Origin of the sequence: Gilvimarinus agarilyticus (assembly GCF_000832015.1) — a bacterium.
Classification (GTDB): Bacteria; Pseudomonadota; Gammaproteobacteria; order Pseudomonadales; family Cellvibrionaceae; genus Gilvimarinus; species Gilvimarinus agarilyticus.
Window position 1 is genome coordinate 803,717 of record NZ_JXCJ01000001.1, and the last position, 57,671, is coordinate 861,387.

Below are 57,671 nucleotides of genomic sequence, written 5' to 3' on the forward strand. Positions count from 1 at the left end.
TGTGGCCCAATCTATCCAACAACGGGTTTCGGAGTTTTCTCGTGTTGTATTGGATGATAACTGCCTGCAAGATAAGCAGCCGATTTATTTGATGCTACACAAGCCCAAAGGGGTAGTTAGCGCGACTAAGGACGGCAAGCACAAGACGGTTCTGGATTTGATTGATCACCCTGAAAAAAATGATCTGCACATCGTTGGCCGACTAGACTTTAATACCACTGGTCTGCTATTGCTCACCAACGATGGTGCCTGGTCCCGAAAACTCAGCTTACCCGAGACAAAACTCCCTAAGACTTACGAAGTAACCTTGTCAAAGCGATTAAACGCAGATTATATGGCGGCGTTTCGCGAGGGTATTTATTTTGGCTATGAGGGTATCACCACGCAACCGGCCAGCTTAGAGATATTGTCCGATTACTCCGCCAGACTCTCGCTGGTTGAAGGAAAATATCACCAGGTAAAGCGCATGTTTGGGTTCTTTGATAATGAAGTATTGGCGCTGCACAGGGTGTCAGTGGGGGCGATTACGCTTGGGCCGTTGGCGCCAGGCAGTAGCCGGTTGCTTACACAGGATGAGATCGACCAGAGCAGTAAAAATTAACAGAGGCGCCCTTTGGTAGGCACTACATTGAAAGTAACGTTACCCGTCGCTGAGGCTCATAGGTGACGATGTGAAAAACGATGACTGATACTGTAAGTGTAGGTAAAGCTTTATAAAACTCACCGACTTGGTTTGACAGGCTGTTTGCCTCAGCATAGCTTTACTAGCAGGCTGTTGAAGACTATCTGCGTGGCCGCTGCGGCGTTGAAGTCGTCTGCCTAGAAAACGTTTTTCAACAGCCTGCTAGCGGGAGTAACACCCTACAAACCATAAAATGCCCTTTCTGGTGTTTACTATAAAAAGGATAAAGCCATGTTAGTGATAAAATCTTCTCGTTTAATGACCACTCTATTATTGCTGTTTGTTTCGTACGGCGCCAAGGCCGATGGCTTTGGGCCCACGCAAGCAGTCAATGGCCTGTTTAACCAAGAGCAGGATTTATTGATTGCCAACTTTGATAGTAAGCCTGACCCCGATGATCTTCAGGCCGTGGCGGCACTGGGAACGATGCTGCAACACGAGTCACTGAGTAATGTTAATTATTTGGCCGTTGCTGGCGCCTATGGAGTACAGGACGGTAGCTATATTCCATCGCCTAAGCTTTTTAAGCTGGCTTTTGGCAAAAGGTGGGTTGATGCTCACGGTGATCGCGAGGCAGCGGTGCAAGCCGCGAGCGAGCTTGCGCAAAAAACGTTACAACAGGGCGGCGATGTATGGCTTCAGGAAGCGGGGCAGTCGGATTTTAGCGCCGCTTTGGTGAAATCGATTCGCGCCGCGTTGCCTAAACTGAACAGCAAGCAACGTATTCACACGGTTCAGCACAGCACCTGGAACGAAAATGCGACGACGCCTGAAGATTTGTTGTACGTGCGTGAGTATACCGATTACAGCAAGATTCCCGATGGAAATGGTGGCGGTAACGGCACGCCGAGTTTTAATAATAAAGACGGGCAGTGGTGGAGTCGGTTAGCAGAGCACAAAGCGTTGGCGCCTTTGTGGATAGAAGCTAAACGTTTAAGCGACGAAAACAATGGCCATGCCGGTTACGATAACCCGACGATTGCCGTGGGAGGGTTTGATTTCTCTGATACGGTAGAAGCGACCTGGATATTTGGTTTTAACCAGCTCGAGACAACCGATGATTTCTTTAAGAAGTTTGCTGCACACTAGCAAAACAAAAGCAAACATTGCACTGATAAAAGGCAATAAAAAGCCGGGGCATTTGCCCCGGCTTTTTTGTTTAACGCGGTGTTAATCGGCAAAGGCGTTAACGGTTTCGATGGTGCCGTCTTCGTTGTGCTGAATGGGCATCATTTTTACGTTGCGCAGGTGAGTCTGGCCACCCGAGAGTTGCGTGTCGTGATAAAAAACGTACCACTGGCCGTTAAACTCGGCAATGGAGTGGTGATTGGTCCAGCCCAATACCGGCTCTAGCACCACGCCTTGATAGGTGAATGGGCCGTAGGGGTTATCGCCGGTGGCGTAGGCAATATTGTGCGTATCACCGGTAGAGTACGAAAAGTAGTAAGTGCCGTCGTACTTGTGTACCCAGGCGGCTTCAAAAAAGCGTTTCTCGTTATCGCCGTGCTTGATAGGTGTGCCGTCGCGGTCGAGCAGCATGACTTCTTTGGGCTCTTCGGCAAAGCTGAGCATGTCGTCGCCCATTTTGGCAATCAATGGCGCAATGGCGGGTTCGTCATCGGCGGGGTAGCTGTCTTCGGCTACGTATTCACCGGTGGTCCAGCGCTGCAATTGCCCGCCCCAGATGCCGCCAATGTACATGTAATACTCGCCATCGGTGTCTTGGTAAACGGTTGGGTCCATGCTGTAGCTGCCTTCAATAGGCTTGGGCTGAGCAGTAAACGGGCCGGTGGGTGAGTCGCTAACGGCGGCGCCAATACGAAAGATGCCGTCGTAATCTTTGGCGGGAAAGTACAAGTAGTATTTATCGCCTTTTCGGGCTGCATCGGGTGCCCACATTTGTTTTTCGGCCCAGGGCACATCGTCGACGTCCAGTACCACGTCGCTCAGGGTGACTTCACCGCCAGCTTCGGTCATGGAAATCACATAGTAGTCACGCATGGCAAAGTGCGCGCCGGTGTCATCCATGGGGATGTCGGTTTCGATATCGTGGGAGGGGTAGATGTACAGGGTGTCGTCCCATACGTGGGCCGATGGGTCGGCGGTGTAAATTTCGGTGACCAGCGGCTGCGAGACGAACTTGCGCTCGGCTGCCATGCGCCGGTTTTCCGCTTCTTTGGCTACCACATCGGGCACTTCTTCGGCGCTAGCGGTGGTGGCTTTGGCGGGAGCTTCATTGGGGGTGGCGATGCTTTGGCTTTCTTGTTCGCTACAGGCGGCCATGGCGGCCAGCATCGCAAGCAGTGTCAGATTTTTTTTAAAGTGCATGACAGTCTCCAGTTATCGTTTTAGGTTGTCAGATTAGCGTGTTAATAATGTTGTTTTTTGGGGCCGTTATTACCAGTGCCAAAGCGTGCCGTCTTCAAGGCGGTTAACGGGCAGGCAGGCGCGTTTATACGGGTGTTTGGCGGCCTCGGCTTCATCGATGTCTACCCCGTGGCCGGGGGTTTCGCCCGGAGTGAAGTAGCCATCTTTAAATTCATAGTCGCGGGTAAATACCGACTCCATCAGCGGGCTGTGGGGCATGTGCTCCTGCACACCAAAGTTGGGCACCCAGTAGTCAAAATGCAGTGCGGCGCCCATGCATACGGGCGACAGGTCTGTCGCACCGTGAAACCCGGTACGCACATGGTAGAGCGAGGCTAAATCGGCAATGCGTCGCACATGGGTGATGCCTCCGCCGTGGACAATCGTGGTGCGGATATAGTCGATCAGCTGATTCTCGATCAGTTCGCGGCAGTCGTGAATGCTATTAAACACTTCACCCACGGCAATGGGGGTGGTGGTGTGCTGGCGAATCAGCTTAAAGCCTTCCTGGTTTTCGGCGGGCACCGCATCTTCCAGCCAAAATAAATGGTACGGCTCCAGCTCTTTTCCCAGGCGGGCGGCTTCGATTGGTGTTAACCGGTGGTGCACATCGTGTAGTAGGTGTAAATCATCGCCAAACTCGTCGCGGATGGCCTTAAAGAGCTTGGGGGTGAAATTTAGGTACTTTTCGGTAGACCACACAGATTCGGTGGGTAAGTCGGCATCGGCGGGCTCGTAGGCTTGGCCCTCTTTAGCAACGCCGTAAGTGCTGGCCACGCCGGGGATGCCGCACTGGACGCGAATAGCTTGATAGCCGGCATCGCGTGCGCGGGCTACGGCCTCGAGTGTTGTGGGTAGATCCTTACCATTGGCATGGGTGTAAGCCATGATCCGGTCGCGGCTGCGCCCCCCTAGCAGCTGGTACAGGGGCATATTGGCGAGCTTGGCTTTGATGTCCCACAGGGCGGTATCGATACCGGCCAGCGCGGTCATGCCCACCGGCCCACGGCGCCAATAAGCGCCGCGGTAGATAAACTGCCAGATGTCTTCAATGCGCTGCGGGTCGCGGCCGATGAGCGCCGGCAGAAGGTAGTCCTCTAAGTAAGAGACAACGGCTTTTTCACGGCCATTTAGAGTGGCGTCGCCAATTCCGTACACGCCCTCATCGGTGGTGATTTTAACGGTGACAAAGTTGCGGCCGGGGCTGCAAACAATTACTTTGGCTGCGGTAATTTTCACGCCGGGAAGTTCCTCATACACTTGGGTGGCGCTCGGTAGGCGCCTTGCTGTTTCTTATAGTCAATAAAACCATAAGATTAGCGATGTTTTGCCCAAACTACAAGTCCGTTTCAGCTGCTGGCGTCAGGATAGGCCCTAACCGGTCATGATTTTGTTGCGGCCGCTTTGTTTGGCCTGATACAGGCTTTTATCCACGCTCTGAATAAAGGTCTTGGGCGAGTCAGTGGGCTTAGGGGTAATGGTACCCACTCCCTGACTGACGGTGACCACGGGGCCGGTGGCGGAGCTTGGGTGAGGCAGTTGCTGCTTAAAAATGAGTTCGCGGCAGCGCTCGGCCACTTTGGCGGCGGCGGCTTTGTCGGTGTCTGGCAGGATCAGCATAAACTCCTCGCCACCGTAGCGGGCAAAGAAGTCCCGGTGGCGGGTGGCGCCCTGACTGAGGGTTTTGGCCACCAGCCTCAGGCAGTCGTCGCCCTGAATATGACCGAAATGATCGTTGTACTGTTTAAAATAATCAATATCAAAAATAATGACAGATAGTGGCTGGCTGTTGCGCCGGGCATCGCTCCACTCTTTATCCAGTACGGAGTCGAGCATGCGGCGGTTGGCGACACCGGTTAAGCCATCTTTAAAAGATAGCTCTTCGAGTTCTTGCTGCAGGGTGACCAGTTTATCTTCAATTTTCTTGCGCTCACTGATGTCGAACATAAAGCCCACCAGTGACTCGACCGCCCCTTCGTCATTGCGAACTACGTGCACTACATCGCGAATCCAAAGGTAGCTGCCGTCGGCGCACAAAGCGCGGTAATCGGCCTCGTGATCGACGCCCTCTTTAGATTGCGAAATACAAAAGTTGACCACCCAATCGCGGTCCTCCGGGTGCATTCGCTCAGCCCAGTCGTTGGCACTTATCCAGCTGTCAGTGCTCCAGCCAAGCAGTTTTTCAATTTGCGGGCCGATGTAGGCAAAGGTCATGGTCTCCCAGTCGATTTTCCAGGGAATCGCGTGGGTCGATTCCAGCAGCGTTTTGTAGAAAGCGGCGTCTTCCGGGGTATCGCTCATGGGGGCATTGCTCGCAGGTTGTGGGTATTGCGGCGGTTACAGGCGTTTGGCCATTTTGACGTAATCGACGCCGCCTTTGCTAAAGGGCTCGCTCTCTACCGCCATGCCAAAGCGGCTGTAGATACCCGTGGCCGATGAGCGGGCATCGCACCAAAAGCGCTTGGCATCATGGTCTGATTTTAGTTCATCCAGGATATGGGCCAGCAGTGCACTGCCAATGCCCTGATTTTGATACTCGGGCAGGGTGGCAAATTTGCGCAGGCGGGCATCGCCGCCCTCGATAAATATAGAGGCGACGCACACCAGTTTGTCGTCGATAAAAGCACCATAGTGCAGGGCGTCCTCGTCACCGCTGATGCGGCAGAAATCTTCGGTACGGTCGGGCCAAAGCACGAGGTGACGTAGCGGTAGGACTTGGTCAATATCAATTCGTGCTAACTTCATAAAAGGTTACCGGGATTAAGTCGTTTTTATCAGTAAAGGGCCGGGTGCTGATCGGGCCCTGAATGCCTGCAGCGAAATGCGACAGACATTCAGTGTAGACGATCCTTGCGGCAAAGTGTCAAGCGCTGCCTGATACCTGACGCTAGTCGCGCAGCTGAGTATTGCTGATAAACGCGATGCGCTTACCATCGGGTGACCAGCTGGGCACATTAATGCTGCCCTGACCACCGTACAGGTAGCCAATAATACGAGGCTCGCCACCGCTGGCGGGCATTTGCCGTAAATACACATGGCGATAAAACGGGTGATCTCCCGAGTCTATATCATCCATATATGACAAAAATACGAGCGTTTTGCCGTCGGGTGAAACATGGGGAAACCAGTCGTTATAGCGGTCAAAGGTAAGTTGCTCCTGGCCGCTGCCGTCCGGGTTCATACGCCATAGTTGCATGGTGCCGGTGCGGTTGGAGTTAAAGTAGATCTTGCTGCCATCGGGGCTGTATTCAGAGCCGTCATCGAGTGTTTTGGTGTTGGTCAGCTGGGTTTCTGCGCCGCTGGCAATATCCACCGAGTAGATATCGTACTGGCCCTTGCGCTCGGCAGTAAAAATCAGTGACCGGTCGTCGGGGGCAAAGCCGTGCAGGTACGAATGTCCGACACCGGGCTTGGTAATTTGTCGGGGCGTGTCACTACCCGTTAATGGAAGCGTATACAGCGTAGAGCGGCCATCCTCTTCAGCGGCATGATGACTAATACCAATGTGAGTGCCGTCCCAGGATAAAACGTGGTCGTTATTGTTGTTGTCGGCAAAGCCGGTGTTTAGCTCGCTCACCTGGCCCGTGGCGATGTCGTAGTTATACAGCAAGCCCTCGGCGTTAAAAATTAAGGTGCGCCCGTCGTGGGTCCAGTTGGGCGCCTGAATAGAGTTGGGCGCGCGATGGACAATGTGCCGGTTAAAGCTATCCATCTCCATAATTTCGAGGTTACTGCCAATATAATCCTGGTACGGGGTAAAGTCCGGAGCCGCCGGTTTAATGATCCGCACGTTGTTAACCCTGGCGGAGGCTATCGCCCCGGTATTAGGGGCGGTTACCGCGAGCCCCACCTGCAGCGTGTCGTGTAACTTTAGGTGAGAGACTTGCGTTACCTGGAAGGGCTCGCCAAAGTTGGCCGCCGAAAAAATATAAGTATCGCCGCGGCGCTCTAGCTGAATCACATCGGGGGCGTCTATTTTAAGGTGGTACTCCTCTGTGCTAGCGGCTGTAGCGGGGCGAAACTGCAGTGAGGCTAAGCCGCTGCCGTAAACCCCGGCAAAAACATGCGCGGCGTCAGGGGCGAGGCTTTCGCGTACATTCCAGCCTGCTTTGAGGTGCGGTTGGGCGCCCTGAAGCTCTATCTGGGCGCGAACAATAAAATCGCCTGATAATTCGTTGTACAGCAGCTTCAGGCCGTCGTCCTGTTCACTGTTTTTGCCCGAGGCGGTGATGATGTAGCCTTGTTGCCGGGCATCGAATGTCGCCTCGCTCTGGTGCGCAACAGGCCCGATAGAGGCCTGAGCCGCAAACTGGCCAATATCGTCTGCTTGGGCGGATAAGCTAATACCGGCGGCTAACACCGCCCCCAGTGAAATGGGATGCCGGCGAGTTGTTGGGTTAGGCATGTGGAGGTCCTGTTGCTGTGTGTTTTTGTCACAAGAGCATGGCGCAGGCTTATGGTGGGTGACAGTTTAAATTTGTTAAGGCACCTCTGAACAATAGTGCAAGCCCAGAAGGGCGAGACTTCAAGCGCACATTTGCGGCGTTGCAGTCATTGCTAAGGGCTAAGGCCATTAGCTTTGGCCTGCGCCTTGTAACTGCACGCTTGAGGTCTCGCAGAGGCATTACTCTATTATTCAGAGGTGCCTTAAATAAACGTAATAGGCTGTCGCGCAAATGTAAGGCGGCCCCGACAATAATGTATCGGGGCCGAGGGCGGTTGTGTTTAGGTTGCCGTGGTTACTCGGCTTGCTCAGCGGCGGCTTTGCGTGCGGCTATGGCGGCATCGTGAGCGGCAAAGGCCTCTTCGCGGCTTTCAAACTCAAACATATTGCGAATGGTGCAATTGTCACCACCGGTGCGCACGTGATCCATTCCGCCGCCGCACACTTCATAGAAGCGGCTGCTAAACATAGCCCGTGCCGATACCTCAAGGTTGTTGCAGCCGGGTAGCACGGTGGCGAGATAATAGTTGCTGCGGGCGTCGATGGAGATGACGTCTTGCTCGAGTACGCCATAGCCTCGGATATCGCTCGTGTCGACACAGGCGCGGCCGTTTTGCCCGGTAGTTTCAAGCAGGGTCGTCGAGATATTAGGCATCGGTGTTGTGCTGCAGCCCGCAAGCACGGCGCCCGCTAAGACGCCCGCTAAACGATAGGGTAATGGCATGGAGACTCCTCCGTGTTATCGATAGGAAGTTTTTAAATTTGTACCCAAGTGTAGACACTTTTTTATCTGTATATTTTTATTTGTTGCGAAAAAAGATTAAAAAAAACCCCGGTGGATAAATCCGACCGGGGAAAGCTTCCTGAGGTTGCTCCAGGGTTAGGGGGCTCGGTGGTAGCTCTCGGGAGGGCCGAGGTAGCTAGGTTGTAAACCACCGGTATCGATAATCAGTTTTTGCAGGGTCACGCCCGGGTCAATGGCGTAAATACGCAGTTTATGGTGACCGGGTTGCTCGATGTGATGCACGCTACTGGAGCGTCTCACTCCATCGCTAACGGCTTGTGCCCATGCTTGCTGAGACAGGTCCGCCAGGATGTCGACAACCTGAGGCTCGGCGTCGTCAAAGGCGACGGCGTAGCGCAAGCCGCGCTCTGGTACAAAATTCAGGCTGGGGGCAAACAGGCCGCTGAGCGTCACTTCGCCGCTGCTAAATAAATAAACGTCGTACTCCACCCAGGGCGCATCAATATTGCCGCTGAACTCGGTGTCGCTAACCGGAAACACCGAAATGGAACCTTGTGTATGGCCGAGTTGCTCAATGGTTTGCCATTCGGCACCGGCCACTGTTTGTTTGCCGGTGTAGTGGGGCGCTTCAATACTGACAACGCCGCCTGCCTCGACAAAACCTGTCACCTCACGGCGCTGCTCTGGTGTGGGCACTAAGGCGTTGATAGTAATCTTGGCGCCGCCCCATCCGGTGCCCTTAATCAGTAGGCTGGTTTGTTGTTGCCCGGTGGGCGCCTGATCCCAATTAATACTCACGTACACGCGTTCACTGAGCTCGATTTCACCCTCGGTGCGGCTCACTGATACCCAGTCGGCACTGGGGGTGGCGGTGAAATCAAAAGGCTCGGTGCCGCGGTTATAAATATCCACGTAATAACTGGTGGGCCCGTAGGGGCTAAACTCAGGCAGCGCAAGCGCACCGGCTTCGGGCCACGCCTCGCTCATACCCTCTACCGCGACGCCCATATCAGCGGCGGCGTTGGCCTGGTAGTGGTAAGTGACCGGCATGGTGTTGGCGGGCGGGTTGTTCCAGTGGGTATAGCCAATATGGGGTTGCGCCATAAAGTGATTCCACTTGCCGCCATTAATATCGTGGTAGCGCTCGGTAAGTTCGGCATCGGCTTGAAACAGCTCGTTTGCCCGCTCGGCATAAAGGTTGGCATTAGCACGGGCCTGGTTGGCGTACAGGCGGTTTTTGGCGGTGACGTTGTACAGCTCGTTAACAATGTAAGTGGCGTTTACCGGGTGCAGCACTAACTGAAAAAACGCGTCTCGCTGGGCGCGGGGGATGTCGTCGTAAATGGCTTCGGCTTTTTCCAGTAGCTCGGTCAGTCCGGCGCTGATGCGATCGGCCTCGTTGTAATGCAGCTGGCTGTAGGTATCGGGCGACATAAGCTCGGGCTTACGGCGACCGTTGTGACGGCTGTAGCCACTGATTAACTGCTCGATCTCGGTGGCGTGCTCCGGGCCAAATTCGCGCTCGGCCCACAGTTTGCCAAACTCGGTGATACGCTCCTTGGGCCAGTCGGCCGGGTCCCACGCCAGGCGTAAAAAATACTCCATGGGAAATTCTTGTGGTTTTAAATCGCCCACGTTGACGATCCAAATACGATCGGCTTCAAAGGCGTTGGCTAAATTCATTTGCTCCCAAATTTTGGCAATGGGGGTGACGTTCATCCAGCGGTAGGAGCGTGGGCCGCCGACGTAGTCGAAGTGGTAGTAAACCCCGGCGCCGCCGCTGCGCTCGCGCTCGGCCGGCGTTGGCAGGCGGCGAATATTGCCCCAGTTGTCGTCGGCCCACAGCAGGGTGACATCCTCGGGTACACGCATGCCGTTTTCGTAGTAGCCCTGCACCTCTTTGTACAGCGCCCACAGTTGCGGCACGTCACTGACATCGCGATCGTTAAACACCCCGGAGAGTATGTTGCGCTGCTCTTCGACGATGGCTTCCAGTAACCCGATGTTTTGTTCTTCGCTCATGGGGGTGTCTTCCTGACCGCGCATACCCATGGTGAAGATACTGTCGTATGGCTTGTTACGCTGCGCGCCGGCGCGCCAAAACCTGGCTAATTCGTCTGGGTTGGTGGCGTAATCCCATGCGCCTTTACCGTAGCGGTTCCACTCTTTGTCGGCGCGCATCATGGGCTCGTGATGCGAGGTGCCCATCACAATGCCGTGCTCGTGAGCGCGTACCATGTTTAGCGGGTCGTCATCGTTAAAGGCGTTGTTCCACATGGCCGGCCACATATAGTTGGCCTTTAAGCGCATTAGCAGCTCAAACACATGCTCGTAAAATTCGTGGTTGTAGTTGCCGAATTTTTCGTTAACCCAGCCGGTTAATGCGGGCGCTTCATCGTTTAAAAAGATGCCGCGGTATTTAACTTTGGGCGCGTCCGTGATCCGTGTGCTGGCTTTAATGGTGAGATCAGAGGATTTTTTTACCGGGACATCGGCCCACCAGTACCAGGGCGAGACACCAATTTGTTCGCTGATATCGTATAAGCCGTAGGCGGTACCCCGGCGGTCACTGCCTGCTACGATCAGCGCCTGCTCGACACCCGCCACGGGGTTTTGCACCACTTGTATTAAGTATCCCTCCCAGCGATCGACGATGTCACTGACATCAATTTTTTGCTGGGCAATTAATTGATCAATAACCTCGCTGTGGCCAATCTCACCGACGATAACCGCTTGCTTGCCGAGCTTGTTGAGCTCGGTGGTTACGGTGGCGCGCTCACCGGTTACGCGTTTAATGTCGGCTTTTAAATCATCCAGCGCCAGGGCGATGGCACTGTCGGCATCGCTGTCGCGATACAACGTGGCCGCTTTACGGCCATCGACTAAACGCAAGTCGCCTGCTTGCGGAGTATCGGTAAGGTAGCTTGGCTCGCCCAGCGCCACGGCGTGCTGGCCGCAGAGGGCTGCCGCCGTTAGGGCGGTAAGCTGCAGAAACTTTTTGATCGGTTGCATCAGCATAGTGTTGAGCTCGGTGTCGGTATATCTACGAGAGTAGCGGTGGCATTTGCTGGCGGCTGGCAGCGATTTTGTTGTCGCTGTTATGGCTACCCTTATGGGTTATCCGCATTTTTATTGTTGCAAACGAAACGGCTACCCACGCATCTTATGGTCACAAAAACCATAAGATAGTCAAAAATGCCTCAAAGCTCAAGGTGCGGGTAAAAAATAACTAACAGGAAGTGGGCGGCCAGACGCCGGCAGGTGTCTGGCCGCTTATCAGGCTAGATCTCGAAAGAGAAGCCTTTTTCGGTGAGGGCTTGATAGGCTTGTTCGTCAAAGCGGTAGAGCTTGGCGGCGCGGTGGGCAACGCCCTGTTGTTTCTCTTCGCAGCTGGCGAGCAGGTTCATTTTCATGATTTTGCGGCGAAAGTTGGGCTTATCGAGCTTGGTACCCAAGATGCTCTCATACAGCTCTTGCAGCTCGAGCAAGGTGAATTTTTCCGGTAGCAGGTTAAAACCGATGGGGCGCCGACGCACCTGTTGTTGTAAAAACTCGATACCGTATTGCAGGATCTCGGCGTGATCGTAGATAAGCTCGGGTAGTTCACGAATATTAAACCAACTGGCGTCGGCAGCATTGTTACCAGCGACTAGACTGTAATCTTCAGCGCTTACCAGTGCATAGTAGGCAATGGTGACTACCCGCTCGCTGGGAAAGCGGTCGAGGCGGCCAAAGGTCTTAAGCTGCTCAAGGTAAAGGTTTTGCACCCCGGTGAGCTCGTGTAGGTGGCGTGATGCCGCGTCGCGTAGGTTTTCGTCATAGCGAATCCAGCCGCCGGGTAACCCCCAGCGGCCTTTGCTAATACCCTCGCGGTGCTTAATAAGCATGACGTCGAGCTGGCCGTGGTCGAGCCCAAAAATCAGGTTGTCGATGGACAGCGCTTTGATAACGTTATCAGGCGTTCGCGCTGGCTCTACGTGGTTGCTATAAGGGTGGTCGGTGTCAGGCACTGTGTAATCCGGCTGGGGTTATTGAATAAATATAGGTTACTACTTAAATGCTATTTTTCTATATGATAGCATTTTTATATACAGTTTAGGTGCATGTTTAGTCAATGCGAAAGCTGACTAATCTGTAAAGCAAGGTAATTTGGACGAAACTGGGGCAAAATTCAAGCAAAAGTCTTGTGGTCAAAAGGACAATAAGGCATACTGCCTTCAAATTTATATGCTCGGGCTGATTTAGCAGCGTAGGGGCAACGCTTAAATATTATTACGATAAGTGGAGAGCCATGATCTTTCTCGGTCTTGATATCGGTAGTTCGTCTACCAAGCTTGCGGTTATTGACGGTGCGACAGGTCGCACTCTGGCGGCGGTCTCTTACCCGGAGACTGAGCTGGAAATCAGCAGCCCGCAGACGGGTTTTGCCGAGCAAGACCCCGACACTTGGTGGGATTGCGTTAAGCAGGGGCTGGCAAAGATTGACGCCACGACTGATGTGGATTTAAAACAAGTCGACGCGGTGGGTATCTCTTATCAGATGCACGGCTTGGTGTTGGTGGATGAGCAACAGCAAGTGCTGCGCCCGTCAATTATCTGGTGTGACAGCCGCGCCGTGCCTTACGGTGAGGCAGCGCGTAAGGCACTGGGGGACGACTACTGCTTTGATCACCTGCTGAATTCTCCCGGTAACTTTACCGCCGCCAAGCTGCGTTGGGTGCAAGAGAGTGAGCCCGAGTTGTTCGCGCGGGTGCACAAAGCGATGCTGCCCGGTGATTTTATTGCCATGCGTTTGTCGGGCGAGATAACCACAACGCCTTCGGGCTTGTCAGAGGGTACCTTTTGGGATTACCTGGATCGCGCCCCGGCGGCACAGTTGTTGGCTCACTGGGGGATGCCTGCAGAGTTACTGCCAACCCTAGTGCCGAATATCGGTGAGCAAAGCCTTGTGAGTGATGCCGTTGCTGCTGAACTCGGCTTAAAGAGCGGGGTCAAGATTAGCTATCGCGCCGGCGACCAACCCAACAATGCGTTCAGCTTGAATGTGCTGCAAGCCGGTGAAGTGGCCGCTACCGCCGGCACCTCGGGTGTGATTTACGGTGTGACCGACAATAACGCCGCCGATCGCCAGTCGCGGGTAAACACGTTTGTGCACGTAACAGACACCGAGGCCGAGCGGCGCAACGGTGTGCTGGTGTGTGTGAATGGTACGGGGCGTTTGTACAGCTGGTTGCGGCAAATGCTCGCCACCGGCGGCGAGGTTAGCTACCCGCTACTCAATGATTTAGCGGCAAAGGTTGCCGTCGGTAGTGAAGGACTTGTGTTTCATCCGTTTGGTAACGGCGCCGAGCGTATTTATCAAAACCAAAATCTCGGGGCGCATATTCGCAATATCGATTTTAATCGTCACGGTTTGGGTCATATGGTGCGGGCGGCACAAGAGGGGATTGTCTTCGCTCTTAACCAAGGCTTTGATGTATTGAAAAGTTTAGGTGGCAGCTGCGAGGTGATTAAAGTCGCCAAAGGCAATATGTTTTTAAGCAATGTGTTTGCCCAAACGTTTGCCAACACCACGCAAGCGGCCATTGAAATGTACGACACCGATGGTGCCGCGGGCGCGGCGCGCGGGGCGGCGTTAGGCAGCGGTTATTACGCCAATGCGGGCGAGGCGTTTGCTGGTCTGGAGTGCATTAATGTGATCGAACCCAATCGCGCTCAAGCCGACGAATATCAAGCAGCCTATCAAGCCTGGCAGGATCAACTGCCATTTGTTAACGAATAGGACGTGTTATGAGCGCCCCAGTGCACTTGCAAGCCGGTCAGTCACGCCTAACGCTCTACCCTGAGTTTGGCGGCATGATCAATGCGCTTGAGTTTGCAACAGCGGGTGGCGCGCGTAACGTTATTGATGGCGTGGCGCAGGGCGAGTTACCTAATAATCCGGGTTACCGCAGTGCGTTATTGTTTCCGTTTCCCAACCGGTTGCGCGATGGTCGCTATCAGTTTTCCGGTCAGTCGCATCAATTTGCGATAAATGAGACGGCGAGCCAAACGGCGCTGCACGGCTTTTTGTTTGCAAAAGAGGCCAGTGTTGTCGCCCAGCAGCAAACGGCCACAGCGCACTCGGTGCAGTTGCACTATTCGTGTAGAGACGAGCCTGGGTATCCGTTTGCAGCTGACCTTGAACTGAACTATACCCTGCGGGCTGAAGGTGCATTGGATGTCGAGTTAACCGTCGTCAATCACGATGCGTGTGCAATACCTTTTGGCATTGGTTGGCATCCTTATTACACGCTGGGTTGCGACTTGGCGGAGTGTCAACTGCAGGCGCCTGCGATGCAGCGCAGTGTTATCGATGAGCGCATGCTGCCTACGGGAGAGTACGTGGCGGACGAGCGGTTTCAACAGCCAGTGCGACTCGGTGATACGGTATTAGATAATTGTTTTGCTTTGAAGGCTGATGTCGAAGGCGATCAATGTGTGCGCTTTTTTAATCCGGCGGCGGGCTTTGGGCTCGAGCTATGGCAGCGCACCGGCAATAATGGCATGAATTTTTTGCAGTTATATACACCACCCGAGCGCCAGTCATTGGCCATTGAGCCTATGAGTTGCGGTGTTGACGCATTGAATACAGGTGAAGGGCTGCAAATACTTGAGCCCGGCCAGCAATATCAGGGCGCATTTGGTGTGCGCCTAATCGAGAGCGTTTAACAGAATAAACGATTAACAGACTAAGTGGCGCCTGCGGGACGGCCGCTGATTTTTAGCAAAGGTGATTTGATATGAGTGTACTCATTGGTGATAAAGAATACTTCAAAGGTGTTGGCAAAATTGCCTACGAAGGTCCCGAGTCGGACAACCCGCTAGCGTTTAAATGGTACGATGAAAATCGTGTGGTTGCCGGTAAAACGCTAAAAGAACACATGCGTTTTGCCACCTGCTACTGGCACACCTTTTGTGGTGCCGGCCACGATCCATTTGGCCCTGGCCCACTGCAGTTTCCCTGGAACGAAGGCAAAGATGCCGAGACTCGCTCGCGCATGAAACTCGATGCGGCATTCGAGTTTTTTACTAAAATCGGCACGCCCTTTTACTGCTTTCACGATGTTGATGTGATTGAAGAAGGTAGCAGCCGCGCCGAAACGCAACAGCGTTTGCAGCAGTGGACGGGTTGGGCAAAAGAGAAGCAGGATGCCTCTGGCATGAAGCTTTTGTGGGGCACCTCTAACCTGTTTACCAACCCGCGCTTTATGAACGGCGCGTCTACCAACCCGGATTTTAACGTGGTGGCGTTTGCCGGCGCTCAGTTAAAAGACGCCATCGATGCAACTATTGCCTTGGGCGGTGAAAACTACGTGTTCTGGGGTGGCCGTGAAGGTTACATGAGCTTGCTGAACTCGGATATCGGTCGCGAGCAAGAGCACATGGCTCGCTTCTTAACCATGGCTCGTGATTACGGTCGCGCCAACGGCTTTAAAGGTAACTTCCTGATCGAGCCAAAGCCAATGGAGCCGTCTAAACATCAATACGACTTTGACAGCGAAACTGTGATTGGCTTTTTGCGTCACCACGGCTTGGACAAAGACTTTAAACTGAATATCGAAACCAACCATGCGACGCTGGCTAGTCACACCATGGATCACGAGATGCAAGTGGCGGCTAACGCCGGCATGTTGGGCTCGATCGATGCTAACCGCGGTGACTACCAAAACCAGTGGGATACCGACCAGTTCCCTTACAATATCAACGAGACCGTTGAGATGATGCTGGTGCTGTTGCGCGCTGGCGGTTGGGCTGGCGGCGGCGTTAACTTTGATGCCAAGCGTCGCCGTAACTCTACGGATCTGGTTGATACGTTCCACGGCCATATTGGCGGTATGGATGTATTTGCCCGCTCGCTGATTATTGCCGATGATCTGCTGCAAAACTCCAAGCTCGAGCAGATGCGCAAAGAGCGTTACGCCACGTTTGACGCAGGCGATGGCGCTAAATTTGAGGCCGGCGATCTGAGCCTCGAAGCGCTAGCTGCCATTGGCAATGCAGGTGGCGAGCCGGCGCAAACCAGTGGTCAGCAGGAACTCTACGAAAATATTATTAATCGTTTTGTCCGCTAACTATGGGCTAAAAGCCATTAATTGACGCTATACAAACTGGGCTTGTTGTTCTCAGCGTGAGCGCAACAGGCCCGTTTTTTTATAGAAAAATCGTGTCGCCCAAGAGCCATGTTCACGGTGGTTCGCCTAGAATCCACCTTCATAATAAAGCCATACTAGAATATAGGTGCACATATGATTCATCGTAATGCCCGGCTTTTTTCCATGATGACGTTTATCGGTATGAGTTTGCTTGGTGCAGTTTCGGCCTCAGCGTCGGAGTCGCCAGCCTACAAAGATGCAAGCCTGCCTGTCGATGCGCGAGTGAATGATCTGCTGCGCCGAATGACCCTTGAAGAGAAGGTGGCCCAGCTTCAAGCCATTTGGGCGGCAAGGCAAGACCTCGAAACCAGCGATGGTGAGTTTACCGACGCCAAAGCAAAAGAGATTCTAGGTTTGGGAGTGGGGCAAATTGCCCGCCCATCCGAAAATAAAGCGCAAATAACCACCAACAAAACGCCTGAGCAAACGGTTGCGTTTGTTAATAATGCGCAGCGCTGGCTGATTGAAAATACTCGCCTGGGCATTCCCGCTATTTTTCATGAAGAGGCTTTGCACGGCCATGCTGCGCGCGACGCAACGAGTTTTCCTCAGGCGATTGCACTGGCGAGCACCTGGAACCCTACATTGATCGAACAAATGTACACGGTGAGCGCGGCTGAAGTTAGGCGCCGTGGTGGACAACAGGCGTTAACCCCTATTTTAGATGTAGCGCGCGACCCGCGCTGGGGCCGAATTGAAGAGACGATGGGTGAAGATCCGTACTTAATTGCCGAGATGGGTGTCGCGGCTGTGCGCGGGTTTCAGGGAGAGGGCGATGACGTTGGCAAGGATCGGGTGATTGCTACTTTAAAGCACTTGGCCGGTCATGGCGAGCCTACCGGTGGAATGAACATCGCACCGACGCCAGTGGGTGAGCGCACCTTGCGTGAGGTATTTTTGTTTCCTTTTGAGGCGGCCGTAAAGCTTGCTGGTGCACGCAGTGTTATGGCCTCCTACAATGAAATTGACGGCGTTCCATCCCACGCGAATGGAAAATTGCTCAACGATATTCTTCGTGGAGAGTGGGGTTTTGATGGCGTTTTGGTAAGTGATTACTATGCCATTTCCGAGCTTATGACCCGCCACCACATTGTCGCAACTAAAGCGGAAGCCGCCGTTGCCGCGTTACAAGCGGGCGTCGATATGGAACTTCCTGATGGCGATACTTACCCCGCGCTGGTAGATTTAGTTGCGCAAGGTAAGGTGGATGAGTCTTTGATTGATACCGCTGTTGCCCGTGTATTGCATGAAAAATTTATGCTTGGCTTGTTTGAAAATCCCTACACTGACGACGCTGGTGTCGATGGTTTTATTGGTAATGATGAGCACAAGGCGTTAGCGCAAACGGTTGCTGAGCAGGCCATCGTGCTGCTTAAAAATGACGAAAATCTATTACCTATCGATGCCGCTACACTCAAGTCAGTTGCTTTGATTGGCCCGCATGCCGATGAAGGTATGTTGGGTGGCTACAGCGATGTACCGCGTCATACCGTAAGTATCCTTGAGGGGGTTCAAACCTATTTAGCCGGAAAAGCCGATGTGACCTTTGCTCGAGGTACACGATTAACGATCGATAAAGGAGAGGCGGGTGTAGACTCTGTTGCCGCCAACACGCGCTCGAAGGAGCGCTGGAATACGGATGATATCGTATTGGCCACTGCCGACGATAAAAAAGGTTTAATGAATGAAGCCGTGAAACTTGCGGCGGCCAGTGATTTGGCGTTGATCGTAGTGGGCGGTAATGAACAGACTTCGCGTGAAGGGTGGGCGGAAGGTCACCTGGGTGATCGCACTGACATACAGCTATTAGGCGATCAGCGTGAGTTGGTCGAAAAGGTTTTGGCAACGGGCACGCCTACGGTGGTGCTGTTACAAAACGGACGACCTTTGGCGATTCCGGAACTCGCCGAAAAAGCGCCGGCCATTATGGAACTTTGGTATCTTGGGCAAGAGGCTGGTCATGCTGTCGCTCGTACCGTGTTTGGTGATGTTAACCCCAGTGGTAAATTACCGGTAACGATTGCGCGTTCAGTGGGCCAGCTACCTGTTTATTATAATCATAAAAACACCGCCAAACGCGGCTATGCGTTTAGTGATATGTCGCCGCTGTATGCGTTTGGTCACGGCTTAAGTTATACCGAGTTTAAATACGGTGAGTTAACGGTGAGTGGAAGCCCTGTTAAAGCTGGGGGCTCGGTGACGCTGAGCACGACGATCACCAATACGGGTAAGCGCACAGGGACAGAGGTGGTTCAGTTGTACCTGCACGACAAAGTTGCCTCACTGACTCGCCCTGTTCAGGAGCTAAAAGGTTTTGCGCGTGTAGAGCTTCAGCCAGGCCAAAGCCGTACCGTAAGTTTTGACGTGGCCGCAAATCAACTTGGCTTTTATGATCAGGACTTAAATTACATCTTAGAGCCTGGTGTTTTTGAGGTTATGGTTGGGAGTTCGTCAGCGGATATTCGCGCGCAAGGCGAGTTTACGGTGACGGGCGCGACGACTGATATTGGTGAGGAAAAAGCGTATTTGACTAAGGTTGAGATTAAGTAGGCGTCGAGCTTTGCATCCGTTTGTCGGAAAAGAATGTGTAACGTCTCAATAGGTGGCCACGGATGCAAAGTGGTGGTGGGTTGCTATACTCATATATCCAACTAACGCACGCGAGTTGGGTTTTGTCTGCTCGCTAATGAGCTGTCGCCGAGATGAGTGTCAACGTCGATAGGATGAATGCTTTTCCTGCCTAAGGCGTGTTCGGTCGGGGTGGGGCAATTGATGGTTCGCTGGTCTCAAAAGTGGCTGATTCTCGGCGGCTTGTCCTCCTCAATGTAAAGCTAGGGCGTTGTTAACGTTACCTCCGGATTGCTGCTAGCGTAATATTCAAAGAAAATCTATAAGACTTATAGTCAATTAGAATATTTGTGTGGTATGTTACTGACACTGCGGTCAGTTTGAGTGCTCAAAGTCTCTTATTAGGGGCTTTCAAATGTGGCCAGCACGCTATAGATGACGCAAAGTTTACCGACACCGGTCTGCTTCGTTCAATAATAATTAAGCTGAAGACTAGAATAATAGAGGGCTTCAATATGTTACAAAAACTACTCATTGTGTTCTGCACGCTCTTTGTGCTCTCGGCCTGTGGCGGGGATCTTGATTTAGGAGCGGGTACTTCATCTCCATCTGAGGGCTCTGGCGGAGAAGATGGCGGCGGCACCGACGGTTCGGGCTCGGGTGATTTCGAACCCGGCGAGCCACAGATTTATACCTATATTCCTTTCTCTGAAGAAACTGACATCGATGGTTGGGCTAGCCGCTGTGTGGATAACTGCAATGCGACAGCGAGCTTTAGCTGGAATGGCAGTGAAGAGGTTTTGGCGGCCGAGCCTACCTGGGCTAGCGACAGCGATATGCTGGATATCTACGGCGCCGTGGGTGAAGTGGATGACATGGCTGGCTCCGCCGCCAGTATTTGGGTTTATGTCAGCGATGCTTACGCCAACGATGGCAACATGAGCATGCACTTATTGCTCAGTAACGCCGCTGGCCTTAAGGGCGTAAGTCGCGCTTATCCGCCAAAAGCGGGTTGGAATCGCATTGAGATGTGGGAGCTGGCGGCCGGTACCGGCGAAATTGTCGTAATCGACGGCACTGAGTACCTCGACTACGGCACCTTCGCGTGGCACGACCAAGGCTTTTCTTTACGAGATATCAACGAAATTGGCGTGCGCCTGATAGCGAATGGCAAAGCACCTGAGGTTAATGGGCCTCTGTGGTTTGACAACGTCACCATGACGCCAGCATCTGGCAGCGGGCCATTAATTGTGGCCGCCGATGATCCGGCCTGGACCGTGATGGACGCCACCGACGAAGTCACCGTTCAGCGTGATGACACAGGTGTGTTTTATGAGCCCTCGGCAGCGGATCAAAAGCTTGTGTACTTGCTTGAAGGGCCGACAGATCTGGTTGGTCGCAGCTTTGATATGACCATTACTGTCGATCAGGCTTTTAAAGATTCCGGCGCCGATATTCAACCGATTATGCAACTTAACTTTGGCAGCTACACCGGCGAATTTGGTTGTTATGTGGGTAATGGTTCATTAACGGCGGGCGAGCCCTACGAGGTGAACTGTGCTACAGAAAACGAAGCGTTTGTGGCCGAAGAAGGGCAAAACATTCGTGTGGGCCTGCAGGTTAAAAACGAGGTTGCCGGTCGCGTAACCATTAATAGCATGCAGATCAACATTAATGCCGGCGGTGGCGACACAGGGCCTTTCGCCCTTGTGCCTTCGCAAGAAACTGTCGACGCCGGCACGTGGGGTAACGACAACTGGCAGGGCCTTGAAGGTGCTCCAGATTTGTCCTACGACGCCGATTCGGGCGCGCTAAGCATTGCGCCTAACTGGCAGGGTATGGACAGTGATGAGCGCACGGTGATGTATCTTGCGGAAGAAGGTGAGCTGCCCGAGCTAGAAGGTGCGACGGTTGGGGTTGAGCTGTACCTTAGCGATTACTACTTTACAGAAAACCCCGGCATGGCCATGCAAATTTACATTCAGCAGGCCAGCGATAGCTACGCGGGTAATTATGGTAGCAACATTGCCTTAAGTGCGGGTGAAGACTTGGGTGATGGTTGGTATCGGTTTGAGCGTGTTATGGAGGATGTTCCGACTGAGCCCGCTGCGCTCCGTGTAGGTATCAAGCTTCAGGGCGGCGGTTTAGCGGCCCGGGAAGAGGGAGCCGATCCAATTCTTTTACGCCAAATCACCGTTGAGTAAGGCGGTGTTGTAAAAGGTTTTAGTTAAAGCCCGCGCCTTGCGAGGCCGGGCTCGGCCAATTAACTCAAGGGTCATAGTCACTAACTAAGTATTACACGGCGGAGCCAGTTTGTTGTGGCTTTGCCAGCGATGTACCGAGCCTGTTTACTGTTTGACTATTACCTGGTCATCGGGCAACATCGCAGTAGTGGTCTTAATGACTATTTGAGGGTGTGAGGCGGTGTTTTAGTCGAGGCTAAACATAAGTGATAAAGCCGGCTTAATTCGCTTCAGATGCTGTGACCGTGCAAGAGTTGAGAAAGCTGATCCATTAGGTAAGTGTTGGCAGCCCGTATCTAGCAATACCTGCATGAGCGGAGCCTAGCTGTCGATACTGAGTTACATAATAACAACGTTACATAATAACAACGGGGTAAAGCGCTATGGTTTATCGCGACAACAACAAGAGAGTTGTCCCTTTCAAAAAGTCGATGCTTGCTATTTGTGTTATGGCAATCGGTTCTCCAACTTTTGCTCAGGATACACCACCTTTAGAGCAAGAAATGCTGGAAGAAATCGTCGTCAGCGGCACGCGTCAGAACTTAGAAAATGCTCAGGACATTAAACGAAATGCAGATACGTTTGTTGATGCTATTTCAGCCGAAGACATAGGCTCGTTGCCGGATCGCAGTGTGCTCGAAGCTATGCAGCGTATGCCCGGTGTATCCATCGAGCGCTTCCAGGCGCCAGAAGATCCTGATCACTTTGGGGTTGAAGGCAGCGGCGCGGTTATCCGCGGCATGAGTGCAACGCGAAGCGAGTTTAATGGCCGCGATTCTTTTACCGCCAGCTCAGGCCGAGGCCTGAACTTTCAGGATGTGCCACCAGAGTTGATGGCCGGTGTGGATCTTTATAAAAACCAGACCGCCGATATGATCGAAGGTGGTATTGGCGGGACAGTGAGCCTGCGTACCCGTAAGCCTTTTGATCAAGACGGTCAACGCATCGCCTTCACCGGTGACGTGTCTTATGGCGATATGGCAGAAGAGGAGTCGCCTACGGTTTCCGGTTTGTACAGCAACCGCTGGGATACGGAAGAGCTGGGTGAATTCGGCTTTTTGATTAACGCCTCCTACTCAGAGTTAATCGGCGAATCGAACGGCATACAAAGTGACGCCTTTGTAAAATACAACGCCGATACGCTGGGCGCGCCCTCGAGTGTCGCGGATGAAAACAACCAAGTGTGGATGACCAACGGCTCTAACTTCTTCACCAAAGAAGATGACCGGGTGCGTAAAGGCTTTGCCACCGCCTTTCAGTGGGCGAGCCCTGATGATACGTTAGAGGCCACAGCGGAGTTTATTCGCTCTGACGCACGCTTGAGCTGGAAAGAAAACGCCATTAAGTATCAGGGCGGCTACGGTGAAGAGAACGACGATGGTTCTGTGAGTGAAACCCGTCGCGCCCGTCCTTATCCTGGTACCGAGTTTGCGTTTGATGAGCGAGGTATTTTTGAATCCGGCTACATTACCGATGGTGGCGGCTGGCGCGGCGGCGAAGGTCGTGTGCCAAGTGGCTGGGCCGGTGAGGGTGATGCGCCAGAAAATTATGTTACTCAAAACGATTATTTTGGCCAGAAGTATCAAGCGGATACACGCTATAAAGATACGCGCACAATTGTTGATGACCTGAGCTTCAACCTTAAGTGGACGCCGAATGAGGATTGGGAATTCGAAGGCGACTTCCAGTTGATAAACGCGACTACAGAGGACGATGATCTTCAGGTCGCTAATGGCTTCTACGGTTTGCAGCAGTTTTCTATGACGGGGGATAAGCCTTATCTAAACGTTATTGAACCGTGGGACGGCCGTCGTGATGCCAACCCCGAATACTACGCTGAAGACTTCCCCGGGTTCTCGAATGACCCGGCCGGTGACAGCAACTACTTCCAGGACCCAGACTCGTACTGGTGGCGCTCGGCAATGGATCACTACGAGCGCTCAGAGGGTGAGTCAAAAGCCGTGCGCTTTGACGCTACCCACTACTTTGATAACTCGGATTTCTTGCGCTCTGTGAAAGCGGGTGTACGCTACGCCGACCGCAACCAGATTGTTCGCATGACGCCCTACAACTGGGGCAGCATCGGCGCTGAGTGGGGGCCAAATGGTGGTGAAGGCGCCTTGTGGCTCTCGGAGACCGAAGAGCTAAGCGATGGCTATGAGTATGTTGATTGGTCCGAGTTCCACCGCGGTGGTGTGGCTAGCATCCCAGGTGGTGGCTTCCTCTTTCCAACAGAGCAGTTGCTTAAAGATGTGATTGCCGGTCGCGATTTGCCGCAGGCCAACCCGGGTGCCGAAGGCGCATGGGATCCTGCCAATGAGCGTCCAGAAGTTGGTAATAACGGCACCTATTTTACCGAGGCGGAAATTTACGATACTACGGAAACTAACAAGGCCGTTTATGTTCGCCTTGACTTTGGCTCTGACGAAACCGCGCTGCGCTTTTCGGGTAATGTCGGTTTACGCTATGTCGAGTTGGATCGGGATGCCCTCGGTTCGATTCAATACCCGGACATGATTGGTCAGGCGTACCCAGAGGGTGCCCCAACTGATTTGTCCGATAGCGGCGCTATCCGCAAGTGGGCCGAAGAGCAAGTGGGTGCGTTTGATCCAGGCTTGTTCCCGAGCGAACAAGACTGGCTGGACGACGTTAACAATTTAATGTCTTACTCTCGGGATGCAAACAATTGGTTGTCTGAAACCGAGCAAAACTTTGGTAATAACGTAGACGAAAACCAGGAAGATAGCACCTCATGGGATGGTCTTCTGCCTAGCTTAAACTTAAAAGTCGAGCTGACAGATGATTTGATTACTCGCTTTGCGGTTGCCAAAGCCATTGCCTTACCGGATATGTCTGAGGTGCGTAATCAGGCGGTTTTGGGTGCGCAGCAACTGGTTGTGACCCGCGAAAACAATACCAACGAAATCGTTGAGCCGGGCCCTGTGGACGACGGTATCAACATCTTGGGTGTTAACGACGCGGTCTGGATCGGTAGTGGTGGTAACCCCGGTTTGCAACCGATGGAGTCGATTCAGTATGACGCCTCGCTGGAGTGGTACTTTGCGCCGGTAGGTTCTATTACGGCCAGTATCTTTTATAAAGATCTGAGCAACTTCTTTATTGAGGGGGCGGTGCCCCGGACCTTTACGAACCCGAGTACCGGCGTAAGTCAGACCGTTGACTTCACGACGACTCGCAACGGTGAAGAAGGCAAAATGCAGGGTATCGAACTGGCTTACCAGCAGTTCTACGATATGTTGCCCGAGCCTTTTGACGGTTTTGGTATCCAGGCTAACTACACCTTTATTGATTCCGAAGGTGTGCCTAACTTCACCAGCGACGCACAGGCGACGACCGAAGTTGACGGCGAAGACAGCGGTCCCGATACGCCACAGCCAGGTCTAGAGGTGGTTGATTTGAGTTTGCTGGAAGGTCTGCCGTTGCGCGGTCAGTCTGAGCACACGGCCAACTTAGTGTTGATGTACGAAAAGAACGACTGGTCGGCTCGTTTAGCCTACAACTGGCGCTCTAAGTATTTGGTAACCACTCGCGATGTTATTAGTGGTCAGCCGATTTGGAACGACGATGCAGGCTTTCTTGACGGCTCGGTGCAGTACACGGTGAATGACTACTTCACCATCGGCCTGCAGGCTACTAACCTGCTCGACACCCAGACGGAAACCTTGATGACGTTGGATGAGTTCGGTCGTGAAACCGGTCGCTCCTGGTTTATCAATGACCGCCGCCTGGCCCTGACCGCGAAGTTCGTTTATTAATACGAATTGAGCTGAGGTAAAAAAGGCGCAACTCTCGGGTTGCGCCTTTTTTTATGTGTGCTTTAAGATAAATGACAGTACAGTATGTACTTGTGAAGAATAATAACAGTAAGCTGAATAAGTGCAGAGGCTCTCATGGCAACCCCAATGACTCAACGAATTGTTATTGTCGGTGGTGGCACGGCGGGCTGGATGACCGCCGCCGCATTCGCGCGCCTTTTACCTGCGGGTATGTCAATCACTCTGGTTGAATCAGATAATATCAGCACGGTTGGGGTGGGTGAGGCCACTATTCCCCATATACGATACTTTAACCAATTGTTGGGTATTGCCGAGCGAGAGTTTATCCAGGCCACTCAAGCGACTTACAAATTGGCGATTGAGTTTGTCGGTTGGGGCGATGAAAGTAGCCGTTACATGCATCCCTTTAGCGCCTTTGGTCACGACTTAGGCGGTATTGATTTTCATCACCACTGGCTGTGTGCCCGTGCCGCGTTACCCCATTTACGCTTAGATTCATTTTCTCTGGCGGCGCAGTTGGCCCATAACGGGCGTTTCGCGCCACCACCGCCCTATGCCGACTTAGGGTACGGTTATGCGTTTCACGTAGATGCCACACGTTACGCAATACTGTTGCGCCGCTATGCTGAAAAGCGCAGGGTTGTGCGCTGTGAAGGCACGGTGGATTACGCCGAGCAGTCCGCTGATGGCCGCTTATCGGCAGTGGTACTTGAGTCGGGAGCGCGAATTGAGGGGGATTTTTTTGTCGACTGTAGCGGCTTTCGTTCGCTTTTGCTCGGCCAAGCGATGAAGGTGCCTTTTACCAGCTGGAAGCACTGGTTGCCTTGCGACAGGGCAATAGCCATGGCGAGCGAGCCGCTGAAGACGATACCGTCTTTTACTCGTTCAACAGCGACGGGATCTGGCTGGCAGTGGCGTATTCCACTGCAGGAACGTACCGGAAACGGGCAAGTGTATGCCAGCGATTACCTAACGGATGACGAGGCGTTTGAACAGTTGTATCAGGCGTTAAACAGTGAGCCGGTGTCAGAGCCAAACTTGCTGCGCTTTGAAGCGGGCTGCCGCGCGCAAAGCTGGAAGAAAAACTGCGTAGCAGTGGGGCTATCCAGCGGCTTCTTAGAGCCTTTAGAATCTACCAGCATTTACTTAATCCAGATGGCGATTATTAAATGCGTAGAATATTTCCCCATCAACGGCGAACATAGCTTAAGTGAATCTGCGTTTAACCAGTGGATGTCTACAGAGTATCATCGGGTGCGCGATTTTTTAATTTTGCACTACCATTTGAATCGCCGTACAGACTCTAGGTTTTGGCAAGACTGCGCCGCAATGAGTATTCCGGATAGCCTGCAGCAAAAGATAGAACTGTTTCGCGAATCTGCTTGTATCGAGCAATACGAGCGGGGCTTGTTTGCCCAGCCTAGCTGGCTAGCCGTTTATCTTGGTCAAGGTTTATTGCCAACGGGTTTTGACTCTCGGGCGCTTCAGTCACCGCAAGCGGCCACCGCGGCAAAGCTCGACTCTATGGCGTCGCATCTACAACAGCTGGCGCAAAGGGCCCCCATGCACGGGGATGTGATCCGACGGGGCGGGTTAAGTCAAGAGGGGCCAGCGGTAATGAGTTTGTATGGTGAACGCCGTGGCTAACGCGCCTCGCCCAATACGGCGGATAATTATTGTGGGCAACGGCTTGGTTGCGGCCGGTGCGGCCGTCACTTTGGCAACTACGCTTAAAGCGAGCAGTTGTGAGCTGCTCTGGGTGCGCCCTGCTGCGCTGGAGCAAGACGACAGCCACGGCGTAGAAGTTACTGACCCCGCGTTTGGGTGTTGGTTGACTATGGTGGGTTACCCGGAGCCGGAGCTACTGCGCACTTGCCGAGGGATCTACTCGTTGGGTGTGCAATACAACATTAACCAAACGCCTTTTTTTTGGCCCTACGGCACCCATGGCATTGAACCCTCGCCGGCGCCTTTTGAGCAGGAATTCTTTAGGCGCTTTGACGGCGCCGATCAATTAGCGTTTGCTGATCACTTCCTGGCTGCGCAGGCAGCTAAACTAGGGCGGTTTGACTTTCCGGTGGACGATCCGCGCTCGGCCAAATCCACTTTAGGTTACGGGTTACACTTAGATCGCTCGGCCTTGGTAGAAGCTCTCGCCCAATACGCCCGCACACTGGGTGTGGAGTGCGTTTCTTGTGATACCTTGAATGTTCATGGAGGTTCCGCTAATGGGGTCGAAGCGTTGGACGTTGGTGGCGGATCGCCACTGGCCGCCGATTTTTATATCGATGCCACCGGCGCGTCAGCACACCTGCTGCGGCAAACACTTAATGAGCCCTATGATAATTCGCAAGCGGAACCTTGGCGCTATTGCCTAAGCTATAGCGAGATGTCTACCGTCACCCCACAACCTTTTGCTCAAATGTTGTGCGAGCCTTGGGGCTGGCGCCGCCAGTGCGCTTTACAAGATAACCTTAAGGTCGACTGCTGGGTGCGCGATGAAACCGCTTTGCACACATTAACGTCGGGGATGCATACGGACGGCTACCGTGTTCAGGGCATTCAAAGCGGTCGCTCCCGTCAGGGGTGGGCTCACAACTGTCTTGCCTTGGGGCAAGCGGCCGGTCAACCAGGGGGGGTGGCCTTTTCTGAATGGTCCTGGGCTTCACGGTGTCTTATGCTTTGGCTCGAATTATTGCCAGACAGAACCGGCCGCCCGTTATTAAGGGATGAATATAATCGACGTTGGCGACAGCTTTACGAGCTCGTGAATGAGATTCACTGGATGCACGCCGTGGGTTTTGAGTGTGACAACAAAAGTCTTCCAGATCAGTTACGCTGGCGCTTATCAGTGTTTTGTGGTTTTGGTCGCTTATGGCGGCGAGAGGAAGATATCCTGAGTGACGAGGCGTGGATTGTATTGGCACTTGGGTTAGGATGGTATCCCAAGGGCTACGACCTGACGCTGGTTGATGCGGATTTAGATCGTTTGCAGCACAAGCATAACAAAATTCACCAAACCCTGGTTAAGGCGGCAGAAACTATGCCCACCCTAACCGAGGTATTAAAAAATCTCAAAGCCCGGTAACTAGCCGCGCCGCAAAAGATGTTAAAAAGAGGCCATTAAATTAGATGACGGATAACAGGATACAAAAAGTACTCATTGTTGGCGGCGGTACGGCCGGCTGGATGGCCGCTGCGGCAATGGCTCGCGTGTTAAAAAACCAGTACTGTGAAATTCAGCTTATAGAATCGGACAGCATTGGTACTGTCGGTGTTGGAGAGGCGACTATTCCGCAGATTCAGCTGTTTAACCAAATGTTAGGGCTTGATGAAAACGAATTTTTACGAAAAACCTTTGGAACTTTTAAGCTTGGTATTCAGTTTGATAATTGGGGCCAGATTGGCGAGCGCTATATTCACGCTTTTGGTGGCGTCGGTAAAGATATGGAAGGCGTGTCGTTTTATCACTACTGGCTAAAGATGTTTCAGTTGGGGGAGGCGCCGGGGCTGGATCAATTTACGCTTAACTGCCTGGCCGCTCAGCAAGGGCGTTTTATGCGGCCGGTAGATGCGGGCAACTCACCACTGTCAGATATTGCCTATGCGTTTCATTTTGATGCTACTTTATACGCTATGTTCTTGCGTGATTACGCCATCGAGAGAGGCGTACAAAGGCGAGAAGGAAAAATAATCGATGTTTCTCTGAACAACGACAACGGTTTTATTGAATCTGTCGCCCTAGAGGATGGCGATTGCCTGGATGCCGATTTTTTTATCGATTGCTCTGGCTTTCGCGGCGTGCTTATCGACCAAGCACTTAATACAGGCTATGAAGACTGGAGTCAGTGGCTGCCCTGTGATCGCGCTGTCGCCGTGCCTTGCAGTAAGGTCTCCGAGCCCACGCCATTTACTCGCGCTACGGCCCACAAGGCGGGTTGGCAGTGGCGCATCCCGCTACAGCATCGCACCGGTAATGGCCATGTGTACTGCAGTCAATATATAAGTGATGATGAGGCGACTGGCACGCTGTTAAATAACTTGGATGGCGAACCCTTGGCCGATCCAAAGCTGTTGCGTTTCACCACGGGGAAACGTAAGCATTTTTGGAACAAAAACTGTGTTGCCCTAGGGCTGGCAGGTGGCTTTATGGAGCCGCTCGAGTCCACCAGTATTCATTTGGTGCAGTCGGGCATCGCAAAGTTGATGAGCTTATTCCCCAACCGAAATTTTGATCAGGAAGATATCGACGAATACAATCGTCAGGTCGACTTTGAGTACGACCGTATACGGGACTTCTTAATTGCTCACTACTGTATCACTCGCCGGGATGATTCAGATTTTTGGAACTACTGTCGTACGATGCCTATCCCCGAAACACTGCAACAAAAAATTGCTCAGTTTAAAAAGAATGGCCGAATATTTCGTACTAATGAAGAGCTATTTAATGATCTTAGCTGGCTTGAGGTTATGCACGGTCAGGGGTTGCGCCCGAGGGCGTATCATCCGATTGTGGACACGCTTAGCAAAGATGAAATCGCGCGGCGCTTAGACAGCATTCGCGAGGTTGTTCAGCGCTCGGTGGAGTATATGCCCACTCACCAAGCGTTTATTAACGATAACTGTCGTGCTAAATCGATGTAATGAAACAGTCACTCAATACTTTGTATAGTTTTGCGGGTTTTATTGGCTTGCTGATGTAATCGTTCATGCCGGCCGCTAAACAGCGGTCGCGATCTTCGTGCATAGCCTGTGCGGTTAGGGCGATAATGGGTAGGTGGCTTAAATGTGATTGTGCGCGAATCGCTTGAGTCGCTTCTATGCCATTCATAAGCGGCATTTCAATATCCATTAAAATGGCGTCAAAGCTTAGGCTTCCGGCCAAGTGCGCCAGTGCCTCTTGACCATTATTGGCTGTGGTTACCGTAACGCCTTTTTTGCGTAACATGCCAGTGGCCACCTGTTGGTTCACGACATTGTCCTCGACCAATAAAATATGGCGTCCCTGTAGCTGCTCAAATGTTTCGATCTCTGTGCTTTGGTTGGGCTGCAAGCATTCGGGTAGCGCTCGGCAAATAGCGTCAAATAAGCGTGATTCGCTGACCGGTTTACTTAAAAAATCATCGACAATGTCGACGTCTTTGTCAGTGGCCGTATGCGGCTGCGAGAAAATTTCGTCGCGACTAAGTGAAGACACCAAAAAAATCCGTGGCTTACGGTGTAAGTCGCACGCGGTTTTAATATCGCGCGCCGCGGCTAAGCCATTTTTAATAGGCATTTTGTAGTCGATTAATACTAAGTCGTAAGGGCGATTGTCTTGTTCTGCGCGGCGAATTTTGTCGCAGGCCACGTGGGCATCGCAGGCGCTATCCACGTGATCGACCAGTTTGCCCGCCGACTGACTGAGAATATCCAGTGCCAGCTGATTGTCGTCGACGACCAGTAGGCGCAGGGCGCGACAATTGTAATCGCTGTCGTTGATGCGTCGCGCGCCTATATGGCTTTTTTCAAAGTCGGCGGTGAACGAAAAGGTCGTGCTTTTGTTGGGTTCGCTGTGCAGCTCCAGTGAGCCGTTCATTAGTTTGACCAACAGCTTGCATATTTGTAAGCCAAAACCACTTTTGTTACCGATGGTGCGGTGCGGCTGGCGTTGTAGATCGCTGCGCAACCGCTCCAGGGTTTGCGGCGACATTCCCCGTCCGTAATCAGTGATCGAGAATCGCAGGCTAATACGGTCGTTGACACAACGCAGTAGCTTGGCCCTAATTAAAATCTCGGGGCTGTAGGAGTATTGCAAGGCGTTGCTGACTAAGTGGCTGATAATATGCGTAAGCCTAGTAGCATCGCCACGCATAAACAGCGGCACCTCGTCATCGATGGCAAAATTAATGGCCACTGATTGCGCGTTGCCGTCGCGCTCGATCCCGCGACTTTCAAATTGGTGAGAGAGACGCTCAAACACCCGCTCTAAATCAAAGTGACTGTGTTCTAAGGTGATGTTGCCGGTCTCGAGCTTGGCGTAGTCAAACACCTGATTAACCGTTTGTAGCAACGCGTCGGCGGCTATGCCCATGCTGTGCAGATAGCTGCGTTGTACATCGTCCAGAGGGGTGTCTTGCAGCAGATGCCCCAGGCCAATAATGGCGTTCATCGGGGTGCGGATCTCGTGGCTCATACTGGCCAAAAACTGACTTTTGGTTTTGCTGGCCTGTTCGGCCTCGGCTTTGGCTGTGACGAGCTCGGTATTGGTTTGGACGTCTCCGGTGATATCGCTAATGGTACCCACGCAGCGGGTTGCGTAGCCGTCTTCGTCGGGCTCAACTAACACACAGCGGCTATCGACCCAGAGGGTTTCGCCAGCCGCGTTCAGCATGCGGTGCTCCAGGCGCAAATTGGCGCGGCGGTTGGCGATGGCGGCGCGCAGCTCGTCGATTACGGCCTCCCGGTCTTCGGGGTGCAGCAGTTGCTGCTCGATGAGCGCGAAGCCGATATTGGCAGGAGGCTCCGGGTAGCCCAGTAGCTTCCAGTAGCCGCGACTGAAATAGCAGCGGCCGCTGTTGATGTTCCAGTCCCATAAACCATCGCGAGAGGCTGCCATAGCGTAGCGAAAGCGCCGATCGCGGGTGGCTAACTCGTCGAGCTCATCATTGTTATCCGAGCTGTGCGGTGGATTAGAAGGCACGGCATTTTTCTCGGCAAGGGCTTGCTCGAGTGTGCGAATACGCGCCTTTAACGCGCTGATGTTGTCGTTTTCAGTAGACAAGCCCAGCTGCCCCCGTAAGCCACCGTGTTATAGACCATTATGCCGCGCAGATTATTGCTTAAGCATAGATGAATTGGGCGCCGAGTCCAGTACTTTTGCACAAAAAATGTTCATTTTGCTACTGGGTTTGCACGGGCGACTGAGGCGGAAAGAGGTAGGTGTTGGTGGGGCGGAATAACCTGGCGGTTGGTCGCTGCCCGCTCCAGGCGGAGTGGGCAGCGACTGGCTTACAACTGCTTGCGGGCGTAGGCAACGGCCGTTTTAACCTGGGCGGGGGCGGTGCCGCCGATGTGATCACGGGCGGCGACCGAGCCCTCCAGAGTCAACACGTCAAATACGTCATCGCCGATGGTGTCCGAGAACTGTTGTAGCTCGTCAAGGCTCATCTCCGACAGGTCTTTACCCGATTCAATACCGTAGGCTACGGATTTACCCACCACCTCATGGGCGTCGCGAAACGGCATGCCTTTGCGCACTAAGTAGTCGGCCAAGTCGGTAGCGGTAGAAAAACCGCGCCGCGCCGCCTCGTACATGCTGTCTTTACGCGAGCGAATGGCCGGCACCATGTCGGCAAAGGCGCGCAGGCAGTCTTTTACGGTATCGACGGCGTCAAACAACGGCTCTTTGTCTTCCTGATTGTCTTTGTTGTAGGCCAGCGGTTGCGACTTCATCAGGGTTAACAGGGCGACTAAATGTCCGTTTACCCGGCCGGTTTTACCGCGAACCAGCTCGGGCACGTCGGGGTTTTTCTTTTGCGGCATAATCGATGAGCCGGTGCAGAAGCGGTCGGGCATATCGATAAAGTTAAACTGAGCGCTGGTCCACAGCACTAACTCCTCACTGGCGCGGGATAAATGCGTCAGCAAAATGCTGGCAAACGCGCAAAACTCGATGGCAAAGTCCCGGTCGGATACTGAGTCGAGCGAGTTAGCCGTGGGCTTATCAAAACCCAAAAGCTCGGCGGTAAGCTCGCGGTCGATGGGGTAGGTGGTGCCGGCCAGAGCGGCGGCGCCCAGCGGCGACTGGTTTAAGCGGGTGCGGCAATCGGCCAACCGGCTGGCATCGCGCACCAGCATTTCGTACCAGGCCAACAGGTGATGGCCAAAGGTCACGGGTTGTGCGGTTTGCAGGTGAGTAAAACCCGGCATGATGGTGTCGGCCTCGCGCTCTGCCAGATCTAGAATACCGCTCTGCAGACGCTTGAGCTCGGCGGCAATCAGGTCAATCTGGTCGCGCACGTACAGCCGAATATCGGTGGCCACCTGATCGTTACGCGAGCGGCCGGTGTGCAGCTTTTTACCGGTAATGCCAATTTTTTTGGTGAGCGCGGCTTCGATGTTCATATGCACATCTTCGAGCTGCACCGACCACTCAAAGTTGCCCGCGTTAATATCGGCGCGGATTTCTTCGAGCCCTTCAATGATTTGTGTTTTTTCCGCAGCGCTCAGTACGCCGACCTTTTCAAGCATGGTAGCGTGGGCGATCGAGCCGTTAATGTCCTGCTGGTAAAGGCGCCAGTCAAAGCCAATTGAGGCGGTAAAGCGCTCGACGAAGGCGTCGGTGGGCTCGGTAAAACGGCCGCCCCAGGATTGGTTGGTCTGCTCGTTATCGCTCATAGTGTGTCTCGCGGTTAGAATCGGTATTTTGCGCCAGTCGGATCGGCGGCACTATCGGCCTCCCGACGGGCCTGTATGTGCCCGGCCGCATCCGCTAGTATTCAGCAGAATAACACTGGCACTGCATCTCAGTGGCGGCATTATAGCCCATGGAAAAAACGGCAGTAAGGTATTGCTATGAGGAAACCGGCAAGACAGGCACAAACCGCGCTCAACGAGCGTGCGCCTACGCTTCTGCCCGAGCTGTGCAACATTGAGGCGTTGTTTATGCTGGTGGTGGCGGCCGAGCTGTTGGCGGTGCTGCTGAGCGCTGCCAGCCAAGGGTTGGCAGCGCTCAGCTGGGCCCATTTGGGGTTGGTGTCGGCGCTGGTGCTGTGGATTACGCTGGCCAGCGCCGGACTTATTTGTGCGGCGCGACCGCTGCTTGAACGCCTACCACGGCTATTTGCCTGGCTCGCCGCATACGGCGTTATTTTAGTCTGTGCCGGGGTGTTTTCGGCCACGGGCCAGTGGCTATTAAAAGGCATCGGGCGGGGCTTTTTTGATGGTTGGCAGGTGGCCACCCACGTACTGCTTGCGGCTATTATTGCCGGGATGTTGCTGCGCTACTTATATTTACTACAGCGCCTGCGCGAGCAACAGCAGGCCGAGCTGCGTGCCCGGATTCAGGCACTGCAGTCACGTATCGAGCCTCATTTTCTGTTTAATAGTATGAATAGCATTGCCAGCTTGATTGCGGTAGATCCGGATTTAGCCGAGCGTCTGGTCGAAGACTTAGCTGACTTGTTTCGCGCGGCGCTCAGCAAAACCAGTAAAGTGAGCGCCGAGCGCGAGCTGGCGCTGACCCGGGCCTACTTGCGTATCGAACAGTTGCGTTTAGGTGAGCGACTGCGACTTAACTGGGATGTAGCCACCCCGCCAGAGGATGCTGAGCTGCCTCATTTGCTACTGCAACCGCTGGTAGAAAACGCCATTTATCACGGTATCGAAAATAGCCGCACAGGCGGGGAGTTGGCGGTAAAGCTGCGCATAGAGGGCGGCGAGTTGACCCTGTCGGTATACAACAGCGTCGCGGAGTCGACCCAGGAGTCGCGCCGCGCGGGCAATAAGCTGGGGCTTGATAATGTGCGCCACCGGCTCTTGGCTTTTTATGGGGCGGATGCGCAGTTGACCATCGACGATCGTCCCGATTCGTTTTGTGTCACTATCTGGATTGGCGACATAAGACCGCGCCCTGGCTTACCCCGCGAGAAGAAAAAGGCCTAATTATGTTAGATGTGTTAATTGTCGATGATGAGCCGCTGGCGCGGGCCAGGCTCGGGCGAATGCTAGAGGCGCTGCCGGAGTATCGGGTAAGTGCCGAGGCCCCCGATGGTGAGGCGGCGTTGGCGGCGGTGTTAGAGCATGACCCGGATATCGTCCTGATGGACATCCATATGCCGGGCGATGATGGCTTAATGGCGGCACGCGCGATCAGTGAGCTGGACGACCCACCGGCCATCATATTTTGTACCGCCTATAGTGAGCACGCACTGGAGGCCTTTGCCACCAGCGCGGTGGGTTACTTACTTAAGCCTGTGCGCCGCGAGCAACTAGAGGCGGCGCTTGGCAAAGTCACGCAGCTTAATAAAATGCAGCGCGCCGCTGCTCAGGGTGCTAGTCGCCGCAGTAGCATCACCGCCAAAACCCACCGGGGGATTGAGCGTATAGCACTGGCCGATATTCGTTACTTTCTCGCCGATCAAAAATACGTCACGGTTTACCATACCGGCGGCGAGCACCTGCTGGATGCCACCTTAAAAGAGCTCGAGCAAGAGTTTGCCGGGCATCTGGTTCGGGTACACCGCAACGCGCTGGTTTCGGCGCGGCATATTTTGGCGTTAGAGCGTTGCCCTGAAGGCGGCTTGCAGGTGCGTCTGGCCGATACCGAGGTGGCCCCTCTGGTGAGCCGCCGCCACGCCAGCGATGTGAAGGCGCTACTAAAGCAGCTATAGCCCGTCCGGGTTTGTTGTGGTTTGATTTGTTATGATGGGGGCCGCGTTTACCTTCTAGCCAACATTGAGAGTGATATGAGTTCGAGCTCCCGCATCATTAAAATTGCCACCCGCAAAAGCTTGCTTGCCCTGTGGCAGGCCGAGTATGTTAAAGCCGAGTTGCTGCGTTATCACCCATCGTTAACCGTTGAACTGTTACCGATTAAAAGCCGCGGCGATAAGATTCTCGACGTTCCCCTGGCTAAAGTGGGCGGCAAAGGTTTGTTTGTTAAAGAGCTGGAGCAAGCTATGCTGGACGGCTCTGCCGATATTGCCGTGCACTCGATGAAAGACGTTCCGATGGAGTTTCCCGAGGGGCTGGGCTTACCGGTGATTTGCCCGCGCGAAGACCCGCGCGATGCGTTTGTCAGCAACGATTACCTCGACCTGGATTCTTTGCCCGCCGGCAGTGTGGTGGGGACCTCCAGCCTGCGCCGTCAATGCCAACTGCTAGCGCAGCGGCCCGATTTAACGGTCAAGTTTTTACGCGGCAATGTACAAACCCGGCTCGCTAAGCTAGATGCCGGCGAGTTTAACGCCATTATTCTGGCCAGCGCCGGGCTGTTGCGGCTCGAGCTGCAAGATCGTATCGCCAGCCACTTGAGCCCCGAGCAATGCCTACCCGCCGGCGGTCAGGGGGCCGTGGGCATTGAATGTCGCAGCGACGATCACGAGTTGATCGAGCTGTTGGCGCCGCTGCATGACCGGCTCACCGCCGAACGTGTCGGTGCCGAACGCGCGATGAACCGCCGCTTAGAGGGCGGGTGCCAAGTGCCGATTGGCTGCTACGCCGAGCATCGCGGTGATCAGCTGTGGCTACGTGGCCTGGTGGGTGCAGTAGATGGCAGTACCATGTTGTTTGACGAGATTACCGGCCCCGTGGCCGAGGGCGAGGCCATGGGCATTACCTTGGCGGAACGTTTATTGGCCGCCGGTGCCGATCGTATTTTAGCTGACGTGTACGGCCGCGAAATTCAGTGAGCGAGCTCGTGAGCGCGTCTTTACGGAGTCGTTACCGCGTTATCATTACCCGGCCAGAGCCTCAGGCGAGCCAATGGCAAAAGACGTTGGCGGATCAGAGCTTGGCGAGTGTTGTGGTGCCGGTGATGGAAATCGTCGCGCTTGACGATAGCGCGGCGCGCGAGCAGGTTAAGCAGCTGATACTCAATTTTGATCACTACCAAAAGGCCATTTTTGTCAGTCGCAACGCGGTCAGTTACGGCACCGACTGGCTCGATACCTATTGGCCCCAGCTGCCGGTGGGCATTACCTATTTTGCTGTAGGTAGCGCCACGGCACGCCAGCTAGAGCATGCGGATATTCCAGTCAGTGCATTGGGCCGGGAGGACTCGGCCATGAACAGTGAGGCCCTGCTCGCCGATCCCGCCTTGCAGCAGGTGGCCGGAGAAAAAATAGTCATATTTCGTGGCGTGGGCGGGCGCGATGTGCTGGCGCACACTCTGCGCGAGCGCGGGGCTCAGGTAGATTATTGCGAATTATACCACCGTCGGTTACCGACTGAGGCCGAATCGTGCTTGCTGAGCGTTTTACCCGCTGGCAACGGACAGTGGGATATACTCAGTGCGCACAGTGGCGAAAGTTTGGGTAACTTAACGCAGTTACTGCACAAGCATCCGGCTGTAGCCCGCGAAGCGTTTGCCTGCCCGTTGCTGGTGCCCGGCGAGCGGGTGGCCGCTCTGGCCCGTAAGGCGGGCTTTGATCACTTGTTAGTGGCGCAAAATGCGGGTGACAATGCCATGCTAGCCGCTTTAAACAGCTATATTGCCCTTAGGGGTTAAGTGTTAGCGAGGCCGCCTCGGTCAAATACCGGTGGTCGTCGCGCAGTACCTATTGCTACTACACAACCGCATGTGCGGTGGGCGCGAGTTATTTCAGGAGAAATTCATGGCGCAAGATCATTCCAGCGACAACAGTAAGCTACCCGTAGTGGGAGCTGATGAAACCGCCGCCGAGGCATCCGCGACGGATAAGCCCAGTGCAAAAGGCAGTGACAACAAGGAGGATAAAAGCAAAACACCTGACTCCGATACCCATAAAAAAACGCCCCCTCCTAAAGCCCACACCAAAGCTGTGGCGGCTAAAAAGCCACGCCGCTCGGCACTGGCGGTATTTTGCCTGCTCTTAATCGTACTGCTGGCCGGGGCCACCGCTTGGTTTGGCTGGCAAATGTGGCAACAGCTCACCCAGCTAGAGCGCGAGGTCGCTACCGGCAATGCGCCCGTGACCCAGCCCAAACCCTTTGATGCATCGGCCATCGAAAATGATATTAGTAATCTTAAGCGCCAATTGGGACAGCAAGGCCAAGTGTTGCAAACGCTGCAGGCCGAGGGTGATGATTCGTCACAGCTGAACAATTTGGCCCGCCAACAGGCTGCCATGGAGCGCCGCCTAGAGGCGCTGAGCGACACATCGCGAGACGACTGGAAGCTAGCCGAGGCCGCCTTCTTATTACGCTTGGCGAGCCAGCGTATGTTGATCGAGCACAACAGCTCCGAGGCGATCGCCTTAACGCAGGCCGCCGATACCATTTTGCGTGACCAGCAAGACCCAGATTTATTTGGCGTGCGTCAAACCTTGGCGCGCGAGCTAACAGCGCTAAAAATGGTAGAGCCAATTGATCGTGAAGGTTTGTACTCGCGGCTGCAGGCGCTGATTGAGCAAATTGGAAATTTAGATGAACTGGAGAGTTTTCAGCGCTCCTCAATCGGCCCCGACAGCTCTGTGGCCGCAGGCACAAGCGCCGATAGTGTTTGGCAAAAAATAAAAGCGAGTTTTAACCGCGCTTTTACCGCGCTTGGCAGTTATATCCGGGTACGCGATCGCGAGCAAAAAGTTACGCCGCTGTTGCCGCCTGAACAGCGATACTTTTTAACGCAAAACTTGCGCTTAATGCTAGAGCAGGCGCAACTGGCTTTACTGCGTGAACAGCCTCAGGTATACGAGCAAAGCTTAGATAAAGCGCAGCAATGGATCGCCGAGTATTTTGAGCAGAATAATCGCTCCAATATTATGCTGACGGAATTGGCTGAGTTAGAAGAAGAGCCCATTATTGTCGAGCTGCCGGACATTAATGATGCCTTGGGTCAGTTGCAGGCCTATATCGATAAGCTGCATAAAATTGAGGCGGGTGGCACGCCATGAAACGACGTTTAATCATATTGTTGCTGGTAATGGTCGCCGGCGCATTATTGTTTCAAATGATGCGTCACGATGGCGGTTATGTGTTAATTGCCTTTGGCCATAAAACCATAGAGATGAGCGCCTGGACCGGTTTGGTTATTTTGGCGCTGTGCTTTTTAGTGTTTTGGCTATTGTTGCGCGTGATTAATGTGGGGCGCAACGCAGGCAAGCTGCTTACCCGCGAGCGCAAATACTCGTCCCGGGCGCAATCTAAAACTATGGCGGCTTTAGTCGATTTTATCGAGGGCGATTGGTCGGCAGCACAAAAAAAATTAGTGCGTAGTGCCGGTAAGTCCGTTAGCCCGCAAGTTAATTATCTGGCCGCCGCACGCTGCGCTTATGAGCTAAAAGATTTTTCCGGCGCACTGGATTTACTGCATAAAGCCGAGCGTTCGCGTGGCAGTAGTGAGTTAGCTGTCGCGTTAACACAGGCGCGTATGCAGCTGGGAAGCCAGCGTTACGAGCAGTGCCTGGCTACCTTGAACCGTATTAAGCGCACCGCTCCAGAGCATCCGGTGGTATTAGATTTATTGGCGGATGTTTATTTTGCCCTGGATGAAATTGACGCGCTCGAGCAGCTGCTACCAAGCTTGCGGCAATTAAAAATTCGCCCCCCTGAGGCCTTGCGTGAGATAGAAATTGCCGTGTTTGAACGCCAGCTGGCACTGAGTACCCGGCCGGCCCGACAAATCAGCACGGGTGCCGAAGCGAGCAAGGCCGAGCTGGATGCGGTGTGGCAGCGCCTTGCTAAAAGTTTACAAAAAGAGCCCGCGCTTATTGGTGTTTATGCGGTGGAGTTGCATCGTTTGGGCTTCGATCTAGAGGCCGAGCCGCGTTTGGTCAGCGCCTTAAAGGGCGAGTGGCGTAGCGAGTGGGTGGCTCTATATGGTGAATTGACCGGTGCCAATATCACCGCGCAATTAAAAACGGCCCATAGTTGGCTTAAAACCCACGACGCCGATGCAGTACTGCTGTGTACGTTAGGAAAATTGAGCTTACGCAATAATTTGTGGGGGCAGGCGCGTGACTATTTTAAAGCGAGTCTCGATATCGCACCGTCAGCTGAGGTGTATGAATTACAGGCTCGCCTGCTGTTGCAACTGGGCGAGGTCGATGCCGGCAATGCCCTGTACCGCGAGGGGCTGGAGTTTAGTGCTGAGCGTGGCGCCGTCAATAAACTACCCAGCGGTTCAAAGCCGCAGTTGACTAAGCACCACTCGGACTTTGCCAGCAAGGGGCTCGATAAGCTGTGAGTATGGAAGAGCCGGGCGCAGGCGCCCCTCAGCCGTGCAATATCACGGCGGACATCCCCGAGCAGTTGCCTCAGGAGTTGACGCAAACTCTGTGTCATTCGACAGCCGTGCGCATCGAACGAATTGTGTCGCAAGGTCACGCCAGTGCGGTGGACGCTTGGTACGAACAAGATGAGCACGAATGGGTACTACTGTTAAGCGGTGGCGCGGTTTTACAGTGGGGCGATGGCTCAGAGCAGCCACTAGCGCCCGGTGATTATGTGTTGATCCCCGCCGGTACCCGCCACCGGGTTGCGGGGACATTGGCCAGTGAACCCTCGATTTGGCTGGCTGTATTTTTTAATCAGTAAGCGTTAGAGTTTAAGGACTGAGGCACGTGGCAATCCCAGCCACTGGGGGGCGTGCACCAATACCCACAGTGCGATTAAATCGTAGACGCCGTGCCAGACAATCACAAACAGGATACTATTGCTTAGGTAATACCCCGCCCCCAGTAATAATCCCATCAGCAGCGTTATACAAAAATAAAACCACGATAAAAAATGCAGCAGTGCAAAAATCAGTGAGGAAAGCCCCAGCCCAAGCCAGATATTGCTGTGGCCACTAATAAGGTTTTGCAAAAAAGCCCGAAACAGCAGCTCTTCGCCAATGCCAGCTAGCGCCGATATCACCACCATTTGCCATAAGGTTAGACGCGTAAATAATGGTCGTACCCGTTGCAGTGTCGCGAAGGTGTGACGTTGCATAAGGTTGCTGTAACGGTTGACGCCTGCGAGTAAAGTGTAGCTAAGTAGTGCTGCCATTAGGCCCCAGAGCCAGGCGAGAGATCCCATCTTGCCAAACTCAGAAGCGCCTTGTGGCAAAACCTGCAACAGTATTGCCGCGACACCCGCGATGCCGGCTTGAAATCCTGCCATGGTATAAAAAGAGGGGCGACTCATGGGGCGGTGTCCTGGGTGAGAGTGTTGTACAAACGGCGATCAGCTAACACTTTTGGCTTTAACAGCGCGTTATTCTAGCCTACATGGTAACGCCTTTTTAGGTGGGGACTCGATTGGCTGCGACAGAGATAAGTATGCAGAGCCCGCGGGCAGTTCAAGCCTGGGTGGTCGAGCGACTTTTAATCAGTCCGCCCCCTTCGCCATGGCAGCCGACAATTCATACAGTCGATTTCCGGTTTAACGCTCAGCGATCGGGAATAGTCCACCGCAGTAAATCGGCTTATCCAGTACTGAATTACCTACATTATTGGGGGTTGTTTGGCCGCAGGTAAGCAAATATTTTTTAATAACACCTGAAAGTTTTGAGTTTATCTCCTGCCTGTTGTGGTATCGATAACAAGGCTTTTGTTAAAAGCCATTGTCGTTTCAATTTCTTTTCGCGTATTTTAGTGCGCCATATTACGGCCCTGAAGTGTATAAGTGTGATTTGGATCTCTGACTGAGGAAGGCAGTAGCGGGATGATGGTGTTCGAAATGAAAACGGTTTCATCAATGAATTCCGCTTTGGTTTCGATAATGGAAGGCATAAGCGGCATAGACTGATTGGGTCGTTGCACTTGCGAATAATAAAGTTGCTTTCTTATTCACAAAGATTGTCGCCCAGTGGATACGCCCATTCACGGCGGATTTGCTTTCCAATAACGTTAATAACGATCTCTCATTGGAGGAGACCATGATAAATACCCTGATAAGACCCTGCTGCAAAGCAGCGTTAGCGGCAACGCTGGTGCTGAGTGGCGCTATAGCAAACGCGAGTACGGTGAGTGGTAATAACAATACCGCGGCTACTCTGACGATTCAAAACGATTGGGGCGGCGGTTATTGTGCCTCGGTGTTAATCAACAACGCTGGCAGTGAAGCGGTTAGCTCGTGGCAGTTAACGCTGAATACTAATGAATCTGATATTGGTAATTTATGGAACGGTAATCTAACGGGTAACACCGTTACAGCGATGTCTTACAACAGTCAGATCGCGGCGGGCGCAAGTGCCTCTTTTGGTTATTGTGCTACGGCAAATGGCGATAACTACTTGCCTGAACTTACCAGTTTGAATGTGACCGGCGGGAGTGCCAGTAGCTCAAGTTCCGTTATCAGCTCGTCAAGTTCTAGTAGTTCGTCAGTGTCTTCTGAGTCGTCCAGTAGTAGTTCGTCGTCGGAGAGTTCTGCATCCAGTTCGTCATCTTCGAGTACGGGGGCGATTATTCCCAATGCAGCCAGTAATGGTTGGCCTTATTGTCGCAGTGCTGATTCCGACCCGGACGGTGACGGCTGGGGCTGGGAAAATAATTACTCGTGCATCGTGTTTGAGTCGGCCGCGGATCCGGGCGCAGGTGATTTCCCCTATTGTCAGATCGGTGAGGCGCAAACTCCTTTGTGCGACAGCGACAATGGCAGTTGGGGGCTGGCTGAAGGCGAGGCGTGTTTATCCCGAAGTATGTGCCCTGGCATGAGTGAGAACCTTCAGGGAGCGATGCGTGATGAGCCGGTAAACCCGAATGCCGATATGACTACACGTACGGTGTATACGTATCTACAGTCGATTTGGGGCAACCATATGCTGTCGGGGCAAATGGATCAGACCTGGCAAGATGCGATCGACCAGTTTGCCCGTGTGCAAAACGACACTGGCCGTGCTCCTGCCATGATGGGCTATGACTTTATGAATTACGGTTTATATTGGAATGGTATCTCCGGATTAACACAAACAGAAGAGGCTATCGAGCACTGGAACCTAGGTGGCTTGGTGAGTTTTACCTGGCACTGGCGCGACCCGAATGCCGCCGACGGTGTAATTGGTGAGTTTTATACCGAGGACACCGACTTCACCATTCCGGTTGCCAATGGAGAGCTGGATACCAGCAGTACCAGCTTTGCCAATATCGAAGCGGACGTGGCCATGATTGCCGCCGAGCTGCAAGCGTTAGAAGACGCCGGCGTCTCGGTGTTGTGGCGACCCTTGCACGAGGCTTCTGGCGGTTGGTTTTGGTGGGGGCGTACCGACCGCAGCGACGGTGTTCCGCCGGCTTATGCGCAAGTACTTATGTGGCGCTATTTATACGATCGTCTGACGAACCATTACGGTTTAGATAATTTGCTGTGGGTGTGGAACGGCCAGCACGGCGCTTGGTATCCGGGTGATCAATATGTCGATATTGTCAGCGTCGATATTTACGACGGTAGTCAGAACTACGAGTCGCAAGTAGAGGCTTACCAGCTAACCAAAAATTATCCGCATGAGGCTAAGATGGTTGCGCTAAGTGAAAACAGCAATATTCCCGATCCGGATGCAATGGCCGCCGATAACGCCTGGTGGTTATTCTTTATGGTCTGGAACGACAGCGATACGGCTGAGGGCGTGAGCAGCTCATCTAATTTTTGGACGGGCGAATACTTTAATACCAATGCCCATAAAAGCCATGTTTACAATCACGAGCTGGTGATTACATTGGATGAGTTGCCTGAGTTTTAATCTCGGTCAACTATATTACAAGAAGCCCGCCCAGTGCGGGCTTTTTTATGGGTGTTTTTTACGATACGAGGGTGATGATTTAATCGTTAGAAAATAAAGCAAATACCTCCTCCCCGGTCATATTGTGAGTCTGGTTTGCAAAAGCGTAGTACTCGGGCTTTTCATCGATAAATACCTGATGATCAAATACAAGGCTGTCGAGATACTCAAAAATACCCGCCGCTACCAAATGTAGATTGTTGGGTTTTAAACGATAAAACAAATGGCTGCCGCAGCGTTTGCAAAAGGCGCGCTCAGCCCATTCGGATGAGTCAAACCGGCTTAGATTATCTTCCCCTTTAATGGTGAGCGATTCGCCGCAATCGAGGACCATCAGTGGCCCGCCGGACCATTTACGGCACATGCTGCAGTGGCAGGCGCCCACGCTGGTTTTAAGCGCGTTGGCGTGAATGGTTACCGCGCCGCATAGACAGCTGCCGGTCGCTTCGGTGGTATTAGGTGTTTCCATTGCTGACTCCCGTGACGTTAATGACGGGATTAAATATAGCAGTAAATATCGAGGTGCGAGGCGAGGCGTATGGGTTTGGGAGGGAAGCAGAGGCAGGTGAATGAACACCTGCCTCTGAAGACCCGTTAGTACTGGCAGGAGTCTGGGGCGTCGGCGATAAAGTAAGATTTGTAGTTAGTCGCTGTTTCATCCATACAGCCTTTAAGATTTAGCAGCTTAACCGAGCGAAACTCAATAGGGGCGCTCTCGGCTTGTAGGGCGACATAGCCTTCTGTTAGCGGTGTGCCATCGTCGAGTTGCATACCAGAGTAGCGAATTACCTCCTCACCTTCTACCCGGTGAATGGCAAGCTCGTTGCTGTGCACCTCAACTTCGGCGCTGACCCACTGGTCACCGTGGTAAGTCCCACTGGTGGATTCGATGATATGGTCGGTGCGCAGCTCGCCTTTGTAGACGGCGTGGCTGCCGGGGGTGACCAGATTCGAGGTGTGACGCTCATCTGTGCCATTGCCGCCAAGCAACTGCACTTCCATGCAGGCCGGGTAGCCCTGCTCGAGCGCCATGCTTTCGGGCGACTGTGCATGGTACATAATGCCATTGTTACGCCAGGCCCAGTCGGGGGCGCCCTCGGCTTGCTCTCCGACAAAACGGTACTCTACTTTTACCTTGTAGTGAGATAGAGGTTGGTTATAAAAAATATGTCCGTTACGCCCCTGAAAAGTATCGTACTCGTCGTAGTTAACAATTAACTTGTCGTCTTTAACCCCAAACGTATTCAGTGCGTTTTCACCTAGCGGGTAACCGGCAATTTTTATGGTCCAGTCGTCTAAGTTTTTGCCGTTAAAAATATCGACCCACTGCTCTTGCTCGGTTGCAGGTGGTTGATTGCTCGTGTGAGTGCAACCGCCAGAGAGTGCTGCGGCCAGGATAAAAAGGGCAAACGGAGTAAGTTTGGGCATATGAAGGTTCCTGTCTATTGTTATGGATTATCAAGTTTTTATAGGCGATAAAATTTTAGCCGATAAGTCGCTTAGGCGCGAGAGAAGGGCGACACCGCTTTCTAATAAATGGACAAATTTACAGTTGCTTACAGTCTTGCCCGTTTTTAGGCGTTGCGCTACGAGCATTGAAGCCTAGAGCGACACTTATGACGTTAACTCTTGTATATATTTTGCTGTGTTTGCTTGGCGGTGGGCGTGGCCATATACCTTAGAGGAGGGGTAATATTCAGCCTTCAGTTGGATGGTGGACGCTACTTCTACACCAAAATGGTCGGCGATAAACGCCAAGGTCATATCCATGCCGGCAGAGACTCCCGCAGACGACCAAATAGTACCGTCTTTTACAAAACGCTCTTCGATGGTTTCAACGGTGGGGTCTTGCTTTAGCTCGTTTAAAAACTCCCAGTGAGTCGTTGCTTTTTTTCCGCTAAATAACCCGGCTCGTTGCATGAGGTACATGCCGGTACAAATGGACAGAATAGCCTGACACTGCCGCCCCGCGCGCTGCATAAAAGCAATAACCTCGTCATCGAGCATGGCGCTACGTGCGCCACTACCGCCAGGCACGATCAATACGTCGGGTAGCTCTGCCTCACTGAAGTGACTGTCTGCCGAGAAGCGCATGCCGTGCTCACCAGAAGGTGTCATGCTATTTAGTGATATTAATCTGGGCGACTCGCACAAGCCGATCTCCGCGAGAAGGCCTATCAGCTCCCAGGAGCCAACCAGGTCCAACTCTTCGACCTTGTCATAAATAATAAAGTGTATTTTCATGTTTATGACCTCAAGGTTTTTCCCCTTTGGTGGTTTGGCGGTCGTAGGCGTGTGATGCTCAGATAAAATTTTAAACGCTTAGAAAAATTCACTATCGGCTATGGCGTTTGTGTCGTTTACCCGGCTCATCTACGCGCTAAGATAGCGACGTTTTTTTTCTATGGTTGAGTAGAGTTGTTGCGTGTCAGTATCTTGCACCGTCTTCAGGCGAGTACTTTTGTTGAGGTTAATGTTCACATTAGTTCTCAATTAACTGACGAATCGTGTTTAAGTCTTTTTCTACCAGACGTTTATCTTCATTAAATTGTTCGTCTGACATGGTGTCGAGCTGAAACAGGGTGAAGCTTAAGAGGCTACTATGGCCTTGCTCGATGACCCGCATGGGGTTGCTGAGTACGGCGCCCGATGAGAACCATATGCGATGATCCAGTACGCCAAAGTCATTGCGCTTTGCAAACTGAAATTGCGCCGGGCCGTCTGGGGTATCCACTTGCCACGTGTCAGTGTCTTTGCCGGGCTGTACTGAGGTAAAAAATGGCACCCAGCGAGGTAGGTTGCGCGCATCGCGCACAAAATCGTAAACCGTTGCAATCGGCGCGTTAATGTGGACCCAGAGCGTTTCGATATTCATGGCTAACATCCTGTCGTGGCTAAGAGCAGTATAATGACTCTTAAGCTTTTGCAAAATCAAGCCGTTGTCAGCTTTGCCAGTACTTTGGCCCGTATTCGTGCTTTGGCTGAATTTGGGCAAGTATTTGCGAGGTGCCGCGCAGATGGCGTGTTGTAGCCTGAGTATACTGTGGCTTAAACCTGAACCGCAAAAATCATTATGACGACTGCTATTAAATATTTACCCTTGGGGTTGCTACTTGCCATTGTGGGAGCCTGTAGCAGCGTTGAATCGAAAAGCCCTGAGCATTTGCTTGGCTACACTGAGCGAGGTGAAGCCTCGTTTTATGCGGCGAAGTTCCAGTTTCGTAAAACCGCCAGCGGTGAGCGCTTTAATCAGTTAGCCAAGACTGCCGCCCATAAAACCTTACCTTTTGGTACTAAGGTGCGCGTCACTAATCTCGAAAATGGTCGCGACATCGTGGTAAAAATTAATGATCGGGGCCCGTTTATCCAGGGGCGCATTATTGACTTGTCCCGCTCGGCATTCTCGGAGCTTGCTGATGCCAAGGTAGGGCTTATTGACGTTAAGATTGAGGTGGTACCTTAACTCTCTCTTGTTGATGATCGGGTGTAAACTCATACCCGCCGACAAAAAAGCCCGCAAAATGCGGGCTTTTTAAACTCTAAGCGGTTAAATGCGACGCGCTACTTACGCATCCCTTTGCCGGTGGCGGCCCAATATAAACCACCATAAATATGCTCTAAGAACATTTTGTCGCTGTAGGTTGATGGCATGTGGCCAAGCCCTGTGTAAAACGCCCGGCCGCCGTCGTACTCGTGATACCAGGCGATGGGGTGAAAATCGCCCATGCCTTTGCCAGCTACCCGGCCCCAGTCGGCAACGGGGTCGTAGGTGCTCTCATCGATAGAGAGAATATAGTTCAGGCCATCGATGCGTTCTGCGCCAAACTCGTAAAATTCGTCAGTCCAAAGAAAAGTGTCGGGCATACGTTCAACACCTGGGAACGTACGGTCGATAACGTCCACTTCAGCGGTTTGGATGGCTGGGTGAATGTGAAACGTGCGGCCCACCATTTTGGTGTACCAGTCCCAGTCGTATTCGGTATCTGAGGCGCTGTGAATTCCGACAAAGCCTTTGCCCGACTGAATAAAGCGCTCCATGGCGGCTTGCTGGTCATCGTCCAGAATATCGGCGGTGGTATTTAAAAAGACAATGGCGTCGTAATTTTTAAGTTTATCATCGGCAAACACACTGGCCATTTCGTGCCAGTCGAGGCTAAAGTGATGGCGTTCGGCCATCTCTTGCATGGCATCGACACCGGCATTGATGGACTTATGGTGCCAGCCACCGGTTTTGGTAAACAGTAGTACGCTGAATTGTTCGGCAAGTGCCGGCAAGGCAGCAAGGCTGAGGCTGGCTAGCAGTGCCAACCGGGCAGTGAGTTTATACATAGTCTGGGTTCCGCTATTGTTATTGGTAAGTTCTTGGTGTTGAGCTTGATCGCGCGAGTGACTGGGGCGGGCTCAGTGCCCCAGTCACGGCTAACTTACCTTAAACGTCGCCGTCTGGGCTGACAAGCGTCAGCGACGAGCTTAGCAAATTTTTACCCGCTGGCCGGTTTGCTGTCGATGCCGAGCGACTCCCATAGGGCGTCGACGCGCGCTTTTACCGCCTCGTCCATGACGATGGGCTCGCCCCACTCGCGGTCGGTTTCACCGGGCCACTTATTGGTGGCGTCCATACCCATTTTCGAGCCGAGGCCGGATACCGGCGAGGCAAAGTCGAGGTAGTCGATAGGCGTGTTTTCAATGAGGGTGGTATCGCGCGCCGGGTCCATGCGGGTGGTAATGGCCCAAATCACATCCTGCCAGTCACGTGCGTTGACATCGTCATCGGTCACAATCACAAATTTGGTGTACATAAACTGCCGTAAGAAAGACCAGACACCCATCATCACGCGCTTGGCGTGGCCTGGGTACTGCTTCTTCATAGTGACCACAGCCATTCGGTACGAGCAGCCCTCGGGTGGCAGGTAAAAATCCACAATCTCGGGGAACTGTTTTTGCAGCAGCGGAATAAACACTTCGTTGAGTGCCAGCCCCAGTACGGCGGGCTCATCCGGCGGCCGACCGGTATAGGTGCTGTGGTAAATCGGGTCTTTGCGGTGGGTAATGCGGGTGACGGTAAACACCGGAAAGGTGTCCACCTCGTTGTAGTAGCCGGTGTGATCGCCGTAGGGCCCCTCTGACGCCATGTCGTCCGGGGCGATATGGCCCTCTAAAATAAACTCGGCCGAGGCGGGCACTTGCAGCTCGTTGCTGCCGGCTTTGACGACCTCGGTTTTGCTGCCGCGCAACAGCCCGGCAAACGCGTACTCGCTTAAGCTGTCTGGCACCGGGGTAACTGCGCCTAAAATAGTGGCGGGGTCGGCGCCGAGGGCGACGGCTACGGGGAAGGGCTCGCCGGGGTGCTCTTGTTGCCACTCGCGAAAATCCAGCGCGCCACCGCGGTGGCTTAACCAGCGCATAATCAGCCGGTTTTTCGCGATTTTTTGCATGCGGTAGATACCGAGGTTTTGGCGCTCTTTCAGCGGGCCTCGGGTAATAACCAGCGGCCAGGTAATAAGCGGCGCCGCGTCGCCGGGCCAGCAGGTTTGTATCGGCAGTAGGTCTAAGTCGATAGCATCGTCTTCAATCACCACTTCTTGGCAGGGCGCTTTTTTAAGTACCTTGGGGGCCATGTTAAGCACTTGCTTGAAAATCGGCAGCGATTGCCACGCCTCTTTTAAACCTTTGGGGGGCTCGGGCTCTTTTAAAAAAGCCAGCAGTTTACCCACCTCGCGTAGCGCGGCTACTGAGTCTTCCCCCATGCCCAGCGCTACTCGCTCGGGGGTGCCAAACAAATTGCCCAGCACCGGAATCGTGTAGCCTTTAGGGTTTTCAAACAATAGCGCCGGGCCACCGGCGCGCAGGGTGCGGTCGCAAATTTCCGTCATCTCGAGGTTGGGGTCTACTTCGGCGCTGATGCGTTTTAGTTCGCCACGTGCTTCGAGCTGTTGAATAAAATCGCGAAGGTCGCTGTACTTCATGGTAAATCCGGGGTGCGGTTGACGGGAGACGGTGAGCAGAAAGTATAACGAAAAACGGGGAACATTTTACGTTCCCCGTTTGCCGTCAGCCGATCAATTACTTTCTCTTCATTGAGAGGAAGAATTCATCGTTGGTTTTAAAGTCTTTTAGCTTGTCCACTAAAAACTCAGTGGCGGCAACGTCTTCCATGTCGTTGAGTAGGCGACGCAAAATCCACGCGCGTTGCAGCTCATCTTCTTTCATTAGCAGCTCTTCGCGGCGGGTGCCCGAGCGGCGTACGTTGATGGCTGGGTAAATACGCTTCTCGGCAATTTTACGGTCCAGGTGCAACTCGAGGTTACCGGTGCCTTTAAACTCTTCGTAGATCACTTCATCCATCTTCGAGCCGGTATCCACCAGAGCGGTGGCGATAATAGACAGGCTACCACCCTCTTCAATGTTACGCGCGGCACCAAAGAAGCGCTTGGGGCGTTCCAGTGCGTGAGCATCAACACCACCGGTGAGTACTTTACCGGACGATGGAATAACGGTGTTATAAGCGCGGGCCAAACGAGTGATGGAGTCGAGCAGGATGATCACGTCTTTTTTGTGCTCAACCAAGCGCTTGGCGCGCTCGATGACCATATCGGCCACTTGCACGTGACGCGCTGGCGGCTCATCAAAAGTTGAGGCCACCACCTCGCCGCGCACGGAGCGTTGCATCTCGGTAACTTCTTCCGGGCGCTCATCGATCAGCAATACAATCAAATGACACTCAGGGTTGTTGCGCGTGATCGCCTGAGCAATACATTGCATCATGATGGTCTTACCGGCTTTAGGCGGTGCGACAATCAGGCCGCGCTGGCCTTTACCGATAGGGGAGGTTAAGTCGATGATGCGACCGGTTAAATCTTCGGTAGAGCCGTTGCCGGCCTCTAGCACTAGACGCTCATCCGGGAACAGCGGCGTTAAGTTTTCAAATAAGATTTTATTGCGCGAGCTCTCGGGTTTATCAAAGTTAATTTCGTTAACCTTGAGCAGGGCAAAGTAGCGCTCGCCTTCTTTCGGAGGGCGAATCTTGCCGGCAATGGTGTCGCCGGTGCGCAAGTTAAAGCGGCGAATTTGACTGGGCGAGACGTAGATATCGTCGGGGCCTGCCAGGTACGAACTGTCGGCCGAACGCAAAAAGCCAAAGCCGTCTTGCAGAATTTCCAGTACCCCGTCGCCGTAGATGTCTTCGCCGCTTTTGGCGTGGCGTTTTAAGATATTAAAAATAATATCCTGTTTGCGCGATCGAGCGAGGTTTTCCTGGCCCGTTTCGCGGGCGATATCAATCAACTCTTCAATGGGTTTTGCTTTTAAATCGGTAAGGTTCATACAGTTGGACTTAGTTAGTGGTTTGTTGTCTGCAGGGGTTTCGTGCCGAATGGCAGTGAATACAAGCGGCAGACTGCGTTGCTTATCGAGGCACATGAATCTGTTGTGCGTCGGCCAGTGTGGTGCGCTGTTGTTGTTGTATCGCACACGCTGTCAGTCAAATAATACTGTTACACATCATCCGGTCTAGCGGATAACCTACAGAGCTATCGTCTGAAAGTAGGAGAAAGTCGCAGGGAATCTGTGTTTTGCCCAAGATCGTGCGGAATAAGGAGTGCCAAACCGGGCGGGACCTACAATGAGCTGTAACAGGTGATCTGGAGTATAGCGGTAAAAAACGGCAAGTGCAAAAATTAAATTTGGCCACCGCAAAAGCGGTGGCCAAGGTTGTGGTTTACACCACAGATTCGATGAACTCGACCAGCTGCGAGCGCGACAGAGCACCCACTTTGGTGGACTCGGCGTTGCCACCTTTAAACACAATCAAGGTTGGAATGCCGCGAATACCGAACTTGGCCGGGGTTTCTTTGTTGGCATCGACGTCCATTTTGGCAATCTTTAACTTACCTGCGTATTGATCGGCCAGCTCGTCCAGTACCGGAGCAATCATTTTACAGGGGCCGCACCAGGCTGCCCAAAAATCAACCAGTACCGGTACGTCTGATTGCAGTACGTCGGCGTCAAAAGAGTCGTCGGTAACGTGAATAATGGCGTCGTTACTCATAGTCAAATAGTCTCCAAACCCGGATTAGGGTATTTAATTAGCAATACTGAGGTGGCCTGTATCGCTATATGGGGGCGCGAGTGACAATTTAAAGGCGAAGGTTAGCTAAAAACCAGCGGTAAACCCGATCAATAAGCCCGCGCTGCGTGTAATAGAAGCTAAGCATAATAAGGACTGGTTTACGCCTGATCAAGGAGAAAAAAGCTATAGCGGCGATTGTTGTGGCTAATGGATCGCTGTTCTAGGGATTAGCGCTGGTGTGGTTGAGGGGGGTGTCGGGAGCCAGTCCGAGCTTGTCGAGTGCCTGTGTTAAGCTTTTTAGGGTAATGGGTTTGCACAAGAAGTGATCCATGCCGCTGGCAAACACGGCTTCGCGGTGCTCCTCAAGTGCGTGGGCGGTTAAGGCGACAATGGTGGTTGCGGTGTGTGCTTCTGTTTGCTCATAGGCGCGAATGGCGCGGGTCGCTTCAAAGCCATCCATATCGGGCATTTCGCAGTCCATTAAAATTAAATCGAAGGGCTCGCGGCTGCGCTGTACGGCGCGCAGAGCCTCGCGGCCGTTCTCGGTCATCACCGGCTCGATGCCCAGCTTGCCCAGTAATCCCTTGATCACCATACGGTTAACGCTGTTGTCCTCTGCAACCAGAACTTTGAGGTGCACCAGCGCGAGATGGTTGCTAGTGCTATCGCTGATGCCAGCGCTGGGCGGAGGTGTTAAGCCGCTGGCGGTAAAGAGCGTGCGGTAGAGCTGCCGGGGCAGGAGTGGCTTGCGCAGTACCGTATCGACCTTGAGGCGCTCCAATGTATCGCGCGCCAAGGGTTCATCGGAGCCGGTCAGTAAGATTATCGGCAGCTCGGTGAGCTTGGCCTCGCGCCGGATCCAGTCGGTCAGGTGGAGCCCCGACATGACCGGTAACTGCTGACAGAGTATGGCCATGTCAAAAGGCTCGCCGGTTTTAATCATATCGATGGCGGCGCTAGCGCTGGTTACCCGAATGAGCTGTATTTGCCAGGCGGCGCACAGCTTGGCCACAAGTTCAGATAGCGGCTGGCTGTGATCGGCCAGCAGAATGCGTTTGCCCGCCAGCGGCGAGGGATCGCTGGCATTTTTGGCGATAGCGATTTTGGCCGATGGCGCGAAGCGGGCGGTAAACCAAAAGGTGGAGCCTTGCCCCACTTTGCTATCGACACCGAGCTCGCCATGCATTAATTCCGTAAGGCTTTTGCAAATGGCCAGTCCCAGGCCGGTGCCGCCATAGTGCCGGCTGGTGCTACTGTCAGCTTGGCGGAAGGCGTCAAACAAACTTTGCTGAGCGCTTTTGCTGATACCGATGCCGGTGTCGGTGATGGTAAATGTCAGCTTCGGTGCAGCGCTGTTGCTGTCTGCATGGGCGCTTATGTGCAGCGTGATAGCGCCGGTGCTGGTAAATTTAAAGGCGTTGCCAATTAAATTGATAAGGATTTGGCGCAACCGGGTTGGGTCGCCGCGTAGGTAGGTGGGCACTTGGGGCTCAATATAGCCGTATAGCTCGATATGGCGCTTGTTGGCGGTGGCACCAAATAGCGCGATGGTGTCGTCGACGACTAAACCTAAATCAAACTCGACTGTCTCCAGCTGCATTTTACCGGCCTCGATTTTGGAGTAATCGAGAATGTCGTTAATGATCTCCAGTAGGTTTTCGCCTGAGCGGTGAATGACATCCACATAGTGGCGCTGACTGTCGTCGAGGTTGGTGTCCCGCAGCATATCGAGCATGCCTATAACGCCGTTCATCGGCGTGCGAATCTCGTGGCTCATAGTGGCCAGAAACTGGCTCTTGGCGCGGCTGGCGTCTTCCGCGGCGAGCTTTTGCCGGCGGGTTTCGAGTTTCTCTTCTTTCTCGCTCAGTAAGGCAAGCTCAATGGTGCGTCGCTGCTCGATATCCTCCTGCAGTGTTTCGCGCATATGATTGAGAGCGTTGGTGACATTGTCCAGCTCATCGGGTGTGTCACCTGTGGTTTTGCGCTCCAGTATCAATGGGGTAGAGAGCTTGTTAAGGTTAAGTTGTCGGGCATAGCGGGCAATGGTGTCGATATGCCGGGTGAGCAAGGTGTGGATGAGCCATAAGATCAACAGGGAGACCAGCAGGGTTTTGGTGCCCTGAATAAGCGCAATAAACAGCGCGCGCTGCCACAGCTTGTCGTAAATTGTGTTGAGGGTGGCGGTGACTGTGAGCTGCCCAAGATCTTGTGCGGTGGTGGACTCGTCGCGATAAATTAAGTCGTACTGCTTTACCAAAAAGCGGTTGGAGCTTTCGGTAATAATAGCGTCGCTGACCCCGGGTTTGCGGGCCACCAGAGTTTGCGGCTGATCGTTCCAGTCGCGCCAGTCTACCTGGACTTTAACCACGTCGGCCACGTCCAGCACACTGTTGATTTGAATTTGCAGTTGCTCTTGATCAAACCCCCAGAGGCTTTTCGTGATGCTAGCCAGAGTGCTTACCCGCACCTGGTCGAGGCGTTTTTCGAGCGACGAAACGTCGTCGTTAAAATTGGAGTACAACTGTAATGCAATGGCGATTAACGTAATAACCGAGCTGCACAGCAAGATAAGCCCAAGCAAGCGTGTGGCGATGGGGTTGTCGCGTGCGTAGCGGGTAAATGGCAGCATGAGCGCGTGGCAGTACCGGTTAAGTTGCAATGTTAGGACGTTTGCTTAAAGTGTAGCAGGTGGCGCCAAAAGTGCTGTGGGTAAATAGCGATTATTCACTGTAAGCGCCCAGTACGTCATTTAAAAATCGTTGCCCCAGCTCACTGGCGGCAATCCGTTGTTGGCTTGGCGTTACCAACCCGCGCTCGTGCAATTGCTGCCATTGGGGCTCCAGGGCACTTAGCTTGAGGCCGGTACGGCGGCCAAAATAATCGCTCGGGCAGCCGTCACTAAGGCGCAGAGCGTTGAGTAAAAATTCCAGCGGCAGCATCGCGGCGGTTAGCTCTTCCCGGCCGGCGGCGTAAGGGTTAGCCAAACGCGCCGGCGAGTGGGGGGCGGCCAAGTAGCGCTCGGGCTGGCGCGTCTTCCACTGACGGAATATCAGCTTTTGCTCGGGCTGGGTAATTTTACCGTGGGCCCCGGCGCCGATGCCTAAGTAGTCGCCAAACTGCCAGTAGTTTAGGTTGTGGCGCGATTGCGGCCCCCGGGCGTAAGCCGATACTTCATAGCGGGAAAATCCCGCGCCAACCAGCCGCTCGTGGCCGGCATCCTGAATGTCGGCGAGGGTGTCTTCTACTGGCAGGGTGGGAGGCTTGTTGTAGAACACGGTGTTGGGTTCGATGGTGAGCTGATACCAGCTGAGGTGCTCGGGGTCAAAGCTGAGTGCGGTATCGAGGTCGGCCATGGCGGCCGCGTGGCTTTGGCCCGGCAAGCCGTGCATTAAATCTAAATTGAGATTATCAAACCCGGCGCGCCGGGCGGTATCGACGGCTTTTAGTGCCGCTTTGCTGTCGTGAATACGTCCCAGTGCCGTCAGTTGCTCGTTGGCAAAGCTCTGAATGCCAATCGACAATCGGTTGACTCCAGCGGCGCGAAAGCCGAGGAATTTTTCCTGCTCAAAGGTGCCGGGGTTTGCCTCAAGGGTAATTTCAATGTCGTCGCTAAAGCCCAAGGTACGCTCGGCGTGATCGAGTATTTGGCCGATCGCTTGCGCCGAGAATAAGCTGGGGGTGCCGCCGCCAAAAAAGATGCTGCTGATGTTGCGGCCTTGGGCTAATGCAGCGTCGGCGTTTAAGTCCTGCTGCAATGCGGCAACATACGCTTGCTCGGGTAAGTCGGCCTGGCTCTGGTGGGAGTTAAAGTCGCAGTAAGGGCACTTGCGTACGCACCAGGGGATGTGAATATAAAGCGACAGCGGCGGAAGTGTGAGCACAGAGCGTTACCGGGTTGAGAGATTACGCGGCTATTATCGCACGGCAGGCGCGAGACGCATAAAGCAGCGCGACAAATAGCCATCGCGCTAAAGCGCCCGCGCGCTCTTTTGCTCTTTAAGGCAAGTGTTGCTCCCGCCATTTGGGGAAGTGTTTTAATACGTCTTTGGGGTTGTTAGTGTACCAGGCGTAGCCATCGCGGCGCTCTTGGGAGATTGCCATAACGTCATAGTGTACAGAGCCGTCCCGGTCGCCCACTACGGGCCTGTTACTGCCAATCTCACAAAACCGCCCCCAAAGTGGGCCGGCGCCGTCTTTACTCACCAGTGCGTTGTGACCATCTTGGTCTTTCTGCCACGAGTAACCGTAAATGCGATTGGCAACAAACCAGTCGTGAGCGGCGACAATTGCTTGTTTTAACGAGGCGCTGGGGGTTTCCAGGCTCATTAAAAACTCCACCAGATCGGCGCTTTCAGCGGTGGCCAGGGCAACCGGTTCAAACTTGCGAGCGTTAATCGGTGCTAAGGTTTCGGCGTCGTGTTGCGCGCCCCAGATGGTGCGCTTGCCCTCCACGATAACCTGAGTATCCAGCACGGCCTGAATCCCCTGATTCAAACTGTGTTGTGCCTGGGAGGCTAGCTCCGGCGAGATAAATTGCAATGGCGCGCGCCGGTTGGCGGCTGACTCAATCACCTGCAGTAACTTTCCCATGGCTTCGTCGTTATAGGTGATGTAATCGTGATAGCCGCCGGTGAGTGGGAAGTTCTGCGGCCAGCCGCCTGCGGGATATTGCGCTTTGATAATCAGCGCTATCGCCTGCTCTACCGACTGAGCGTAGAGGGGCTCCGGCTGTGCGCTGTAGGTACGCGCTAAAAACCAGATTTGCGTGGTGGTGGCGCCGTTATCGAAGGTGGGAATATAGTGCTCTTCTACCCCTAGCATTTGCCCCGGCTGGCGCGGGGCGTGGCCCATGTCGGTGCGCTTTGACCAGCCGCCAGAGGGGGTTTGGTAGCTGAGAATGATATCCGCGATACGCCGGGCCTCGGCGCTGTGAAAAAACTCATCCGGCGCGTTTGGGTCAAAGCCAAACCGCTTGGTGGCCGGGGCCGGCAGGGCCTGTTCGCGGCCAGCGGCTGTTAGCTCTTGGGCAAAAGCGTGTTGATCGGCGAGCGCTAACGATTGCGACAAAGCGCGGTACTCTGGCAACGATTGCCCGGTAGCCGCAAGTATTGGCAGGGGGCTACACAGTAGTAGCGAAAGAGCGATAAGGCGGTGCATAGCAAACTCCGGGTGATCTTATTGTGGCGACAGTATAATATGGTCAGACCAATTATCAATAATGGTCAGGCAGAAAGTATGTTTGTATTCGTAAAGCGGGCCGCGCTGCTAGCGTGCGCTCTGTTGATAAACCCCGTGTTGGCCTCGGCCGACTGTCTTGAGCCGAAGGCGCTGCAAGCGCTGGATTACCGCTATGAGCAGGCCTTGCGTACTGCCGACCGGGAGTTTTTACAGCATTTGTTGCGGCCGGATTTTGTCTGGGTGCACAATCTTGCGGTGGCGCACGAGAGCAAAGCCGAGTTGCTGAGTCGCTTAGGGGCCAATTACCAACGGCCAAAATCGCGCGAGCCGAGCGAGGTAGTGGTGCTTCGTGCCGGCGATACCGCGGTGATTCACGGTTTGTCGACGGTGGATAAGTTTACCGATGGGCCGCGCCACGCGAACCGCTATCGGTTTATGCGGACTTATGTGCTGCACGACGGTGATTGCTACTTGCTGGCGGGGCAAACCATGAAAGTGTGGAGTACCGAGTCAGAATACTAGCGGCGTAATTGTCGCGCGAGTATACGGCGGCTATGATGCAGACTCTGCCACGCTTACGGATATCTGTTATGAATGATTCACCGGTTTCGGGTACATCGGCCGAGGTGCTGGATAGCCATCGCAAATACATTGGCCAGCTGGAGAAAGAGTGCCCCGTGCGCGCGGCCATTAACGTGCTGCGCGGGCGCTGGAAGCCCTCCATACTGTGCGAAATTGCCAAGGGCCCTCAACGCTATTCCGATGTGCGCAAAGCTTTGCCGCAAGTGTCGGCACAAACCATGACGGTTCAGCTGCGCGAGCTGGAAGCCGATGGGCTAATAACCCGCGAGGTCTTTGCCGAGGTGCCGGCTCGGGTGGAGTACCAACTTACGCCGCTGGCGGAATCTTTATCGGAGGTGATGGTTGAGCTGGAGGCTTGGGGGGAGCGCTATCTGGCCGAGCGCGCCCAAAGCCCGTCACAAAAACCTGACTAACGCCAAAAACTGG

Annotated in this window: 44 protein-coding genes (1 of these 44 cut by a window edge); 22 read left to right on the plus strand and 22 right to left on the minus strand. The window is 53.5% G+C overall.

The window, feature by feature from the left end:
• Positions 1–601 carry the 3' portion of a pseudouridine synthase gene (locus tag SD69_RS03615; RefSeq protein ID WP_041522127.1) on the plus strand. 110 nt of this gene lie to the left of the window's left edge, so the window shows 601 of its 711 coding nt (coding positions 111–711); the start codon falls outside the window, past its left edge; the stop codon is at positions 599–601.
• Positions 602–913: 312 nt separating this feature from the next.
• Positions 914–1,771 (plus strand): hypothetical protein, encoded by an 858-nt coding sequence (locus tag SD69_RS03620; RefSeq protein ID WP_041522128.1) that lies wholly within the window; start codon positions 914–916, stop codon positions 1,769–1,771.
• A gap of 81 nt (positions 1,772–1,852) precedes the next feature.
• Here the strand turns inward: SD69_RS03620 and SD69_RS03625 are convergent, their stop codons facing one another.
• The 8 genes from SD69_RS03625 to SD69_RS03660 all read right to left on the minus strand — a co-directional run bounded on the left by SD69_RS03625 (position 1,853) and on the right by SD69_RS03660 (position 12,248).
• Positions 1,853–2,839, minus strand: coding sequence for a glycoside hydrolase family 43 protein (locus tag SD69_RS03625; RefSeq protein WP_232301240.1), 987 nt, complete (start codon positions 2,837–2,839; stop codon positions 1,853–1,855).
• 240 nt (positions 2,840–3,079) lie between these two features.
• Positions 3,080–4,288, minus strand: a complete 1,209-nt coding sequence (manD, locus tag SD69_RS03630; RefSeq protein ID WP_041522130.1) for a D-mannonate dehydratase ManD — start codon at positions 4,286–4,288, stop codon at positions 3,080–3,082.
• 135 nt (positions 4,289–4,423) lie between these two features.
• Complete coding sequence (locus tag SD69_RS03635) at positions 4,424–5,350, minus strand: sensor domain-containing diguanylate cyclase (RefSeq protein WP_041522131.1); 927 nt, start codon at positions 5,348–5,350, stop codon at positions 4,424–4,426.
• Between the two features lie 36 nt (positions 5,351–5,386).
• A complete protein-coding gene (locus tag SD69_RS03640) occupies positions 5,387–5,794 on the minus strand; it encodes a GNAT family N-acetyltransferase (RefSeq protein ID WP_041522132.1) in 408 nt (135 codons plus the stop codon).
• 142 nt (positions 5,795–5,936) lie between these two features.
• The gene (locus tag SD69_RS03645; RefSeq protein ID WP_052480857.1) at positions 5,937–7,454 is read right to left on the minus strand and encodes a TolB family protein; all 1,518 of its coding nucleotides are present in this window, start codon (positions 7,452–7,454) and stop codon (positions 5,937–5,939) included.
• Between the two features lie 334 nt (positions 7,455–7,788).
• A complete protein-coding gene (locus SD69_RS03650; RefSeq protein ID WP_052480858.1) occupies positions 7,789–8,217 on the minus strand; it encodes a DUF6491 family protein in 429 nt (142 codons plus the stop codon).
• A 156-nt stretch (positions 8,218–8,373) separates the two neighbouring features.
• Positions 8,374–11,256 carry a glycosyl hydrolase 115 family protein gene (locus tag SD69_RS03655; protein WP_232301148.1) on the minus strand — a complete coding sequence of 961 codons (2,883 nt, stop codon included), beginning with the start codon at positions 11,254–11,256 and terminating at the stop codon, positions 8,374–8,376.
• A gap of 263 nt (positions 11,257–11,519) precedes the next feature.
• A complete protein-coding gene (locus tag SD69_RS03660; protein WP_041522133.1) occupies positions 11,520–12,248 on the minus strand; it encodes an NUDIX hydrolase in 729 nt (242 codons plus the stop codon).
• A 281-nt stretch (positions 12,249–12,529) separates the two neighbouring features.
• On the opposite strand from SD69_RS03660, the gene SD69_RS03665 reads away from it, so the two are divergent.
• The 9 genes from SD69_RS03665 (at position 12,530) to SD69_RS03705 (ending at position 29,685) form a co-directional block, all read left to right on the plus strand.
• On the plus strand, positions 12,530–14,020 hold the full coding sequence (locus SD69_RS03665; protein WP_041522134.1) for a xylulokinase: 1,491 nt from the start codon (positions 12,530–12,532) through the stop codon (positions 14,018–14,020).
• A gap of 8 nt (positions 14,021–14,028) precedes the next feature.
• Complete coding sequence (locus SD69_RS03670; protein ID WP_041522135.1) at positions 14,029–14,949, plus strand: aldose 1-epimerase; 921 nt, start codon at positions 14,029–14,031, stop codon at positions 14,947–14,949.
• A gap of 71 nt (positions 14,950–15,020) precedes the next feature.
• Positions 15,021–16,352 carry a xylose isomerase gene (xylA, locus tag SD69_RS03675; RefSeq protein ID WP_041522136.1) on the plus strand — a complete coding sequence of 444 codons (1,332 nt, stop codon included), beginning with the start codon at positions 15,021–15,023 and terminating at the stop codon, positions 16,350–16,352.
• 174 nt (positions 16,353–16,526) lie between these two features.
• Entirely contained in the window at positions 16,527–18,983 is a 2,457-nt protein-coding gene (locus tag SD69_RS03680; protein WP_198144051.1) for a glycoside hydrolase family 3 N-terminal domain-containing protein, read from the plus strand.
• A 533-nt stretch (positions 18,984–19,516) separates the two neighbouring features.
• Positions 19,517–21,205 (plus strand): family 15 carbohydrate-binding domain-containing protein, encoded by a 1,689-nt coding sequence (locus SD69_RS03685; protein ID WP_041522137.1) that lies wholly within the window; start codon positions 19,517–19,519, stop codon positions 21,203–21,205.
• A gap of 488 nt (positions 21,206–21,693) precedes the next feature.
• Positions 21,694–25,020, plus strand: coding sequence for a TonB-dependent receptor (locus tag SD69_RS03690; RefSeq protein ID WP_052481341.1), 3,327 nt, complete (start codon positions 21,694–21,696; stop codon positions 25,018–25,020).
• 147 nt (positions 25,021–25,167) lie between these two features.
• Complete coding sequence (locus tag SD69_RS03695) at positions 25,168–26,688, plus strand: tryptophan halogenase family protein (protein ID WP_052480859.1); 1,521 nt, start codon at positions 25,168–25,170, stop codon at positions 26,686–26,688.
• Positions 26,669–28,129 (plus strand): tryptophan 7-halogenase, encoded by a 1,461-nt coding sequence (locus SD69_RS03700; protein WP_041522139.1) that lies wholly within the window; start codon positions 26,669–26,671, stop codon positions 28,127–28,129. The genes SD69_RS03695 and SD69_RS03700 overlap by 20 nt, the downstream gene beginning before the upstream one ends.
• Before the next feature lie 44 nt (positions 28,130–28,173).
• Positions 28,174–29,685, plus strand: a complete 1,512-nt coding sequence (locus SD69_RS03705) for a tryptophan halogenase family protein (RefSeq protein WP_041522140.1) — start codon at positions 28,174–28,176, stop codon at positions 29,683–29,685.
• Here SD69_RS03705 and SD69_RS03710 read toward each other — a convergent pair.
• Together SD69_RS03710 and argH are read right to left on the minus strand one after the other, a co-directional pair.
• Complete coding sequence (locus SD69_RS03710) at positions 29,672–31,804, minus strand: PAS domain-containing hybrid sensor histidine kinase/response regulator (protein WP_052480860.1); 2,133 nt, start codon at positions 31,802–31,804, stop codon at positions 29,672–29,674. The two genes, SD69_RS03705 and SD69_RS03710, sit on opposite strands and share 14 nt — an antisense overlap.
• A 227-nt stretch (positions 31,805–32,031) precedes the next feature.
• Positions 32,032–33,420 (minus strand): argininosuccinate lyase, encoded by a 1,389-nt coding sequence (argH, locus tag SD69_RS03715; RefSeq protein ID WP_041522141.1) that lies wholly within the window; start codon positions 33,418–33,420, stop codon positions 32,032–32,034.
• Positions 33,421–33,597: 177 nt separating this feature from the next.
• On the opposite strand from argH, the gene SD69_RS03720 reads away from it, so the two are divergent.
• From SD69_RS03720 to SD69_RS03750, 7 genes are all read left to right on the plus strand, one after another.
• A complete protein-coding gene (locus SD69_RS03720; RefSeq protein WP_052480861.1) occupies positions 33,598–34,686 on the plus strand; it encodes a sensor histidine kinase in 1,089 nt (362 codons plus the stop codon).
• A gap of 2 nt (positions 34,687–34,688) precedes the next feature.
• Positions 34,689–35,414 (plus strand): LytR/AlgR family response regulator transcription factor, encoded by a 726-nt coding sequence (locus SD69_RS03725; protein WP_041522142.1) that lies wholly within the window; start codon positions 34,689–34,691, stop codon positions 35,412–35,414.
• 75 nt (positions 35,415–35,489) lie between these two features.
• Positions 35,490–36,434 carry a hydroxymethylbilane synthase gene (hemC, locus tag SD69_RS03730; RefSeq protein ID WP_041522143.1) on the plus strand — a complete coding sequence of 315 codons (945 nt, stop codon included), beginning with the start codon at positions 35,490–35,492 and terminating at the stop codon, positions 36,432–36,434.
• Between the two features lie 8 nt (positions 36,435–36,442).
• A complete protein-coding gene (locus SD69_RS03735; RefSeq protein ID WP_041524406.1) occupies positions 36,443–37,252 on the plus strand; it encodes a uroporphyrinogen-III synthase in 810 nt (269 codons plus the stop codon).
• A 106-nt stretch (positions 37,253–37,358) separates the two neighbouring features.
• A complete protein-coding gene (locus SD69_RS03740; protein WP_041522144.1) occupies positions 37,359–38,615 on the plus strand; it encodes a uroporphyrinogen-III C-methyltransferase in 1,257 nt (418 codons plus the stop codon).
• Entirely contained in the window at positions 38,612–39,907 is a 1,296-nt protein-coding gene (locus SD69_RS03745; RefSeq protein ID WP_052480862.1) for a heme biosynthesis HemY N-terminal domain-containing protein, read from the plus strand. Before SD69_RS03740 ends, SD69_RS03745 begins: the two co-directional genes overlap by 4 nt.
• Before the next feature lie 2 nt (positions 39,908–39,909).
• Positions 39,910–40,257, plus strand: coding sequence for a cupin domain-containing protein (locus tag SD69_RS03750; protein ID WP_052480863.1), 348 nt, complete (start codon positions 39,910–39,912; stop codon positions 40,255–40,257).
• A gap of 3 nt (positions 40,258–40,260) precedes the next feature.
• On the opposite strand, the gene SD69_RS17960 is transcribed toward SD69_RS03750, so the two are convergent.
• Positions 40,261–40,848, minus strand: coding sequence for a CPBP family intramembrane glutamic endopeptidase (locus SD69_RS17960; RefSeq protein ID WP_052480864.1), 588 nt, complete (start codon positions 40,846–40,848; stop codon positions 40,261–40,263).
• 733 nt (positions 40,849–41,581) lie between these two features.
• On the opposite strand from SD69_RS17960, the gene SD69_RS03760 reads away from it, so the two are divergent.
• A complete protein-coding gene (locus tag SD69_RS03760) occupies positions 41,582–43,378 on the plus strand; it encodes a glycosyl hydrolase (protein WP_041522145.1) in 1,797 nt (598 codons plus the stop codon).
• Between the two features lie 79 nt (positions 43,379–43,457).
• Here SD69_RS03760 and SD69_RS03765 read toward each other — a convergent pair whose 3' ends face one another.
• The 4 genes from SD69_RS03765 to SD69_RS03780 form a co-directional block, all read right to left on the minus strand.
• On the minus strand, positions 43,458–43,886 hold the full coding sequence (locus tag SD69_RS03765) for a GFA family protein (protein WP_041522146.1): 429 nt from the start codon (positions 43,884–43,886) through the stop codon (positions 43,458–43,460).
• A gap of 125 nt (positions 43,887–44,011) precedes the next feature.
• Entirely contained in the window at positions 44,012–44,845 is an 834-nt protein-coding gene (locus tag SD69_RS03770; protein ID WP_041522147.1) for a 3-keto-disaccharide hydrolase, read from the minus strand.
• A 186-nt stretch (positions 44,846–45,031) separates the two neighbouring features.
• Positions 45,032–45,661: a DJ-1/PfpI family protein gene (locus SD69_RS03775; RefSeq protein WP_041522148.1), complete on the minus strand. Its 630-nt coding sequence runs from the start codon at positions 45,659–45,661 to the stop codon at positions 45,032–45,034.
• A 238-nt stretch (positions 45,662–45,899) separates the two neighbouring features.
• Complete coding sequence (locus tag SD69_RS03780) at positions 45,900–46,292, minus strand: SRPBCC family protein (protein WP_052480865.1); 393 nt, start codon at positions 46,290–46,292, stop codon at positions 45,900–45,902.
• A gap of 198 nt (positions 46,293–46,490) precedes the next feature.
• Between SD69_RS03780 and SD69_RS03785 the strand changes: the two genes are divergently transcribed.
• Complete coding sequence (locus SD69_RS03785; RefSeq protein ID WP_041522149.1) at positions 46,491–46,880, plus strand: septal ring lytic transglycosylase RlpA family protein; 390 nt, start codon at positions 46,491–46,493, stop codon at positions 46,878–46,880.
• Positions 46,881–46,978: 98 nt separating this feature from the next.
• Here the strand turns inward: SD69_RS03785 and SD69_RS03790 are convergent, their stop codons facing one another.
• The 7 genes from SD69_RS03790 to pelA all read right to left on the minus strand — a co-directional run bounded on the left by SD69_RS03790 (position 46,979) and on the right by pelA (position 56,642).
• Positions 46,979–47,746: a ThuA domain-containing protein gene (locus SD69_RS03790; protein ID WP_041522150.1), complete on the minus strand. Its 768-nt coding sequence runs from the start codon at positions 47,744–47,746 to the stop codon at positions 46,979–46,981.
• A gap of 152 nt (positions 47,747–47,898) precedes the next feature.
• Positions 47,899–49,383, minus strand: a complete 1,485-nt coding sequence (ubiD, locus tag SD69_RS03795) for a 4-hydroxy-3-polyprenylbenzoate decarboxylase (protein ID WP_041522151.1) — start codon at positions 49,381–49,383, stop codon at positions 47,899–47,901.
• Between the two features lie 97 nt (positions 49,384–49,480).
• Positions 49,481–50,740, minus strand: a complete 1,260-nt coding sequence (rho, locus tag SD69_RS03800) for a transcription termination factor Rho (protein ID WP_041522152.1) — start codon at positions 50,738–50,740, stop codon at positions 49,481–49,483.
• A gap of 394 nt (positions 50,741–51,134) precedes the next feature.
• Positions 51,135–51,464, minus strand: coding sequence for a thioredoxin TrxA (gene trxA / locus SD69_RS03805; protein WP_041522153.1), 330 nt, complete (start codon positions 51,462–51,464; stop codon positions 51,135–51,137).
• 241 nt (positions 51,465–51,705) lie between these two features.
• Positions 51,706–54,114 (minus strand): response regulator, encoded by a 2,409-nt coding sequence (locus tag SD69_RS03810; RefSeq protein ID WP_041522154.1) that lies wholly within the window; start codon positions 54,112–54,114, stop codon positions 51,706–51,708.
• A 91-nt stretch (positions 54,115–54,205) separates the two neighbouring features.
• A complete protein-coding gene (hemW, locus tag SD69_RS03815) occupies positions 54,206–55,366 on the minus strand; it encodes a radical SAM family heme chaperone HemW (protein ID WP_041522155.1) in 1,161 nt (386 codons plus the stop codon).
• Positions 55,367–55,481: 115 nt separating this feature from the next.
• A complete protein-coding gene (pelA, locus tag SD69_RS03820; RefSeq protein ID WP_052480866.1) occupies positions 55,482–56,642 on the minus strand; it encodes a pectate lyase in 1,161 nt (386 codons plus the stop codon).
• A 78-nt stretch (positions 56,643–56,720) separates the two neighbouring features.
• Between pelA and SD69_RS03825 the strand changes: the two genes are divergently transcribed.
• Entirely contained in the window at positions 56,721–57,185 is a 465-nt protein-coding gene (locus SD69_RS03825; RefSeq protein WP_041522156.1) for a nuclear transport factor 2 family protein, read from the plus strand.
• Between the two features lie 68 nt (positions 57,186–57,253).
• Complete coding sequence (locus SD69_RS03830; RefSeq protein WP_084591477.1) at positions 57,254–57,658, plus strand: winged helix-turn-helix transcriptional regulator; 405 nt, start codon at positions 57,254–57,256, stop codon at positions 57,656–57,658.
• Positions 57,659–57,671 lie beyond the last annotated feature (13 nt).

Coding starts and splice junctions, on each gene's coding strand:
- SD69_RS03750 (WP_052480863.1), top strand. CDS start 39,910: ATGGAAGAGCCGGGCGCAGGCGCCCCTCAGCCGTGCAATATCACGGCG.
- argH (WP_041522141.1), bottom strand. CDS start 33,420: ATGAGCGATAACGAGCAGACCAACCAATCCTGGGGCGGCCGTTTTACC.
- SD69_RS17960 (WP_052480864.1), bottom strand. CDS start 40,848: ATGAGTCGCCCCTCTTTTTATACCATGGCAGGATTTCAAGCCGGCATC.
- SD69_RS03705 (WP_041522140.1), top strand. CDS start 28,174: ATGACGGATAACAGGATACAAAAAGTACTCATTGTTGGCGGCGGTACG.
- SD69_RS03765 (WP_041522146.1), bottom strand. CDS start 43,886: ATGGAAACACCTAATACCACCGAAGCGACCGGCAGCTGTCTATGCGGC.
- SD69_RS03720 (WP_052480861.1), top strand. CDS start 33,598: ATGAGGAAACCGGCAAGACAGGCACAAACCGCGCTCAACGAGCGTGCG.
- ubiD (WP_041522151.1), bottom strand. CDS start 49,383: ATGAAGTACAGCGACCTTCGCGATTTTATTCAACAGCTCGAAGCACGT.
- SD69_RS03640 (WP_041522132.1), bottom strand. CDS start 5,794: ATGAAGTTAGCACGAATTGATATTGACCAAGTCCTACCGCTACGTCAC.
- rho (WP_041522152.1), bottom strand. CDS start 50,740: ATGAACCTTACCGATTTAAAAGCAAAACCCATTGAAGAGTTGATTGAT.
- SD69_RS03655 (WP_232301148.1), bottom strand. CDS start 11,256: ATGCTGATGCAACCGATCAAAAAGTTTCTGCAGCTTACCGCCCTAACG.
- SD69_RS03740 (WP_041522144.1), top strand. CDS start 37,359: ATGGCGCAAGATCATTCCAGCGACAACAGTAAGCTACCCGTAGTGGGA.
- SD69_RS03825 (WP_041522156.1), top strand. CDS start 56,721: ATGTTTGTATTCGTAAAGCGGGCCGCGCTGCTAGCGTGCGCTCTGTTG.
- SD69_RS03770 (WP_041522147.1), bottom strand. CDS start 44,845: ATGCCCAAACTTACTCCGTTTGCCCTTTTTATCCTGGCCGCAGCACTC.
- SD69_RS03790 (WP_041522150.1), bottom strand. CDS start 47,746: ATGTATAAACTCACTGCCCGGTTGGCACTGCTAGCCAGCCTCAGCCTT.
- SD69_RS03775 (WP_041522148.1), bottom strand. CDS start 45,661: ATGAAAATACACTTTATTATTTATGACAAGGTCGAAGAGTTGGACCTG.
- SD69_RS03700 (WP_041522139.1), top strand. CDS start 26,669: ATGGTGAACGCCGTGGCTAACGCGCCTCGCCCAATACGGCGGATAATT.
- SD69_RS03650 (WP_052480858.1), bottom strand. CDS start 8,217: ATGCCATTACCCTATCGTTTAGCGGGCGTCTTAGCGGGCGCCGTGCTT.
- xylA (WP_041522136.1), top strand. CDS start 15,021: ATGAGTGTACTCATTGGTGATAAAGAATACTTCAAAGGTGTTGGCAAA.
- SD69_RS03810 (WP_041522154.1), bottom strand. CDS start 54,114: ATGCTGCCATTTACCCGCTACGCACGCGACAACCCCATCGCCACACGC.
- SD69_RS03665 (WP_041522134.1), top strand. CDS start 12,530: ATGATCTTTCTCGGTCTTGATATCGGTAGTTCGTCTACCAAGCTTGCG.
- SD69_RS03620 (WP_041522128.1), top strand. CDS start 914: ATGTTAGTGATAAAATCTTCTCGTTTAATGACCACTCTATTATTGCTG.
- SD69_RS03680 (WP_198144051.1), top strand. CDS start 16,527: ATGATTCATCGTAATGCCCGGCTTTTTTCCATGATGACGTTTATCGGT.
- SD69_RS03745 (WP_052480862.1), top strand. CDS start 38,612: ATGAAACGACGTTTAATCATATTGTTGCTGGTAATGGTCGCCGGCGCA.
- SD69_RS03685 (WP_041522137.1), top strand. CDS start 19,517: ATGTTACAAAAACTACTCATTGTGTTCTGCACGCTCTTTGTGCTCTCG.
- trxA (WP_041522153.1), bottom strand. CDS start 51,464: ATGAGTAACGACGCCATTATTCACGTTACCGACGACTCTTTTGACGCC.
- SD69_RS03695 (WP_052480859.1), top strand. CDS start 25,168: ATGACTCAACGAATTGTTATTGTCGGTGGTGGCACGGCGGGCTGGATG.
- SD69_RS03625 (WP_232301240.1), bottom strand. CDS start 2,839: ATGGCAGCCGAGCGCAAGTTCGTCTCGCAGCCGCTGGTCACCGAAATT.
- hemC (WP_041522143.1), top strand. CDS start 35,490: ATGAGTTCGAGCTCCCGCATCATTAAAATTGCCACCCGCAAAAGCTTG.
- SD69_RS03725 (WP_041522142.1), top strand. CDS start 34,689: ATGTTAGATGTGTTAATTGTCGATGATGAGCCGCTGGCGCGGGCCAGG.
- SD69_RS03780 (WP_052480865.1), bottom strand. CDS start 46,292: ATGAATATCGAAACGCTCTGGGTCCACATTAACGCGCCGATTGCAACG.
- pelA (WP_052480866.1), bottom strand. CDS start 56,642: ATGCACCGCCTTATCGCTCTTTCGCTACTACTGTGTAGCCCCCTGCCA.
- SD69_RS03635 (WP_041522131.1), bottom strand. CDS start 5,350: ATGAGCGATACCCCGGAAGACGCCGCTTTCTACAAAACGCTGCTGGAA.
- SD69_RS03830 (WP_084591477.1), top strand. CDS start 57,254: ATGAATGATTCACCGGTTTCGGGTACATCGGCCGAGGTGCTGGATAGC.
- SD69_RS03645 (WP_052480857.1), bottom strand. CDS start 7,454: ATGCCTAACCCAACAACTCGCCGGCATCCCATTTCACTGGGGGCGGTG.
- SD69_RS03690 (WP_052481341.1), top strand. CDS start 21,694: ATGGCAATCGGTTCTCCAACTTTTGCTCAGGATACACCACCTTTAGAG.
- SD69_RS03670 (WP_041522135.1), top strand. CDS start 14,029: ATGAGCGCCCCAGTGCACTTGCAAGCCGGTCAGTCACGCCTAACGCTC.
- SD69_RS03785 (WP_041522149.1), top strand. CDS start 46,491: ATGACGACTGCTATTAAATATTTACCCTTGGGGTTGCTACTTGCCATT.
- SD69_RS03760 (WP_041522145.1), top strand. CDS start 41,582: ATGATAAATACCCTGATAAGACCCTGCTGCAAAGCAGCGTTAGCGGCA.